This is a genomic window from Agromyces sp. PvR057 (assembly GCF_040547485.1).
GTDB lineage: Bacteria > Actinomycetota > Actinomycetes > Actinomycetales > Microbacteriaceae > Agromyces.
Genome location: NZ_JBEPPT010000002.1, coordinates 1 through 55,085 on the forward strand (window position 1 = coordinate 1; position 55,085 = coordinate 55,085).

51 protein-coding genes (1 of these 51 running past the window's edge) are annotated in these 55,085 nt (G+C 72.2%); 24 read left to right on the forward strand and 27 right to left on the reverse strand.

The features are described from left to right. Positions 1 to 171 precede the first annotated feature (171 nt). Together ABIC29_RS09265 and fdhD are read right to left on the reverse strand one after the other, a co-directional pair. A complete protein-coding gene (locus ABIC29_RS09265; protein WP_116084656.1) occupies positions 172 to 2,475 on the reverse strand; it encodes an FdhF/YdeP family oxidoreductase in 2,304 nt (767 codons plus the stop codon). Between the two features lies 1 nt (position 2,476). Beyond that, positions 2,477 to 3,361 carry a formate dehydrogenase accessory sulfurtransferase FdhD gene (fdhD, locus tag ABIC29_RS09270; RefSeq protein ID WP_354244660.1) on the reverse strand — a complete coding sequence of 295 codons (885 nt, stop codon included), beginning with the start codon at positions 3,359 to 3,361 and terminating at the stop codon, positions 2,477 to 2,479. A 114-nt stretch (positions 3,362 to 3,475) separates the two neighbouring features. Between fdhD and ABIC29_RS09275 the strand changes: the two genes are divergently transcribed. The 3 genes from ABIC29_RS09275 (at position 3,476) to ABIC29_RS09285 (ending at position 6,126) form a co-directional block, all read left to right on the forward strand. Then, positions 3,476 to 4,471, forward strand: coding sequence for an NAD-dependent epimerase/dehydratase family protein (locus ABIC29_RS09275; RefSeq protein WP_354244663.1), 996 nt, complete (start codon positions 3,476 to 3,478; stop codon positions 4,469 to 4,471). Positions 4,472 to 4,573: 102 nt separating this feature from the next. Further along, positions 4,574 to 5,530, forward strand: a complete 957-nt coding sequence (locus tag ABIC29_RS09280) for an arginase family protein (RefSeq protein ID WP_354244666.1) — start codon at positions 4,574 to 4,576, stop codon at positions 5,528 to 5,530. Between the two features lie 113 nt (positions 5,531 to 5,643). After that, positions 5,644 to 6,126 (forward strand): SixA phosphatase family protein, encoded by a 483-nt coding sequence (locus ABIC29_RS09285; RefSeq protein WP_354244669.1) that lies wholly within the window; start codon positions 5,644 to 5,646, stop codon positions 6,124 to 6,126. 56 nt (positions 6,127 to 6,182) lie between these two features. Here the strand turns inward: ABIC29_RS09285 and ABIC29_RS09290 are convergent, their stop codons facing one another. The 4 genes from ABIC29_RS09290 to ABIC29_RS09305 are packed head-to-tail and all read right to left on the reverse strand — an operon-like array spanning position 6,183 to position 9,050. Then, on the reverse strand, positions 6,183 to 6,983 hold the full coding sequence (locus tag ABIC29_RS09290; RefSeq protein WP_116084643.1) for an ABC transporter ATP-binding protein: 801 nt from the start codon (positions 6,981 to 6,983) through the stop codon (positions 6,183 to 6,185). Continuing rightward, positions 6,980 to 7,798, reverse strand: a complete 819-nt coding sequence (locus ABIC29_RS09295) for an ABC transporter permease (RefSeq protein ID WP_199471678.1) — start codon at positions 7,796 to 7,798, stop codon at positions 6,980 to 6,982. Before ABIC29_RS09295 ends, ABIC29_RS09290 begins: the two co-directional genes overlap by 4 nt. Next, positions 7,798 to 8,637, reverse strand: coding sequence for a molybdate ABC transporter substrate-binding protein (modA, locus tag ABIC29_RS09300; protein ID WP_116084640.1), 840 nt, complete (start codon positions 8,635 to 8,637; stop codon positions 7,798 to 7,800). The genes ABIC29_RS09295 and modA overlap by 1 nt, the downstream gene beginning before the upstream one ends. Next, a complete protein-coding gene (locus tag ABIC29_RS09305) occupies positions 8,634 to 9,050 on the reverse strand; it encodes a TOBE domain-containing protein (protein ID WP_116084638.1) in 417 nt (138 codons plus the stop codon). The genes modA and ABIC29_RS09305 overlap by 4 nt, the downstream gene beginning before the upstream one ends. Before the next feature lie 148 nt (positions 9,051 to 9,198). On the opposite strand from ABIC29_RS09305, the gene ABIC29_RS09310 reads away from it, so the two are divergent. Further along, the gene (locus ABIC29_RS09310; protein ID WP_116084635.1) at positions 9,199 to 10,428 is read left to right on the forward strand and encodes a molybdopterin molybdotransferase MoeA; all 1,230 of its coding nucleotides are present in this window, start codon (positions 9,199 to 9,201) and stop codon (positions 10,426 to 10,428) included. Between the two features lie 27 nt (positions 10,429 to 10,455). Here ABIC29_RS09310 and ABIC29_RS09315 read toward each other — a convergent pair whose 3' ends face one another. Beyond that, positions 10,456 to 11,121 (reverse strand): TetR/AcrR family transcriptional regulator, encoded by a 666-nt coding sequence (locus tag ABIC29_RS09315; protein ID WP_354244675.1) that lies wholly within the window; start codon positions 11,119 to 11,121, stop codon positions 10,456 to 10,458. 130 nt (positions 11,122 to 11,251) lie between these two features. Here ABIC29_RS09315 and ABIC29_RS09320 point away from each other — a divergent pair, with 130 nt between their 5' ends. From ABIC29_RS09320 to ABIC29_RS09335, 4 genes are all read left to right on the forward strand, one after another. After that, positions 11,252 to 14,143, forward strand: a complete 2,892-nt coding sequence (locus tag ABIC29_RS09320) for an MMPL family transporter (RefSeq protein WP_354244678.1) — start codon at positions 11,252 to 11,254, stop codon at positions 14,141 to 14,143. Beyond that, positions 14,140 to 16,092: a YhgE/Pip family protein gene (locus ABIC29_RS09325; protein ID WP_354244681.1), complete on the forward strand. Its 1,953-nt coding sequence runs from the start codon at positions 14,140 to 14,142 to the stop codon at positions 16,090 to 16,092. The genes ABIC29_RS09320 and ABIC29_RS09325 overlap by 4 nt, the downstream gene beginning before the upstream one ends. Positions 16,093 to 16,184: 92 nt before the next feature. Next, on the forward strand, positions 16,185 to 17,321 hold the full coding sequence (moaCB, locus tag ABIC29_RS09330; RefSeq protein WP_354244684.1) for a bifunctional molybdenum cofactor biosynthesis protein MoaC/MoaB: 1,137 nt from the start codon (positions 16,185 to 16,187) through the stop codon (positions 17,319 to 17,321). Beyond that, positions 17,314 to 17,763 (forward strand): molybdenum cofactor biosynthesis protein MoaE, encoded by a 450-nt coding sequence (locus tag ABIC29_RS09335; protein ID WP_354244687.1) that lies wholly within the window; start codon positions 17,314 to 17,316, stop codon positions 17,761 to 17,763. Before moaCB ends, ABIC29_RS09335 begins: the two co-directional genes overlap by 8 nt. A 164-nt stretch (positions 17,764 to 17,927) precedes the next feature. Here the strand turns inward: ABIC29_RS09335 and ABIC29_RS09340 are convergent, their stop codons facing one another. The 3 genes from ABIC29_RS09340 to ABIC29_RS09350 are packed head-to-tail and all read right to left on the reverse strand — an operon-like array spanning position 17,928 to position 20,265. Continuing rightward, the gene (locus tag ABIC29_RS09340) at positions 17,928 to 18,194 is read right to left on the reverse strand and encodes a DUF6457 domain-containing protein (RefSeq protein ID WP_116084621.1); all 267 of its coding nucleotides are present in this window, start codon (positions 18,192 to 18,194) and stop codon (positions 17,928 to 17,930) included. Continuing rightward, positions 18,191 to 18,931, reverse strand: coding sequence for a molybdenum cofactor guanylyltransferase (gene mobA, locus ABIC29_RS09345; protein ID WP_354244690.1), 741 nt, complete (start codon positions 18,929 to 18,931; stop codon positions 18,191 to 18,193). Before mobA ends, ABIC29_RS09340 begins: the two co-directional genes overlap by 4 nt. Continuing rightward, positions 18,928 to 20,265, reverse strand: coding sequence for a molybdopterin molybdotransferase MoeA (locus tag ABIC29_RS09350; RefSeq protein ID WP_354244692.1), 1,338 nt, complete (start codon positions 20,263 to 20,265; stop codon positions 18,928 to 18,930). The genes mobA and ABIC29_RS09350 overlap by 4 nt, the downstream gene beginning before the upstream one ends. 121 nt (positions 20,266 to 20,386) lie before the next feature. On the opposite strand from ABIC29_RS09350, the gene ABIC29_RS09355 reads away from it, so the two are divergent. Genes ABIC29_RS09355 through ABIC29_RS09365 form a run of 3 tightly spaced genes read left to right on the forward strand, consistent with a single transcriptional unit; the run spans position 20,387 to position 22,037 of the window. Beyond that, positions 20,387 to 20,977 carry a molybdopterin-dependent oxidoreductase gene (locus tag ABIC29_RS09355; RefSeq protein WP_354244695.1) on the forward strand — a complete coding sequence of 197 codons (591 nt, stop codon included), beginning with the start codon at positions 20,387 to 20,389 and terminating at the stop codon, positions 20,975 to 20,977. Further along, on the forward strand, positions 20,974 to 21,780 hold the full coding sequence (locus ABIC29_RS09360; RefSeq protein ID WP_354244698.1) for an FAD-binding oxidoreductase: 807 nt from the start codon (positions 20,974 to 20,976) through the stop codon (positions 21,778 to 21,780). The genes ABIC29_RS09355 and ABIC29_RS09360 overlap by 4 nt, the downstream gene beginning before the upstream one ends. Further along, entirely contained in the window at positions 21,780 to 22,037 is a 258-nt protein-coding gene (locus tag ABIC29_RS09365; RefSeq protein ID WP_354244701.1) for a DUF6510 family protein, read from the forward strand. The genes ABIC29_RS09360 and ABIC29_RS09365 overlap by 1 nt, the downstream gene beginning before the upstream one ends. 46 nt (positions 22,038 to 22,083) lie before the next feature. Here ABIC29_RS09365 and hutI read toward each other — a convergent pair whose 3' ends face one another. From hutI to hutH, 4 genes are all read right to left on the reverse strand, one after another. Then, complete coding sequence (gene hutI, locus ABIC29_RS09370) at positions 22,084 to 23,331, reverse strand: imidazolonepropionase (RefSeq protein ID WP_354244704.1); 1,248 nt, start codon at positions 23,329 to 23,331, stop codon at positions 22,084 to 22,086. Between the two features lie 4 nt (positions 23,332 to 23,335). Next, positions 23,336 to 25,045: a urocanate hydratase gene (hutU, locus tag ABIC29_RS09375; protein WP_354244707.1), complete on the reverse strand. Its 1,710-nt coding sequence runs from the start codon at positions 25,043 to 25,045 to the stop codon at positions 23,336 to 23,338. A gap of 136 nt (positions 25,046 to 25,181) precedes the next feature. Then, positions 25,182 to 26,558 (reverse strand): M23 family metallopeptidase, encoded by a 1,377-nt coding sequence (locus tag ABIC29_RS09380; RefSeq protein WP_354244710.1) that lies wholly within the window; start codon positions 26,556 to 26,558, stop codon positions 25,182 to 25,184. A gap of 229 nt (positions 26,559 to 26,787) precedes the next feature. After that, a complete protein-coding gene (gene hutH, locus ABIC29_RS09385) occupies positions 26,788 to 28,461 on the reverse strand; it encodes a histidine ammonia-lyase (protein ID WP_354244713.1) in 1,674 nt (557 codons plus the stop codon). Between the two features lie 81 nt (positions 28,462 to 28,542). On the opposite strand from hutH, the gene ABIC29_RS09390 reads away from it, so the two are divergent. From ABIC29_RS09390 to ABIC29_RS09420, 7 genes are all read left to right on the forward strand, one after another. After that, positions 28,543 to 29,325: an IclR family transcriptional regulator gene (locus tag ABIC29_RS09390; RefSeq protein WP_116084599.1), complete on the forward strand. Its 783-nt coding sequence runs from the start codon at positions 28,543 to 28,545 to the stop codon at positions 29,323 to 29,325. Positions 29,326 to 29,586: 261 nt separating this feature from the next. Further along, positions 29,587 to 30,897 carry an ABC transporter substrate-binding protein gene (locus ABIC29_RS09395; protein WP_354244718.1) on the forward strand — a complete coding sequence of 437 codons (1,311 nt, stop codon included), beginning with the start codon at positions 29,587 to 29,589 and terminating at the stop codon, positions 30,895 to 30,897. Between the two features lie 82 nt (positions 30,898 to 30,979). Then, positions 30,980 to 31,909 carry a carbohydrate ABC transporter permease gene (locus ABIC29_RS09400; RefSeq protein WP_354244721.1) on the forward strand — a complete coding sequence of 310 codons (930 nt, stop codon included), beginning with the start codon at positions 30,980 to 30,982 and terminating at the stop codon, positions 31,907 to 31,909. Further along, positions 31,906 to 32,868 carry a carbohydrate ABC transporter permease gene (locus tag ABIC29_RS09405; protein ID WP_354244723.1) on the forward strand — a complete coding sequence of 321 codons (963 nt, stop codon included), beginning with the start codon at positions 31,906 to 31,908 and terminating at the stop codon, positions 32,866 to 32,868. The genes ABIC29_RS09400 and ABIC29_RS09405 overlap by 4 nt, the downstream gene beginning before the upstream one ends. Next, a complete protein-coding gene (locus tag ABIC29_RS09410) occupies positions 32,865 to 33,878 on the forward strand; it encodes a hydroxyacid dehydrogenase (RefSeq protein ID WP_354244726.1) in 1,014 nt (337 codons plus the stop codon). Before ABIC29_RS09405 ends, ABIC29_RS09410 begins: the two co-directional genes overlap by 4 nt. Before the next feature lie 32 nt (positions 33,879 to 33,910). Then, positions 33,911 to 36,316 (forward strand): polysaccharide lyase 8 family protein, encoded by a 2,406-nt coding sequence (locus ABIC29_RS09415; RefSeq protein ID WP_354244729.1) that lies wholly within the window; start codon positions 33,911 to 33,913, stop codon positions 36,314 to 36,316. A gap of 31 nt (positions 36,317 to 36,347) precedes the next feature. Then, positions 36,348 to 38,147: a glycoside hydrolase family 35 protein gene (locus ABIC29_RS09420; RefSeq protein ID WP_354244732.1), complete on the forward strand. Its 1,800-nt coding sequence runs from the start codon at positions 36,348 to 36,350 to the stop codon at positions 38,145 to 38,147. A 37-nt stretch (positions 38,148 to 38,184) separates the two neighbouring features. Here ABIC29_RS09420 and ABIC29_RS09425 read toward each other — a convergent pair whose 3' ends face one another. From ABIC29_RS09425 to ABIC29_RS09455, 7 genes are all read right to left on the reverse strand, one after another. After that, a complete protein-coding gene (locus tag ABIC29_RS09425) occupies positions 38,185 to 39,258 on the reverse strand; it encodes a substrate-binding domain-containing protein (RefSeq protein WP_354244735.1) in 1,074 nt (357 codons plus the stop codon). A gap of 97 nt (positions 39,259 to 39,355) precedes the next feature. Then, positions 39,356 to 40,210: an EamA family transporter gene (locus tag ABIC29_RS09430; protein WP_354244737.1), complete on the reverse strand. Its 855-nt coding sequence runs from the start codon at positions 40,208 to 40,210 to the stop codon at positions 39,356 to 39,358. After that, positions 40,207 to 41,667 (reverse strand): metallophosphoesterase, encoded by a 1,461-nt coding sequence (locus ABIC29_RS09435; protein WP_354244740.1) that lies wholly within the window; start codon positions 41,665 to 41,667, stop codon positions 40,207 to 40,209. The genes ABIC29_RS09430 and ABIC29_RS09435 overlap by 4 nt, the downstream gene beginning before the upstream one ends. Positions 41,668 to 41,720: 53 nt before the next feature. Then, positions 41,721 to 43,481 carry an alpha-glucosidase gene (locus ABIC29_RS09440; RefSeq protein WP_354244743.1) on the reverse strand — a complete coding sequence of 587 codons (1,761 nt, stop codon included), beginning with the start codon at positions 43,479 to 43,481 and terminating at the stop codon, positions 41,721 to 41,723. A 356-nt stretch (positions 43,482 to 43,837) separates the two neighbouring features. After that, positions 43,838 to 44,203 carry a substrate-binding domain-containing protein gene (locus tag ABIC29_RS09445; RefSeq protein WP_354244745.1) on the reverse strand — a complete coding sequence of 122 codons (366 nt, stop codon included), beginning with the start codon at positions 44,201 to 44,203 and terminating at the stop codon, positions 43,838 to 43,840. A gap of 12 nt (positions 44,204 to 44,215) precedes the next feature. Next, positions 44,216 to 44,710: a hypothetical protein gene (locus ABIC29_RS09450; protein WP_354244748.1), complete on the reverse strand. Its 495-nt coding sequence runs from the start codon at positions 44,708 to 44,710 to the stop codon at positions 44,216 to 44,218. 167 nt (positions 44,711 to 44,877) lie between these two features. After that, a complete protein-coding gene (locus tag ABIC29_RS09455; RefSeq protein ID WP_354244751.1) occupies positions 44,878 to 45,270 on the reverse strand; it encodes a hypothetical protein in 393 nt (130 codons plus the stop codon). A gap of 5 nt (positions 45,271 to 45,275) precedes the next feature. Between ABIC29_RS09455 and ABIC29_RS18995 the strand changes: the two genes are divergently transcribed. Together ABIC29_RS18995 and ABIC29_RS09465 are read left to right on the forward strand one after the other, a co-directional pair. After that, the gene (locus ABIC29_RS18995) at positions 45,276 to 45,956 is read left to right on the forward strand and encodes a WapI family immunity protein (protein WP_502915483.1); all 681 of its coding nucleotides are present in this window, start codon (positions 45,276 to 45,278) and stop codon (positions 45,954 to 45,956) included. A gap of 507 nt (positions 45,957 to 46,463) precedes the next feature. Then, complete coding sequence (locus tag ABIC29_RS09465; protein WP_354244757.1) at positions 46,464 to 46,649, forward strand: hypothetical protein; 186 nt, start codon at positions 46,464 to 46,466, stop codon at positions 46,647 to 46,649. A gap of 54 nt (positions 46,650 to 46,703) precedes the next feature. On the opposite strand, the gene ABIC29_RS09470 is transcribed toward ABIC29_RS09465, so the two are convergent. After that, positions 46,704 to 47,357 carry a hypothetical protein gene (locus ABIC29_RS09470; protein WP_354244760.1) on the reverse strand — a complete coding sequence of 218 codons (654 nt, stop codon included), beginning with the start codon at positions 47,355 to 47,357 and terminating at the stop codon, positions 46,704 to 46,706. Positions 47,358 to 47,457: 100 nt separating this feature from the next. Then, positions 47,458 to 48,066 carry a DnaJ family domain-containing protein gene (locus ABIC29_RS09475; protein ID WP_354244763.1) on the reverse strand — a complete coding sequence of 203 codons (609 nt, stop codon included), beginning with the start codon at positions 48,064 to 48,066 and terminating at the stop codon, positions 47,458 to 47,460. A 165-nt stretch (positions 48,067 to 48,231) separates the two neighbouring features. Here ABIC29_RS09475 and ABIC29_RS09480 point away from each other — a divergent pair, with 165 nt between their 5' ends. After that, positions 48,232 to 48,924 carry a DedA family protein gene (locus ABIC29_RS09480; protein WP_354244766.1) on the forward strand — a complete coding sequence of 231 codons (693 nt, stop codon included), beginning with the start codon at positions 48,232 to 48,234 and terminating at the stop codon, positions 48,922 to 48,924. 134 nt (positions 48,925 to 49,058) lie between these two features. Continuing rightward, on the forward strand, positions 49,059 to 50,291 hold the full coding sequence (locus ABIC29_RS09485; protein ID WP_354244769.1) for a hypothetical protein: 1,233 nt from the start codon (positions 49,059 to 49,061) through the stop codon (positions 50,289 to 50,291). 42 nt (positions 50,292 to 50,333) lie between these two features. Here the strand turns inward: ABIC29_RS09485 and ABIC29_RS09490 are convergent, their stop codons facing one another. Next, positions 50,334 to 50,933 carry an antibiotic biosynthesis monooxygenase gene (locus tag ABIC29_RS09490; protein ID WP_116084587.1) on the reverse strand — a complete coding sequence of 200 codons (600 nt, stop codon included), beginning with the start codon at positions 50,931 to 50,933 and terminating at the stop codon, positions 50,334 to 50,336. Between the two features lie 151 nt (positions 50,934 to 51,084). Here ABIC29_RS09490 and ABIC29_RS09495 point away from each other — a divergent pair, with 151 nt between their 5' ends. Beyond that, a complete protein-coding gene (locus ABIC29_RS09495) occupies positions 51,085 to 51,513 on the forward strand; it encodes a cupin domain-containing protein (protein ID WP_116084584.1) in 429 nt (142 codons plus the stop codon). Between the two features lie 31 nt (positions 51,514 to 51,544). On the opposite strand, the gene ABIC29_RS09500 is transcribed toward ABIC29_RS09495, so the two are convergent. Then, complete coding sequence (locus ABIC29_RS09500) at positions 51,545 to 52,417, reverse strand: anti-sigma factor (protein ID WP_354244773.1); 873 nt, start codon at positions 52,415 to 52,417, stop codon at positions 51,545 to 51,547. Beyond that, positions 52,414 to 53,004: an ECF RNA polymerase sigma factor SigK gene (sigK, locus tag ABIC29_RS09505; RefSeq protein WP_116084579.1), complete on the reverse strand. Its 591-nt coding sequence runs from the start codon at positions 53,002 to 53,004 to the stop codon at positions 52,414 to 52,416. The genes ABIC29_RS09500 and sigK overlap by 4 nt, the downstream gene beginning before the upstream one ends. A gap of 313 nt (positions 53,005 to 53,317) precedes the next feature. Here sigK and ABIC29_RS09510 point away from each other — a divergent pair, with 313 nt between their 5' ends. Beyond that, a complete protein-coding gene (locus ABIC29_RS09510; RefSeq protein WP_502915471.1) occupies positions 53,318 to 53,980 on the forward strand; it encodes a fasciclin domain-containing protein in 663 nt (220 codons plus the stop codon). A gap of 172 nt (positions 53,981 to 54,152) precedes the next feature. Here ABIC29_RS09510 and ABIC29_RS09515 read toward each other — a convergent pair whose 3' ends face one another. Further along, positions 54,153 to 55,085, reverse strand: the 3' portion of a protein-coding gene (locus ABIC29_RS09515; RefSeq protein ID WP_354244776.1) for a YihY/virulence factor BrkB family protein. 75 nt of this gene lie beyond the right edge of the window; the window shows 933 of its 1,008 coding nt (coding positions 76–1,008); the start codon falls outside the window, past its right edge; its stop codon occupies positions 54,153 to 54,155.

Genomic DNA, 55,085 nt, shown 5'->3' on the forward strand with positions numbered 1-55,085 from the left:
TGCAGGGGGGACCCTGTGGGAGAGTAGGACACCGCCGGACAACCATTCCCGAAGAGCCGCCCACCACGTGGGCGGCTCTTCGCATTTAACACACCCGGTGAAGAGCCGGAAGAAGGGCCGACCCGTGCAACGGGTCGGCCCTTCGTGCGTTCAGGAGCGCTCGCGCCGAGGTCAGCGCCGCGGCTCGAGGCGTACGATCACAGCCTTCGAGACCGGCGTGTTCGAATCCTCGGCCGCGCTCTCGAGCGGCACCAGCACGTTCGCCTCGGGGTAGTAGGCGGCCGCGCAACCGCGGGCCGTCGGATACGACACGAGTCGCTGGTTCGCCAGCACGCGATCGGGCTGTCCTGGCCATTCGCTCACCACGTCGACCCGGTCGCCGGCCGCGAGGCCGAGCTCGAGCAGGTCGTCGGGATGCACGAACACGACGTCGCGTCCCTTCTTGATGCCGCGGTACCGGTCGTTGAGGCTGTAGATCGTGGTGTTGAACTGGTCATGCGACCGAAGCGTCTGGAGGATCAGGCGCCCGGCCGGCCGTTCGATGTGCTCGAGCTCGTTCACCGTGATCATGGCCTTGCCGGTGACGGTGTCGAAGCGGCGTTCGTCGCGCGGGCCGTTCGGCAGGATGAAGCCGCCCTTGCGGCGGACGTCCACGTTGAAGGTCGCGAAGCCGGGCACCACACGCGCGATGCGGTCGCGGATCCGGTCGTAGTCCGCCTCGAACTCGCGCCAAGGGAGGTCGTGGCGTGCGCCGAGCGTCGCGTCCGCGAGCCGGCAGACGATGGCGATCTCGGAGAGCAGCCCGTCGGCGACGGGCGGGATGGCTCCGTGGCTCGCATGCACGGCGCAGACGCTGTCCTCGACGGACACGAACTGCGGCCCCGTCTGCTGCAGGTCGATCTCGGTGCGTCCGAGCGTCGGCAGGATCAGCGCCTCTTCCCCCGTCACCACGTGCGAGCGGTTGAGCTTCGTCGAGACCTGCACGGTGAGCTTCGCGCCGCGCATCGCCGCCTCGGCGACGGCGGTGTCCGAGATCGCGCCGACGAAGTTGCCGCCGAGCGCCACGAACACGTCGATCTCGCCGTCGCGGAGTCCGTGCACCGTCTGCAGCGCATCCGCTCCGTGCCGGCGCGGCACCGGGAAGGCGAACTCGCGCTCGAGCGCCGAGAGGAAGCTCTCGGGCATGCGTTCCCAGATGCCCATGGTCCGGTCGCCCTGCACGTTGCTGTGCCCGCGGATCGGCGAGGCTCCCGCGCCCGGCTTGCCGATGTTGCCGCGGAGGAGCAGTAGGTTGACGATCTCCTTGATCGTCGCGACGCCCTTCTTCTGCTGGGTCAGGCCCATGGCCCAGGTGATGATGACCCGGTCGGCGGCGAGGTACTCGGCCGCGAGCGCGTCGATCTCCTCGACGGGCAGGCCAGTGGCCGCGGCGACGGCAGCGTCATCGAGTGACGAGAGATGCTCCTGCAGCTCGTCGAGCCCGATCGTATGCTCCGCGAGGAATGCGTGGTCGAGCACGGTGCCGGGAGCGGCGGCCTCGGCGTCGAGCACGCGCTTGGACACGGCTTGGAGCAGCGCCATGTCGCCGCCGGCGCGGATCTGCAGGAAGCGGTCGGCCATGACGGTGCCCTTGCCGATGAGCCCGCGCACCTTCTGCGGATTCTTGTATCGAACGAGTCCAGCCTCTGGGAGGACGTTCACCGAGACCACGCGTCCGCCGTTGCGCTTCGTCTCCTCGAGGGCGGTGAGCATGCGCGGATGGTTCGTGCCGGGGTTCTGTCCCATGACGATCACGAGATCGGCCTTGCCGAAGTCGTCGTAGGCAATGGTCGACTTGCCGATGCCGATCGTCTGGCCGAGCGCGGTGCCCGTCGACTCGTGGCACATGTTCGAGCAGTCGGGCAGGTTGTTCGTTCCGAGGGCGCGGACGAAGAGCTGGTAGAGGAAGGCGGCTTCGTTCGACGCGCGGCCGCTCGTGTAGAAGGCCGCGCGGTCGGGCGAGTCGAGGGCGTTCAGGTGCTGCGCGACGAGGCCGAACGCGGCATCCCATGAGATCGGTTCGTAGTGATCGGAACCCGCCGCCTTGTGGACGGGCTCGGTGAGGCGCCCCTGCTGGCCGAGCCAGTACTCGCCGCGGTCGAGCAGCGAGGTCAGCGAGTGCTCGGCCCAGAACGAACGCGGCACGGTGATCGGCGTCGCCTCCCAGGTGGTGGCCTTCATGCCGTTCTCGCAGAACTCGAGCACGTTGCGGTGGCCGGGATCGGGCCACGCGCAGCTCATGCAGTCGAAGCCGTCCTTCTGGTTGATCGCCAGGGCGAGCCGTGCGGTGCGCGCGAGGCCCATGCCGCTGAGCGCCGGCTCCATCGAGTGCAGGATGCCGGGGGCGCCGACGGCCCAGGTCTTGGCATGCCCGACGGCGAGGTCGGGATACAGGTCGGGGGCGGCGTTCGGGTCGAGCGAGCGTTCGGTCGTCATGTCAGTCCGCCGTCGTGTGCTCGACGAGCTGCTCGGCCGGGTCGGCCGTGGGCGCGGCCGAGTCGGCGACGATGCGCTCGGCGCCGGCGTAGACGACCATCGAGTCCCCGCGCAGGAAACCGACCAGGGTGATGCCGGCATCCGCTGCATGCTCGACGGCGAGCGACGACGGAGCCGAGACCGCGGCGAGCACGGGGATGCCGGCCATCGAGGCCTTCTGCGTGAGTTCGAAGCTCGCCCGACCCGACACCTGCAGCACCAGTCCGCGGAGGGGGAGGAGGCCCTCGCGGGTCGCCCAGCCGATGACCTTGTCGACGGCGTTGTGCCGGCCGACGTCCTCGCGGAGCACGATCATCTCGCCGGTGCGGGCGTCGAAGAGGGCGGCCGCGTGCAGGCCTCCGGTCTTCTCGAAGATCTCCTGCCCGGCGCGCAGTCGGTCGGGGAGCCGGATGAGCAGTTCGGGATCCACGCGCAGGTCGGCGTCTGCGACGGGGTGCGCCGTGCGGGTGTGCACCGCGTCGATGCTGGCCTTGCCGCAGACCCCGCAGGAGCTCGAGATGTAGAGGTCGCGTCGGGCCGAGGCATCCGGCTGCGGCACGCCCGTCGCGAGGGTGAGATCGAGCACGTTGAAGGTGTTCTCACCGTCGGGCCCGGCGCAGTGGATCGCCGCGGCGACCTGGTCGCCGCGGGAGATGACGCCCTCGGAGACGAGGAAGCCCACTGCGAGGTCGACGTCGTGCCCCGGCGTGCGCATGGTGACGGCGAGCGGGGCGCGGCCGACGCGGATCTCGAGCGGCTCCTCGACCGCGAGGAGGTCGTCGCGGCGGGTCGTGCGACCGCCGACCGTGATTCGAGTGACCCGCTTCCGTGCGGTGATCCTGCCCATGCTCCCTGCCTATCACGGTCTTCCGTGCGCAGGCTGCCATGCGAGCCGAATCGTTCGGTTCGCGGAGCGTGAACACGGGTGTTCCCGCCGCCGTCGCTGTGGTGGGATGACGGAATGGACCTGCTCATCCTCGGCGGCACGCAATGGCTCGGACGCACGCTCGCGGGGGAGGCGGTCGCGCGGGGCCATCGGGTCGTGTGCCTCGCAAGGGGCGAGGCCGGTGCGGTCGCCGAGGGCACCGAGCTCGTGCGCGCCGACCGTTCCGAACCCGGTGCGTACGCGGAGGTCGCGGGTCGCGAGTGGGACGCCGCGATCGACGTGACGCGCCAGCCGGGTCACGCACGAGCGGCCGCGGCGGCGCTCGTCGGCGTCGTGGGGCGCATGGCGTTCATCTCCTCGTGCAACGTGTACGCGGCGCAGGACGAGCCGGGCGCCGTCGAAGGCGTGACCCTCCTGCCGCCGCTCGAATCCGACGAGTCCACGCCCGAGACGTACGGCGAGGCGAAGTCCGCGATCGAGCGGGCGTATCGCGAGGCGTTCGGCGAACGGTCGCTGACGATCAGGCCGGGGCTCATCGCCGGGCCCGGCGATGCCTCCGGCCGGAGCGGGTACTGGGTGGCTCGGGCGGCCCGAGCGGCACGCGACGGAGGGCCGGTGCTCGTGCCCGATGTGCTCGAGGCGGCCGCGCAGGCGATCCACGTCGACGACCTCGTGCGCTTCACGCTCGACTCGGTCGAGCGCGGGGCGACGGGCGCCTTCAACGCCGTCGGCGACCGGGGCACCTTCGGCGGGTGGCTCGAGACCGCGAACGCGGTCGCCGGCTACGACGGCGAGGTCGTCGCCGCACGACCTGAGTGGCTCGCCGAGCAGGGCGTCGCGGAGTGGTCGGGACCCGAGTCCATGCCGCTCTGGATCCGCGACCCCGAATGGGGCGGCTTCCTCGACCGGTCGAACGCCGCCGCCAAGCTGGCCGGGCTCACGTTGCGTCCCCTCGGGCAACTGCTCGACGAGACGCTCGCCTGGGAGCGCGGGCAGGGCCTCGACCGCGAGCGCGGAGCCGGGCTGTCCGCCGAGCGCGAGCGGGAGCTCCTCGGGCTGCTGCGGGGCTGAGGGGGTTACGCGGGGCCCAGCTCGGGTGCTCGTCCGGGATCACAGACGAGAACCGGCGCGGATGCCGCGCCCGCGAGCCCGTGCGATCGGTAGCGTGCTGGCATGTCCACGCTTTCGCACGACCCCGGCTGGCCGCGTGCCGGCGCCTGGCCCGCGCTCGACGAGACGCCCGCCGCGGCATCCGTGGACCTGGCGATCCTGGGGGTTCCGGCCTGGCGCACCTCGCTCTCGCCGACGAACGCGCACGCGACGCCGGCCGCGATCCGTGAGGCACTGAGACGGTACAGCCCCGCGCTCGTGCCCGATCGCTCGCACGGCGATGTCGTGGTCGATCTCGACGGTCGCGACGGGGGCCGGCTCGCGATCGCCGATGCCGGCGACGTCGACGAGCCCGACGGACCCGAGGGCGAGGCCCGCACCACCGTGGCGGTCGCCGGGGCGCTGGGCCGCGCGCGAGCGCTCATCGCGCTCGGCGGCGACAACTCGGTGACCGTGGCGACGGCGCTCGGGGCGTGGGGCGCGGACCTCGGCCGCGCCGGACTCGTCACGATCGACGCGCACTACGACCTGCGCGACGGCATCTCGAACGGCTCCCCCGTGCGGAGGCTCGTCGAAGCCGGGCTCGACCCGGGGCGCATCGTGCAGATCGGCATCGCCGACTTCGCGAACTCCGCGGCGTACGCGCGCAGGGCCGCCGACCTGGGCATCACCGTGATCCACCGCGACGAACTGCATCGCCGATCGCCCGCCGAGGTGATGGCCGAGGCGCTCGCGATCGCCGGTTCGGCCGGCGGGCCGGTGCACCTCGACGTCGACGTGGACGTCTGCGACCGCTCGGTGGCACCGGCCTGCCCCGCCTCGGTCCCGGGCGGCCTCGCGGCGTGGGAGCTTCGCGCGCTCGTTCGCGCCGCCGCATCCGACGCCCGGGTGCGCAGCGCCGACCTCGTCGAGATCGACGCGACGACGGATGCCGCAGACCAGCGCACGGTGCGGCTCGCGGCGCTGTGCGTGCTCGAGTTCGCGGCCGGGCTCGCGGCTCGCGGGGCGTCGGCCGGCTGATCGCAGGTCGGACGGAGGGGCGGCGCGCCTCACCGCGGAAGCGCGGCTCGGCCGCCGACGGTCGGCTGAGCGGCTCCCGTGCGGTCGACGGTCACCGGTGGCAGACTCGGCGCATGAAGACGCTGATGCTCGTGCGCCACGCGAAGTCCGACTGGGGCCAGCCGGGCCTCGCCGACCACGATCGGCCGCTGAACGACCGGGGGCTTCGCGACGCTCCCGCGATGGGGGCGCGGCTGCGCGAGCGCGGATCGGTTCCCGACGCGATCCGGTCGAGCACCGCACTTCGGGCGCAGACCACGGCGAAGCTCATCGCGCGCGAGCTCGGGCTCGACGCGGCATCCGTCGAGCTCGACGAACGCCTGTACGGCTCGTCGCCGCAGACGATCCTGCGCGTGGTCGGCGAGCTCGACGACGCGCTCGGGCGGGCCATGATCGTCGCCCACAACCCCGGCATGGCCGACCTCGCGTACGACCTCACCGGGTCGATCGGCGAGATGCCCACGTGCGCGGTGCTCGAGCTCGACTTCGACGTCGACGAGTGGGCCGAGCTCGAGTTCCAGGCGCCGGTCGCGACGAGGTTCGACACGCCGCGGTAGGCAAGCCTCAGGGCTCGATCGCCGCGCCGGCACGCGGGCTCGGGCTGGACGAGCGGTCAGTCGTCGGATGCCGCGAGCAGGCGTCGCACGTACGGCGTCGCCGGGGCGGCGCGAATGGCCTCGAGCGTGCCGCGCTGGGTGACCCGCCCGCCCTCGAGCACGAGCACGGCGTCGGCGAGCCGTGCCGCGTCGGCCGGACTGTGCGTGACGAGCACGGTCGCGCCGCCGAAGTCGCGCACGTGCGTGGCGAGTTCGTCGCGCATCTCGGCGCGCACCTCGACGTCGAGCGCGGACATCGGCTCGTCTAGCAGCAGCACGTCGGGCTCTGCCGCGAGGGCCCGCGCGAGCGCCGCGCGTTGGCGCTGGCCGCCCGAGAGCTCAGACGGCAGGCGATCGGCCAGCGTCACGAGGTCGTAGCGTTCGAGCCAGGGGCGGGCGGCCTCGCGTGCCGCGGCGCGAGAGCCGCGCATGCGTGCCGCGAACGCGACGTTGTCGCGCACGGTCAGGTGGGGGAACAGCACGTAGTCCTGGAACACCATGCCGACGCGCCGGCGCTCCGACGGCAGCGCGTCGACGCGGCGCCGGCCGATCGAGATCTCGCCGGCGTCGAGCGGCACCAGTCCGGCGATGGCGGCGAGCAGGCTCGACTTGCCGGCGCCGTTCGGTCCGATGATCGCGAGCGGATGTCCCGGCCGCACGTCGAAGGCGGCGGCGATGCGCGTCGCACCGTAGCTCAGCGCGATGTCGACGCGGAGGCCGGGGCGGCCGGCGTCGCTGCGGCCGGCGGGATCCGCGGCGCGGCCGTCGTCGCCGGGGCGGCCGCCCGCGGCATCCGGCGCTCGAGGGTCGACGCTCATGCGGTCGCCCCGGGGAGCCATCGGTCGCGGAGGGTCAGCAGCACGAGCACCGAGACCGCGAGGAGCAGGAGGGCGAGGGCGACGGCCTCGTCGGGGTCGGTCTGCATCGCGAGGTAGCTCGCGATCGGGAGGGTGCGGGTGGTGCCGGGGAGGGAGCCCGCGAAGGTGATGGTCGCGCCGAACTCGCCGAGCGCGCGCGTGAAGCAGAGCACCCCGCCCGCCGCGACGCCGGGGGCGACGAGCGGCAGGGTCACGTGGCGGAACACCTGCCAACGCGATGCGCCGAGCGTGGCCGCGGCCAGTTCGGTGCGCCGATCGGAGGACCGCAGCGCGCCCTCGACCGCGAACACGAGGAACGGCAGGGCGACGAAGACCTGCGCGATGACGACGGCGCCCGTCGTGAAGGGGATCGTGATGCCGAACAGCTCATCGAGCCACTGCCCGATGAGTCCGCGACGGCCGAGCAGCACGAGCAGCGCGATGCCGCCGACGACGGGCGGCAGCACGAGGGGGACCGTGACCGCGGCCCGCAGCAGCCGCCGGGGGATCGCGGACCACGACTCGGCGTGCGCGACGAGCAGGGCGAGCGGGACGCCGAGCACGAGGCAGATCGCCGTCGCGAGCACGGCCGTGGTGAACGAGAGCACCAGGGCCTCGAGCACGGAGCTGCTCGCGAGCAGCGTCGGCAGGTCGGCCCATGGCGCCCGCACCACGAGCGCGACGAGTGGCAGCACGAGCACCGCGACCGCCACGACGGCGATCGCCGTGATCGGCCAGGCGAGTCGCCCGGTGCCGCGTGCCGCTGCTCGTGCCACTACGGGGCGCCGAAGCCGTGTTCGTCGAGCGTGGCGCGCCCGGCATCGCCCGCCACGAACGCGACGAAGGCGGCCGCGGCCTGCGCCTCGGCGGCGCCGGTGGCGTCGCCCGAGATCGCCGCGATCGGGTAGCGGTTCACCACGTCGGCCGCGGCGGGAACCTCGATGCCCTCGATGTCGTCGCCGGCCGACAGGACGTCGGTGCGGTAGACGAGCGCCGCGTCGACCTCGCCGAGGGAGACCTTGGTGAGCACGGCCTTGACGTCGGACTCGAGCGTGTCGGGTGCCGCCGTGATGCCCTCGTTCGCGAGGAGCTTCGCGGATGCCGCGCCGCACGGCACCGACTCGTCGCAGAGCGCGATGCGCAGGTCGGCGTTCGACAGGTCGGCGAGGCCGGTGACGCCGGCGGGGTTGCCGGCCGGGACGACGAGCTCGAGCGTGTTCGTGGCGAAGACCTGCGGATCGGTCGCGAGCCCGGCGTCGACGACCTGCTGCATGGGCGGCTCGGCCGCCGAGGCGAACACGTCGGCCGGGGCGCCCTCGATGATCTGGGTCGCGAGCGCGCCGCTGCCGCCGTAGCTCACGGTGATCTCGACACCCGGGTTGGCTGCCTCGAACTGCGTCGCGAGGTCGTCGAAGGCCTCGGTGAGCGACGCAGCCGCGAGCACGGTGACCTCGGCCGCGTCGAGGTTCTGCGTCGTGGGGCCGGTGGCGGCCGGGGCGTTCTGGCCGTCGTCTCCGGTGCCGCTCGAGGCGCACGCCGTGAGCGAGCCCCCGAGGGCGAAGGCGAGGAGCACGGCGGTGCCGAGCGTCGACGTCGTGCGTCGGCTGCGGGTCATGCGGTGGCTCCCCTGGGCAGTTCGATCGAGACGACGGTGGCCTTCGCGCTCGCCGCGGCGAGCACTCCGGGTTCGAGGCCGAGTTCGTCGGCGGCCTCGCGACTCATGAGTGAGACGACCCGGAACGGCCCGGCCTGCAGCTCGACCTGCGCCATGACGCCGTCGCGGTGCACGGCGGTGACGAGGCCGATGAAGTGGTTGCGGGCCGAGGTGCGCGCGAGCGGGAAGGCGTCGGCCAGCGCGCTGCCGCCCGCGTGCTCGGCCATGAGCCCGACGAGTTCGACGCCCTCGACGACCTGCATGCCGTTCGCGCCGCGCGAGAGGGTGAGGCGACCCTGCTCGGCCCAGCGGCGTACGGTGTCGTCGCTCACCCCGAGCAGCGCGGCGGCCTCGCTGATGCGGAACTGCGTCATGATTCCTCCCGTATTCGCGGAACTTCCACGCTACTGCATCCGCGGATCAGGCGGTCGGCATGCGCGGTCCGTCGCTCGCCTGCGAGAATCGGGGGATGACCAGCATGCCTGCCGCCCCCACCGAAGGCCGTTCGACGGGCGTGCGTCGATGAGCGCGCGCTCGAGCGTCGAGGAGCACGCCTCGTTCGTGCGCTCGCTGCTCTCGGGCCTCGGCGCGCGGCCCACCGAACGGGTCGCCGTCGCCGACGCGCTCGGCCGCATCACGGCCGCGCCCGTCGAGTCGCCCATCGCGCTGCCGCCGTTCCGCAATGCGCAGATGGACGGCTTCGCCGTGCGGGCCTCGGATGTCGCGGGCGCGGCGACCGCCCCGGTGACGCTGCCCGTCGCGGGCGAGGTCGCTGCGGCGCCCGGGACGCCGGCGGTGCTCGCGCCCGGAACCGCCGTGCGCATCATGACCGGCGCGCAGGTGCCGGAGGGCGCCGATGCCGTCGTGCCGGTGGAGGACACCGAGCCGGTCGAGGACACGGAGCCCGCAGGCGGCGACGGGGGCGCGGTGCGCATCCTCGTCGCGCGTGCCGCGGGCGACTACGTGCGCGAGGCCGGCTCCGACCTCGCGGCGGGCGACGACGTGCTGCCGCCCGGGCTGAAGCTCGGATCGCGTCACCTCGCCGCGGCCGCGGCATCCGGCCTGGCCGAACTGCTCGTGCGCGAGCGCGTGCGCGTCGCCGTCGTCAGCACCGGGAGCGAGCTCGTCGCACCCGGCGCCGAACTCGGAGCCGGCGAGATCCCCGACGCGAACGGCATCGCGCTCGCCGCGGCCGTCCGGGCCGCCGGGGCCCTCGTCGTGCGCGAGGCGCGCGTGCGCGACGACGTCGAACGCCTGCGCGCCGAGCTCGACGCGGCGCGCGAGGCCGGCGCCGAACTCGTGATCACGAGCGGCGGCATCTCGAAGGGCGCCTACGAGGTCGTGCGCGAGCTGCTCGAGCCGCTCGGCGCATGGGTGGGCGCGGTCGCCATGCAGCCGGGCGGTCCGCAGGCCGCGGCCGCCTACCGCGGCATGCCGGTGATCGGGTTCCCGGGCAACCCGGTGAGCGCGCAGCTCTCGTTCGAGCTCTTCGTCGCGCCGACCCTGCGGGCGATCGCCGGGCTGCCCGCGGCATCCGTCGTCTCGCTCCCCCTGGCGGAGCCGCTGGTATCGGTCGCCGGACGGCGCCAGTTCCTGCGCGGACGGCGAGACGACGAGGGTCGGGCGGTGCTCGTCGGCGGACCCGGGTCGCATCTCGTGGCGGCGCTCGCGGCATCCGACCTGCTGATCGTGGTGCCCGAGGACGTCACCGCGCTCGCTGCCGGCGAGGTCGTGGAGGCCGTCGAGCTCTGACCGATCCGGCCACCGTGGCGGCCGCCGCTACTCCTCTTCGTCTTCGGAGGTCGTCGCCGGGTCGTCGATGACGAGCTGGGCGACGAGCGCGAGCTCCGAGCTCGTCGAGCGGTGGATGCGGTCGGCGCTGTCGCCGGCGATGGCGGCGCGCACGGCGCTGCCCTCCCACACGAGCAGCATCACGCGCGCCGCCTCGAGTGCCGAGACGCGGAACGTGATGCCCTTGGCGCGCCCGATGTCGGTGACGATCTGGGCGACGCTCCGCTGCATCTCGGCCTCCTGCTCGAGGTAGGCCGAGGCCATCGCCGGGTTCCGGAGTGCGTGGATGCGGATCTCGCTCATGAGGAGCACGCCGAGCCGATCGTCGGCCGAGACGTCGAGCACCTGGTCGAGGATCTCGAAGACGTCGATGTGGTTCGAGGCGAACGCGCCGTCGCCCTCGAGCTCGGCGACGCGCGCGGTCACCGCGTCGACCCGGCCGCGCGTGACGCGACCCGCGAGCTCGAGGAACAACTCGTCCTTCGACTCGAAGTTCGAGTAGAACGCACCGCGCGTGAAGCCGGCGCGATCGCAGACGGCCTCGACGGATGCCGCGGCGAGCCCGACCTCGGCGAAGACCTGGGCTGCGGCGTCGAGGAGCTTGCGTCGCGTGTTCTCGCGACTGCGCGTCGCCGTCGTGGCGGATTCGACCATGGCTGCCATTCAACCCCCGTATTCACATGAAGGCCACAGGTTTGCGAGCCGTCACCGTTCTACGATACAACTACGTATCGGATACAGCGCTGTATCGAACTGTCCTGACATCCGGCTCGGAGGCGCTGCCTTGTCCACTCTGCTCTACTCGCTCGGCCGCTGGTCGTTCCGCCACCCGTGGCGCGTGCTCGTCTCGTGGCTGCTCCTGCTGGTCATCGCGGGCGGTGCGTTCGCCCTCTTCGGCAAGGGCACGAGCAACAGCTTCACGATCCCGGGCACCGAGGCCCAGGCTGGCCTCGAACAGTTGAACCGCTCGTTCCCGGCGGCGAGCGGCACGAGCGCGCAGTTCATCGTCGTCGCGCCCGACGGCTCGAGCGTCGAGGACGAGGCGTTCACGACCGGCATCGAGCAGACGATCTCCGACATCGAGGGGCTCGACGGCGTGCTCGCCGTCACCGACCCGTACGACGAGATGGTCTCGGGGCTCATCTCCGACGACGAGACGGCCGCGCTCGTGCGCCTGCAGTTCGACGGACAGGCCACCGACGTGCCCGAGGCGACGAAGGTCGAGCTCCACGAGATGACCGACGAGCTCGGCGCGACGCTGCCGGAGGGCTCGCAGGTCGTGCTCGGCGGCGACCTCTTCGCCGTCTCCGTACCCGGCATCACGCTGACCGAGGGCGTCGGCCTGCTCATCGCGCTCTTCGTGCTCATCGTGACGTTCCGGTCGATCGCGATGGCCGGGCTCCCGCTCGCATCGGCGATCATCGGCGTCGCCCTCTCGCTCTCGCTCATCATGCTCTCGACGGCGTTCGCGACCATCTCGTCGACGACCCCGCTGCTCGCGCTCATGCTCGGACTCGCGGTCGGCATCGACTACGCGCTGTTCATCATGGCCCGACATCAGGACCAGGTGAGAGCCGGCGAGGATCCAGAGGAATCCGCGGCGCGCGCGACCGGCACGGCCGGCTCCGCCGTCGTGTTCGCGGGCATCACGGTGCTCATCGCGCTCATCGGCCTCGGCTTCGCGAACATCCCCTTCCTCACGGTCATGGGCATCGCCGCCGCCGTCTCGGTCGCGATCGCCGTGCTCGTCGCGATCACCCTCACCCCGGCGTTCCTCGGGTTCGTCAAGGGCCGCGTCGTCGGATGGAAGCGCCGCGAGCCGCGCGGCCGTCGCCGGGCGAAGCAGCAGCGCGCCGCGCAGCAGGGTGCGGATGCCGCAGCCGGCCGTCCGTCCGCAGGCGAGCCTCCCGCGGCATCCGGCGCCTCGCCCGAAGCCCCTGCGGTCGCCACCGCCCGCCCCGGATTCGCCTCGCGCTGGGTCGGACTCGTGACGCGGCATCCGATCGTCACGACCGTGGCCGTCGTGCTCGGCCTCGGCCTCATCGCGATCCCGGCCGGCAGCCTCGCGCTCGCGCTGCCGAACGCCGGCATGCTGCCGAAGGACGACCCTGCCCGCGTGTCGTACGACCTCGTCGCCGAGCACTTCGGGCCCGGGTTCAACGGACCGCTCGTGCTCACCGGCACGATCGTGACCTCGACCGACCCGCTCGGCCTCATGGAGGACCTCGGCGACGAGATCTCGACGCTGCCCGGCGTCGAGACGGTCGCCCTCGCGACCCCGAACGAGACCGCCGACACGGGCATCGTGCAGGTGATCCCGACCACCGCGCCCGACGACCCGGCCACGGCCGACCTCGTGCGCGAGCTGCGCGGACTGCACGACCACTTCCTCGACGAGTACGGCGTCGACCTCAAGGTCACCGGCTTCACCGCCGTCGCGATCGACATCTCCGACCGCCTCGGCGCGGCGCTCGTGCCGTTCGGCCTGTTCGTCGTCGGCCTCTCGCTGATCCTGCTCGCGATCGTGTTCCGCTCGATCTGGGTGCCCATCACCGCCGCCGCCGGCTACCTGCTCTCGGTCGTCGCCGCCTTCGGCGTCGTCGCCGCGGTGTTCGAGTGGGGCTGGGGCGCCGACCTGCTGCACGTCACGAAGGTCGGGCCGATCATCAGCTTCATGCCGATCGTCGCCATGGGCGTGCTGTTCGGACTCGCGATGGACTACCAGGTGTTCCTCGTCAGCCGCATGCGCGAGGACTACGTGCACGCGCGCCGGGCCCTCGACGGGCATTCGAGCCGCCAGCCGCGCGACATCGCGCTCGGCGCCGTGCGCTCCGGGTTCACCGCCTCGGCGCGCGTCGTCAGCGCCGCCGCCGTCATCATGTTCGCGGTCTTCGCCGCATTCGTGCCAGAGGGCGACTCGTCGCTCAAGCCCATCGCGCTCGGCCTCGCCGTCGGCATCGCGATCGACGCGTTCATCGTGCGCATGACGCTCGTGCCCGCCGTCATGGCGCTGCTCGGCGACAAGGCGTGGTGGCTGCCGAAGTGGCTCGACCGCCTGCTGCCGCACTTCGACATCGAGGGCGAGGCGGTCGAACGCGAGCGCGCGCTCGCCGACTGGCCCGAGCCCCAGACCACGGCGGCGCTCGTCGCCTCCGACCTCTCGCTCGTCGAGCGCGACGTCACGGTCTTCGACGGCGTGAGCCTGCGCGTGGAACCCGGCGGTGCGCTCATCGTCGCCGGGCCCGACGAGATCGCCACGCGTGCGATGCTGCTGACGCTCGCCGGCCGCATCGACTCCACGGGAGGTCGCCTCCGCGTCGCCGGACACCTGCTCCCCGGCCGCTCGGCATGGGTGCGGGCGCACGTCGGCGTCGCACTGCTCGCCGACGCCGACGACCCCGTCGTCGAGCTGCGCCGGGCCCTGCGCGGACGCACCGCCATCGTCGTCGTCGACGGCCTCGATCACGTGACCGACCAGTCGACCCGCGACCGGCTCTCCGCCGTGCTCTGGGACGCCTCGCTCGAGGCATCCGTCACGGTCGTGATCTCGGCCGCCGACGCCGACAGCGCCAGATCCGTGCTCGCCGCGGCCGGCCACCCAGACGCCGCCGCCATCGAACTCTCCGCGCCCGCAGCACCGGCGCCCGCATTCTCGAACACCGAGGTGAACGCATGACCCTCCCCATCGAACGCGCGCGTTCCAAGCGCCCCGTCACCTGGCTCACGATCATCGGCGTGCTCATGCTGCCCGTCGTGATCGGCGGCATCCTCGTCGCCGCGCTCTACAACCCCACCGAGCGCCTCGGCGAGCTCAACGCGGCCATCGTGAACAACGACGAGCCGGTCACCATCGACGACCAGCTCGTGCCGCTCGGCCGGCAGCTGACGGCCGGCCTCGTCGAAGGCGACGACGAGAGCGACTCGAACCTCACGTGGACCCTCTCGAACACCGAGGACGCGGAGGCCGGCCTCGCCGACGGCACCTACGCCGCCGTCATCACGATCCCCGAGAACTTCTCGGCGGCCGCGACGTCGACCGCTCCCGGCGGAACGCCCGAGCGCGCGACGATCAAGGTCGCCACGCCGCCCGACAGCCTCGTCGTCGACGACGCCATCACCGCACAGGTCGCGCAGACGGCGACGTCCGTGCTCGGCGAACAGCTCTCGACCACCTACCTCGAGAACGTGTTCGTCGGGTTCACCGACCTCGGAACCCAGCTCGGCACCGCGGCCGACGGTGCCGCGAAGCTCGCCGACGGTGCGCAGCAGGCGGCCGACGGCGCCGCAGCGCTGCCCGACGGCGCCACGCAGCTCGGCTCGGGCGCAGCGGAACTCGCCACCGGTGCCGGGGCGCTCGGCAGCGGGCTCGACACGATCGCCGAGGGCACGGCCGCGTCGGCATCGGGCGCAGGTGCGCTCGCCGGCGGGCTGCGGGAGGCGGCGGCCGGCGTGAACAACCAGGAGCTCGTCGGGGCTGCGCAGGCCTCGGCGTCGTTCGCGGCGGACGCGGCGCGCGACACGAAGGTGGTTGCCGGGTCGCTCGGCGCGCTGCAGGCCCAGTGCGCCGCGTCGGGCGCCACGGCGGAGTTCTGCGCGAGCGTCGCCACGGCCGCCGGCCAGGCCGTCACCGCCGCGACGAGCGCCGGCACGGCCAGCGGCTACGCGGCTCCCACCTCTGACGGCATCGCCGGGCTCACCTCCGGAACGAGCACCGCGCTCACCACGATGGCCGCGAAGACCGACGAGCTGTCCGGCGGGCTCAGCCAGCTCTCCGCCGGAACCACGCAGTCGGCCGACGGCGCGCGCGCCCTCGGCGACGGTGCGACGCAGCTCAGCACCGGCGCAGACCAGCTCGCCACCGGCGCCGGCACGCTCGCCACGGGCGTGCAGACGCTCGCCGACGGCACCGACGAGCTCGCGACCGGCCTGCGCACCGCATCCGAGTCCGTGCCCTCGTACACCGACTCCGAGGCGCAGAGCCTGGCCTCGGTCGTGGCCGACCCGGTCGAGGCCGACGGCGTGGGCGACTCGCTCTTCGGGGCATCCGCCGTTCCGCTGCTCGCGACGCTCGCGCTCTGGTTCGGCGGACTCGCGACCTTCGTGGCGCTGCAGGCCGTCTCGCGCCGTGCGCTGACCTCGCGTGCGCCGTCGGCGCTGCTCGCGCTGCGAGGGTTCGCGCCGGCCGCCGCACTCGGAGCGCTGCAGGGCGTGCTCGTCGCGGGCGTCGTGCAGCTCGCCGCCTCGTACGACGTCGGCGAGTGGCTCGTGTTCGCGTCGCTCTGCGTGGGCGCCGGCGTGGCGTTCGCCGCCGTCAACCAGGGCCTGATCGCCGCATTCGGCGGAGCGGGCCGATGGGTCTCGGCGCTCGTGGGCGTGCTCACGGTCGCGACCGGGGTCGTCTCGACCGTGCCCGGCGTGATCGCCGACGTCGCGGGCCTGCTGCCGACGGCTCCCGCCTACAACGGCATGGTCTCGGCCCTCACCTCGACCGACGGCGTCGGAGCGGCCTTCGTCGGCCTCGCGATCTGGGCGGTGCTCTCGTTCGGCGTGACGACCATCGTGGTCGCCAGGCGCCGCACGACCACCGTGCGTGCGCTCCTGCGCTCCGCGGCCGTGGCGGCCTGACCGACGTCTCGACCGACGGGTCGCGAGCACCGAGCGTGCACGCGGCCCGTCGCCGGGTTAACGGCGCGGCCGATCGTCGCTAGCGTGGAGGGATGAACCCCCTCACGCATCTCGACGACGACGGTCGCGCGCGCATGGTCGATGTCGGCGGCAAGCCCGTGACCCGGCGCGTCGCGATCGCCGAGGGACGCCTCGACACGACCGCCGAGGTGGTCGCGCTCGTGCAGGGCGACCAGCTGAAGAAGGCCGACGTGCTGCCCACCGCCCGCATCGCCGGCATCTCGGCGGCCAAGCGCACGAGCGAGCTGATCCCGCTCGCGCATATCGTGCCGCTCGATGCGGTCTCGATCGACTTCGGGTTCGAGCAGTCTGCCGTCACGATCAGGGCGACCGTGTCGACGACCGCCCGCACGGGTATCGAGATGGAGGCGCTCACGGCCGTCGCCGTCGCCGCGCTCACCCTGCACGACATGGTCAAGGCCGTCGACCCGGCCGCGCGGACCGGCGGCATCCGCCTGGTCGAGAAGCGCGGCGGCAAGCGCGGGGTCTGGCGAGCGGATGCCGCGGGCGAGCCGAGTGCGAGTGATCCCGCGCCGAGCGACGAACCTGCAGACGGCGAGGCGGCCGCGGTCGGGCCGGATCCTGTCGAGACGGATGCCGCGGGCGGCCGCCGTGCGATCGTGCTCGTCGCCTCGACCCGCGCCGCGTCGGGCGAGGCGCCCGACACGACGGGCCCGGCGATCGTGGACTGGCTCCGGGAGCGTGGATACGACACGCCCGCGCCCGTCGTGGTCGCCGACGCCGACATCGCCGACGCCGTCCGCGGGGCCGTCGCCGGCTCGCCCTCCGTGCTCATCACGACGGGCGGCACGGGCGTGAACCCCGGCGACCGCACGCCCGAGGCGACGCTCGCGGTGCTCGACCAGGAACTGCCCGGAGTGGCCGAGGCGATCCGCGCGGCGGGCCGCGCGTCGACCCCGACGGCCGCGCTGAGCCGCGCTCGCGCCGGCATCGCCGGACGCACGGTCGTGGTCAACCTTCCGGGCTCGCGCGGCGGCGTCGCCGACGGACTCGCGGTGCTCGACGACCTGCTGCCGCACCTCGTCGACCAGGTCGCGGGCGTCGACCATGCGCCGCGCGGGCGGGCCGGCGCTGCCCGGCCCGCGACACCGCGGCCGATCGTGCCGCCCACGGCCACCGTGCACGCCGAAGGAGCCCACGATGCCTGAGCCCACCACACCGGGTTCCGCGATCTCCGGGCCGCAGGCCTTCGCCCGGATCACCACCGACCCGCTCGATCGGGCCGAGATCGAGGCGTTCGTGGGCTCGCCCGAGAACGGCGCCCTCGTCACGTTCGAGGGCGTGATCCGCGACCACGACCACGGCGAATCCGTGACCGCGCTCGACTACGAGGCGCATCCGACGGCCGAGGAGTTCCTGCGCGAGACGCTCGAGCAGGTCGCGCGCGAGACCGGGCTGCGGGTCGCGGCGGCCCACCGCATCGGGGCGCTCACGATCGGAGACGTCGCGCTCGTGGCATCCGTCGCCGCACCGCATCGGGCGGAGGCGTTCGCCGCGTGCGCGCTGCTCGTCGACCGCATCAAGGAGCACACGCCGATCTGGAAGCGGCAGCACCTCGACGGCGGCACGACCGAGTGGGTCAACCTCTGAGCCGAGGCCCGGCGCCCGCCGACCCGAGCGTTCAGAGCGGGATCGATTCGGCGCGTAGCCGTCGACGGAGCTCGGGATCCGAGAACGCGACGGCAGTCGCCGAGGTGACCTCGACCCGCGTCGCGAGCATCTCCTGTCCGGCCAGGGATGGCGGGCGGTCGCGCTCAGCCGTCGGCGCGGATGCCGATGCGCTCGGCGACCTCGCTCGCCGTGCCGGGCGCCGTGCCGCGTCCGACGGCGAGGCCGATCATGAACGCGGTGACCGGGCCCGCCGGGCGGGCGATGCCGTGGGCGACGCGCCTGGTGAGGTCGAGGATGTCGCCCACCGGCACGTCGGACGGGTCGAGGCCGAGTGCGGCGGCGACCTCGGCGACCCAGGCGTCGACCTCGGCAGGGGTCGACTGGTTCGGTGGCTCGATGTCGGCGGTCATGGGTGCTCCTCGGGGTCGGTCTCGGTCTCGGCGGGTCGTGCGGTGCGCACGTCAGCGCGGAGGCGGGTCGGCACGCGGGCGCGTTCGAGATCTGGCCACGTGTCGACGTCGGCGGCGGTGCCGTGGTCGGCGACCTCGGCGAGGTCGAGCCGGCCCATGACCTGTCGCATGGCGGCGCCATCGGCAGGCCCGTCGAGCAGGGCCAGGGCGCGGTCGAGCGAAGCGCGGCTGCAGATCGCCGTGAGCCACTGGGTGCGTCCGTCGGCATCGACGAGGCAGACGCCGTCCGCGGCAGGGTGCCGCCAGCGGCCCGTGAGCAGGCGTTCGACCGCGGCGGGTGCCCGCGGGAGGTCGCAGGCGAGCACGAGCACGTCGGGTGCCGGGTCGGCGGAGTCTCGAGACGCGTCGCTCCTCGACCGGCGCGGAGGCGCGGCGGCGGGCTCGTCGAGCGCGGCGAGCCCGGCGGCGATCGCGGCGACGGGGCCGCCGAACGGCGGATCCTCGCGCACGACGAGGCATCCGGGCGCGTTCAGCGACGACGGTCCGACCACGACGATGCGCCGGGCGCCGGCGCGCCGGGCTGCGTCGATGGCGAGCTCGAGCAGCGTGCGTCCGCCGACCGCCTGCTCGGGCTTGCTCGCACCGCCGAGGCGCGTGGCCCGCCCGCCCGCGAGGAGCACCGCGTCGAGGGGGCGCGTCGCGGCATCCGTCGCCCGATCCGTGAGCGGTTCCGTCATGGGATCACCAGCACCTCGACGACGTCGCCCGGCTCGACGCGCACGACGTGCTCGGGAACGACGGCGAATCCGGATGCCGCGGCGAGCCCGCCCGAGAGGTGCGAGCCCGCGCCGCCGCGCGTCGCGGGCCGCACGGCGGGCGATGCGAGCGCGTCTGGCCTGTCGCCGTCGCACTCGGCCTCGACGAAGGACACGGGCATGACCTGGAGGCGGCCGGCCGGCGAATCCCAGCCCAGCGCGGCGGTCGCGCGGAGCCTGCGCCGCTGCACGTCGGGCCGGCCCTGCAACGCGAGCAGCGCCGGACGCACGAACACCTCGAACGACACGGCGACCGCGACCGGGTTGCCCGGCAGCCCGAACACGGGGGTGCCGTCGGCGAGCCGGCCGAACGCCTGCGGGGATCCGGGCTGCATGGCCACGCGGACGAAGTCGACCGTGCCGAGCTCGGACAGCACGCGTCGCACGACGTCGTATGCGCCGACGCTCACGCCGCCCGTGAACACGACGGCGTCGCGGGGCCCGAGGCCGTCGAGCCACGCGCGGAGCAGCCGCTCGTCGTCGGGCATGCGCACGACCTCGACGAGCTCGCAGCCCGCGTCGCGCACGAGTCCGGCGAGCAGCAGCGAGTTCGAGTCGGGGATGCGGCCCGGCAGGAGCGCCCCGCCCGGCTCGGTGAGCTCGCTGCCGGTCGCGACGGCCGTGACGCGGGGCCTGCGCACGACCTCGAGGGTTCCGTGGCCGGCCGTCGCCGCGGCCGCGACCTGACGGGGACCGAGCAGCGTGCCGGCGTCGAGCAGGCGGTCGCCGATGCGCAGGTCCTCGCCGGCGCGGCGGATGTGCCGGCCGAGGTCGGGAGCGCTGAAGACCCGCACGAGATGCGCGGCGTCGGCGTCGGCGACCGTGCCGCCGCCGTCGGTGCGCTCGACCGGCACCACGGTGTCCGCGCCCGCGGGCACGGGCGCCCCGGTCATGATGCGGGCGGCCTCGCCCCGGCCGAGCGGCGCCGCGTCGAGCGTGCTCGCCGAGCCGGCCGCGTGATCGGCGACCACGCGCAGCGTCACCGGGGCGTCGGGCGTCGCCGGCGAGACATCCGCCCACCGCACGGCGAAGCCGTCCATGGCCGAGTTGTCGAAGGGGGGCGAGGCCAACACGGCGTCGACGGATGCCGCGAGCACGCGCCCCGCGGCATCCGCGAGTCGCACGGTCTCGACGCGGTCGACGGCCGTGGCCCGCGCCCGCGCGTCGGCTCGAACCGCCGCGAGCACCCGCTCGAGGTGCGCCGCCACCGGGATCAGGGTGGCCGTCTCGTGGAACGCGGCCCGCGTGCTCGGCATGCGTCTACGGTAGCGCCGACCTCCGGTCGCCCGGCGACCGGTGACAGGCGGGCGCTGCGTCGGTATCGTCAGGCGGGGGGACCGAGCAGTTCGAAGCGCAGTCGAGCGGGAGGAAGTGCGGATGTCATTCGTCACACGAGGATTCGGCGGCAGGTCACGGGATCGCGACGACCGTCTGCCACCCGGCCAGACGCTCGTGCACGACTTCCCGGTGCTCTCGGCAGGGCCGACCCCCGAGGTCGACACCGCGGAGTGGGCCTTCAGCATCATCACCGAGGCCGGAACGCACAAGTGGACGTGGGACGAGTTCAACGCCCTGCCGGCCGAGGACATCGCGACCGACATCCACTGCGTCACGCACTGGTCCAAGCTCGGCACGAGCTGGCGGGGCGTCTCGCTCGACACGCTGTTCGAGAACGTCGAGTCGCAGTTCGACTTCGTCATGGCGCACAGCTACGGCGGCTACACGACGAACGTGCCGCTCGACGAGCTGCTCGACGGGCAGGCGTGGATCGCGACCGAGTTCGACGGCGAGCCGCTCGACCCCGAGCACGGCGGCCCCGCGCGCCTGCTCGTGCCGCACCTGTACTTCTGGAAGAGCGCGAAGTGGGTGCGCTCGCTCGTGATGATGCCGCGCGACGACCCGGGGTTCTGGGAGCAGAACGGGTACCACATCCACGGCGACCCCTGGCAGGAGGAGCGGTACTGGTGATCGGGCGCCCCTCCGTTCCGCGTTCGGGCTGGCACGCCGCCACCGTCGTCGCGAACACCCCCGAGACCGCCACGGCCGCCCGCCTCGAGCTCGACGTCGAGGGCTGGCCAGGCAACGCCGCAGGGCAGCACCTCGATGTGCGGCTGACCGCGCCCGACGGGTACACCGCGACCCGGTCGTACTCGATCGCCTCGTCGGGGCCCGCGACGGGTGATGCGACCCGCGTCGTGCTCGCAGTCGACCGCGTGCCGGACGGCGAGGTGTCGCCGTTCCTCGTCGACGTCGCCCGCGCGGGCGACCGCTTCGAGGTGCACGGCCCGCTCGGCGCGTTCTTCGTCTGGCAACCGGCGACGGACGCGGCCGGGTCGGATGCCGGACCGGATGTCGCCGGGTCGGATGCCGCGCGTCCCGTGCAGCTCATCGCGGGCGGCTCGGGCGTGGTGCCGCTCGTCGCCATGGCGCAGGCGCACGGCGACGCCGCGGACGCGACGCCGTTCCGCCTGCTCTACTCGGTGCGCACGCCCCGAGACGTCTTCTTCGCCGCCGAGCTCGAACGGCTCACCGCGGCATCCGCCCCCTTCGAGCTCGACCTCGTGTACACGCGCACCGCGCCCGACGGATGGCCCGTGCCGGCGGGTCGCATCACCCGCGACGTGCTGGCCTCGGCCGTCATCCCCGCGACCGAGGCGCCGCGCGTCTACGTGTGCGGCTCGACCGGGTTCGTGGAGCGGGTCGCGTCCTGGCTCATCGAGCTCGGGCACGACGCTCGCGCCATCCGCACCGAACGATTCGGAGGAACCTGATGGATCACCTCGATGGCAACGCCCTTGCGGGGCCGCTGGCCGACTACTTCTCGTTCGACGTCACCGAGGCGAGGGCGCGGTGCAACGGCTGCGGCACGGTCTCGGAGTTCGCGCGGGCGCTCGTGTTCACGAGCCCGGCCGGCACGGTCGTGCGGTGCGGCTCGTGCGACCACGTGCTCGCGACCCTCGTCGAGGCGGGCGATCGCGCATGGCTCGGGTTCAGCGGCGTGAGCGCGCTCGAGGTGCGTCGGGCCTGAGCGCGTGCCGGCGCGTCGCCGGCGCGTCGCCCGCGCGGCAGAGCGGTCAGCCGGCGACGAGCTCGCCCGCGGCCCAGACGCGCCGCACCAGCGGCACGCCCGGCCGATAGGCGAGGTGCACGTGGCTCGGGGCGTCGAGCTCGACGAGGTCGGCGCGTGCGCCGGGGCGGATCGCCCCGACATCCGCTCGCCGAAGCGCCACCGCGCCGCCCGCGGTCGACGCCCAGAGCGCCTCGGCGGGGGTCATGCCCATGTCGCGCACCGCGACCGCGATGCAGAACGGCAGCGAACTCGTGAAGCTCGAACCGGGGTTGCAGTCGCTCGCGAGCGCGACCGTCACGCCCGCGTCGATGAGGCGCCGAGCATCGGGGTACGGCTGTCTCGTCGAGAACTCGACGCCCGGCAGCAGCGTCGCGACGGTCCCGGATGCCGCGAGCGCCGCGACATCCGCATCGTCGAGGTGGGTGCAGTGGTCGACGGATGCCGCGCCCAGCTCGACCGCGAGACGGACTCCGCCGCCGGGGCCGAGCTGGTTGCCGTGCACGCGGATGCCGAGGCCGGCCGCGGCGCCCGCCTCGAGCACTCGGCGCGACTGCTCGGGCGTGAAGGCGCCGCGCTCGCAGAAGGCGTCGACCCAGCGCGCGTGCGGGGCGCAGGCGTCGAGCATGTCGCCGACGACGAGGTCGACGTAGGCGTCGGCGGCACGGGCGGACGCCTCGGGGCTGCCGGGCTCGCCGAACGCGGGGTCCTCGCGGAACTCGAACGGCACGACGTGCGCGCCGAGGAACGTCACCTCGTCGGTGACCTCCCGCGCGAGTCGCACGAGCCGCTGCTCGTCGGCGACGCTCAGGCCGTAGCCGGACTTGACCTCGAACGTCGTCGTGCCCTGCGCGTGCAGTTCGGCGACGAACCCGGCGAGGCGGTCGCGGAGCTCGTCATCGCTCGCGGCGCGGGTCGCTGCGACGGTCGAGCGGATGCCGCCCGCCTCGTACGCCTGCCCCGCCATGCGCGCCGTGAACTCGTCGGCCCGGTCGCCGCCGAACACGAGGTGCGTGTGGCTGTCGACGAAGCCGGGGATGACGGCGCGGCCGCCCGCGTCGACGATCTCCGGTGGGGCGTCTCGATACGCGTCGCCTGCGGCGCCGCTACTCGATGGGCCCACCCAGGTCACGAGCCCGCCGTCGAGGAGCACGGCGGCATCGCGCACGATGCCGAGCGGCCCGCCCTCGCGGCCCGGCGCCGGGTCGTTCGTGACGAGCTCGCCGATGTTCGTGACGAGGGTGCGACGCGGCATCCGCTCAGCCCTCCTGCATGGGCACGCGCAGCCCGCGCTCGGCGGCGACCTCACGTGCGCGCTCGTAGCCCGCGTCGACGTGCCGCATGACGCCGGTGCCCGGGTCGTTCACGAGCACGCGCGCGATCTTCTCAGCGGCGAGGTCGGTGCCATCGGCGACGATCACCTGGCCGGCGTGGATCGAGCGCCCGATGCCGACGCCGCCGCCGTGGTGCAGCGACACCCAGGTCGCGCCGGAGGCCGTGTTGAGCAACGCGTTGAGCAGCGGCCAGTCGGCGATCGCGTCGGAGCCGTCGGCCATCGCCTCGGTCTCGCGGTAGGGGCTCGCGACGCTGCCGGAGTCGAGGTGGTCGCGGCCGATGACGACGGGCGCGGAGAGCTCGCCCGACGCGACCATCTCGTTGAACTTCAGGCCCGCGAGGTGGCGTTCCTGGTAGCCGAGCCAGCAGATGCGGGCGGGCAGGCCCTCGAAGTGCACCTTCTCGCCGGCCTGCGTGATCCAGCGGCGCAGGTGCTCGTCCTCGGGGAACAGTTCGAGGATCGCGCGATCGGTCGCGGCGATGTCGGCCGGATCGCCCGAGAGGGCCGCCCAGCGGAACGGGCCCTTGCCCTCGGCGAAGAGCGGGCGGATGTAGGCGGGCACGAAGCCCGGGAACGCGAACGCGCGGTCGTAGCCGCCGAGCTCGGCTTCGCGGCGGATCGAGTTGCCGTAGTCGAAGACCTCGGCGCCGGCATCCTGGAACTCGACCATGGCCTGCACCTGCGTGGCCATGCTCGCCCGGGCGCGATCGGTGAAGGCCTCGGGGTCGGATGCCGCGAGCGCATGCCATTCGGCCACGCTCACGCCCTCGGGCAGGTAGCTCAGCGGGTCGTGCGCGCTCGTCTGGTCGGTGACGATGTCGATCGGCACCCCGCGGCGCAGCAGTTCGGGGAACACGGATGCCGCGTTGCCCACGAGGCCGACGCTGAGGGGCGTGCGCGAGGCCTTCGCGGCGAGCACGCGCTCGATCGCGTCGTCGAGGTCGGCGGTCATCTCATCGAGGTAGCCGTGGTCGACCCGGCGCTGGAGGTGCGTGGCGTCGACGTCGACGATGAGCACCGCGCCCTCGTTCATGGTCACGGCGAGGGGCTGCGCGCCGCCCATGCCGCCGCAGCCGCCGGTCAGGGTCAGCGTGCCGGCGAGGGTGCCGCCGAACCGTGCGCGGGCGATCGCGCCGAACGTCTCGTAGGTGCCCTGCAGGATGCCCTGCGTGCCGATGTAGATCCACGAGCCGGCCGTCATCTGGCCGTACATCGTGAGGCCCTGCTGCTCGAGCCTGCGGAACTCGGGCCACGTCGCCCAGTCGCCGACGAGGTTCGAGTTCGCGATGAGCACCCGCGGCGCCCACTCGTGCGTGCGGAACACGCCGACCGGCTTGCCCGACTGCACGAGCAGCGTCTCGTCGGACTCGAGGCCCTCGAGCGTGCGCACGATCGCGTCGAACGACGCCCAGTTGCGCGCGGCCTTTCCCGTGCCGCCGTAGACGACGAGGTCGTCCGGCCGTTCGGCGACCTCGGGGTCGAGGTTGTTCATGAGCATGCGCAGCGGCGCCTCGGTCTGCCAGCTCTTCGCCGAGAGCGTCGTGCCGCGTGCGGCGCGGACGGGGCGCGGGCCGTGTGCGGCGTCGGTGTCGGCGGCGGTGGAGTGCTCGATGGTCGTCGGTGCGTCGGTCATGGTCTGATCCCACACCACGGGTGCGGCGCCGACAACGGATGCCGCGGGCGAGGCGTCCGGGATCCCAGACGAGGTCGTCGACAACTCGAGATGCCGGCGGTCGGGCGTCGGCGGTGCTGACCTCCTGGGGCGGGCGTCAGCCGATGAGGATGCCGCGCGCCGCCATGAACGGCCGGGCGTCGACCGCGACGCCGTCGAGACGAACCTCGAAGTGCAGGTGGCATCCCGTCGAGGCGCCGGTGCTGCCGACCAGGCCGATGAGCTGCCCGGGGGCCACCGTCTCGCCGGGGCTCACGAGGATGCCGCCGTCGACGAGGTGCGCGTAGCCCGTCGAGACGCCGGTGCCGTGGTCGATCAGGATCCAGTTGCCGTAGCTGCCGTTCGCGCGCGCCTCGACCACGACGCCGCCCGTCGCGGCGAAGACCGGGGTCTTGCAGGATGCCGCGACATCCGTGCCTCGATGGAACTCGTTGACGCCGGCGACCGGCTTGACGGGCCGGGGTCCGTAGCCGTCGGTGAGTCGGCCGGCGACCGGCTGCGACCAGCCCTGGTCGCTGAGCTGTCCCGAATCGGCGGGCAGCGTGTCGATCAGCGCGATGCTCTCGGCTGCGGCCTTCGCCTGCAGCCCGCTGAGCGAGTCGCGGGCGTTGGCGAGCACGATCTCGGCGTCGTCCACCTCGGCTTCGCGGTCGTCGACTCCGACGGCATCGGCCGCAGCCCAGGCCTCTTCGGCCTTCGCCTCGGCGGCGTCGGCATCGGCGTCGCGGGTGGCGGCGATCTTCTCGAGCGCCGCGGCGTCGCCGGCGACCTTCGAGACCCTGGCCATGCCGGCGAGGCCGGCGAGGAGGTCCTTGCCGGAGCCGAACACGGCGTCGAGCGATGAGACCGTGCTGCCGTCGCTGTTGGCGGCGGCGAAGTAGGCGCGCCCCGCGGCATCCGCGAGGGAGCGGAGCTCGGCCGCATCGGTGTCGGCCCGGCGGGCGAGGGAGCGGGCGACCTCGCGGGTCGACTTGGCGTCGGCGAGGGAGGACTCGGCCTTGCGGAGCGTCTTGGTCGCGAGGTCGATCGACGTGCGCGCCGCGAGGAGCGACGTGACATCGCGGTTCGCACCCGACGAGACCCGCAGGACCGGACCCTCACCGCTGAAGACGACGTCGGCGGCGATCGCAGCGGCGGTGGGCGTCGGCGCGGTCACGGGGGGAGCCGGCGTGGGGGTCGGCGTGGGCTCGGGCGTCGGCGTCGGCGTGGGGGTCGGCGTGGGCTCGGGGGTCGGCGTCGGCGTGGGCTCGGGCGTCGGCGTCGGCGTCGGTGTCGGCGTCGGTTCGGGCGTCGGCGTCGGCTCGGTGGTCGGCGTCGGAGCCGGCTCGGAGGGCTCCGGCGTCGGCGTCGACTCGGGCGAGTCGGTCGGCTCGGTCGCCGCGGAGGTCGGTGGCGGCGTCTCCTCGGCATACGAGGGGCTCGAGCCGACGATGCCGACGAGCACCGTGAGGGCGATGGCCGAAACCGCCGCCACTGCACGACGGCCGCCTCGCGCGACTGGCGTGCGGGGCGAATCCGGGTGAGAACGATGCGGCGTCATTGGGTCCATTCGAGCTGTCGGCGGGACGCCGACTTCGTTCAGTCTGGCACCGCGGTTGGACCCGCACAACCGTTGAAACGCCGCCTGTGACCTGTTAAGGGGGTGCCCGGATGCCCCTCTGCTCGAACGGGCATCGCCCCCTGCGCGGACGGCTCGTCAGCGCTCAGGCGAGCGGCGCGTCGAGGGCTGCGGCAGCCCGGTCGCGCACGACGCCGGCGGCCACGAGCGCGGTGATCGCCTCGATCTCGGGCGAGAGGAACCGGTCGGGCCCCGGCACGGCGCCCACCTCGGCGACGAGCGAGACGACGGCTCCGGTCGCGGCGCCGGGCTCGAGCGGCGCGCGCAGGGCGAGTCCGCGCGAGGCCGTCATGACCTCGATCGCGAGCACGCGGGTGAGGCCGTCGATCGAGCGGCGCAGCTTGCGGGCCGCGGCCCAGCCCATAGAGACGTGGTCCTCCTGCATGGCCGACGACGGGATCGAGTCGACGGACGCGGGCACCGCGAGGCGCTTCAGCTCCGAGACGATCCCGGCGGCGGTGTACTGCGCGATCATGAGGCCGGAGTCGACGCCGACCTCGTGCGCGAGGAACGGGGGCAGGCCCTGGTTGCGCGCCCGGTCGAGGAACCGGTCGGTGCGCCGCTCGCTCATCGACGCGACATCCGCCACCGCGATCGCGAGGAAGTCGAGCACGTACGCCACCGGGGCGCCGTGGAAGTTGCCGTTCGACTCGACGCGGCCGTCCGGCGTGAGCACCGGGTTGTCGATCGCGCTCGCGAGCTCGGCGTCGGCGACGGATGCCGCGTGGTCGAGCGTGTCGCGGGCGGCGCCGTGCACCTGCGGGGCGCAGCGCAGCGAGTAGGCGTCCTGCACACGCGTGCACTCGGGGCCCTTGTGGCTCGCGACGATGGGGGAGCCGGCGAGCAGCCGTCGCAGGTTCGACGCCGAGACGGCCTGTCCGCGCTGCGGGCGCAGGCGGTGCAGGTCCTCGGCGAACACGGCGTCGGTGCCCATGAGGCCCTCGACGCTCATCGCCGCAGCGACGTCGGCGGTGGCGAGCAGCATCCGCAGGTCGTCGATCGCGAGGGCGAGCATGCCGAGCATGCCGTCGGTGCCGTTGATCAGGGCGAGGCCCTCCTTCTCGCCGAGGCGGAGCGGCGCGATGCCGGCCGCGGCGAGGGCTTCGCTCGCCGACATGAGGACGGTTGCGGGCGGGGCCTGCGTCTCGGAGTCTTCCGCGGGACGCGGCTCGGCGCTGCGCGCTTCACGCGCTACGGCTGCCGCCGTTCGAGGGCGAGGCCCGCTGACGCGTGCCTCGCCCTCGCCCATGGCGACGAGCGCGCAGTGCGAGAGGGGCGCGAGGTCGCCCGAGCAGCCGAGCGAACCGTACTCGCGCACGACCGGGGTGATGCCGGCGTTCAGGATCGCCGCGTACGTCTCGGCGGTGACGCGGCGCACGCCCGTGCGGCCGGTCATGAGCGTCGACAGGCGCAGGAGCATGAGGGCGCGCACGACCTCGCGCTCGACCTCGGCGCCGGAGCCCGCGGCGTGCGAGCGCACGAGGCTCGCCTGCAGCTGCGCGCGGCGGTCGTCGGCGATGAACGTGGTCGCGAGCGCGCCGAAGCCCGTCGAGATGCCGTAGTGCGGCTCGGGATCGGCCGCGAGCCCCTCGATGATCGCGCGGCTGCGCTCCACCTCGTCGAGTGCGGCCGGGTCGAGCACGACGGATGCCCCGCGCCTGGCGACCGCGACGACCTCGTCGATGCTCAGGGGGCCGACGCCGACGGTGACGGATGCCGCGGACGAGGTGGTCGGGTCGGCGGGCGCGATGGTGCTCATGGGTCCATTCCAGCGTGCACCCGCGCGTGCGCGAATGGCCGGGAGTACGCTGGCGTCCGGGATTCCAGACAAGGAGGTCGCATGGAGACGCCGTCGAAGGTGCCCGCCGCCGACCAGACGCTCGCGATCCTCAGCCACCTCGCCGCGCAGCGCGGACCCGTGCCCGCCGCGACCATCGCGCAGGCGCTCGGGGTCCCCCGCTCGACCGTGTACCACCTGCTCGCGGTGATGGCCGAGCGCGGCTTCGTCGTGCACCTGCCGGAGGAGCGCCGCTACGGCCTCGGCGTCGCCGCGTTCGAGCTCTCGAGCGGGTTCAGCCGCCAGCAGCCGCTCGCCCGGCTCGGGCGTCCGCTGGTCGCGGCGCTCGTCGACCGGCTCGGCGAGAGCGGCCATCTGGCCGTGCTGCACGGGCGCGACGTGCTCTACCTCGTCGAGGAGCGCGCGCCCCGGCGTCCGTCGCTCGTGACCGACGTGGGCGTGCGCCTTCCCGCGCACCTCACCGCGACCGGGCGGGCGATGCTCGCCGAACTGCCGCCGGCCCAGCTGCGCGCGCTCTACCCCGACCGCGCGGCGTTCGCGTCGCGGCATCCGTCATCCGAGGCGGATGCGGCGGACTGGTCGTACGGGCGCCTGAAGCGGGTGCTCGCCGAGGTGCGCACGCGCGGCTGGGCGGCCGAGGACGGCGAGGTGACGCCAGGGCTCGCCTCGGCGGGGGCGCCCGTGATCGACCACCTCGGCTGGCCGGCGGCGGCGATCGCGGTCACGTTCCCCGACGACGCCGAGCTGGAGCTGCGCGACCGGGTCGTCGCCGAGGTGCTCGACGCCGCCTCGACCCTGGCGCGGCGCATCGGCGGCGGGCGCTGACGGGCGGCATCCGACCGGTCCTGGACTCGAGGGCGGGTGGAGGCGGGCACCCGAGCCCCGTCGGGCGTGCCCGACTTCCCCGATGCGGGCGGAACCACGTCGGCATGCGATCATCGACGGCGCCCCGGCATCCGGTACTGAGGGGTTACACAATGATCGTTTTGAACGAATGATCATAGAAGTGACGCTTTTGCACGAATCGACTTGACTTTGATCACTCGGGAACGGAAATTGGTGGCACCCCCGAGAAGGAGTCGTTCAATGAAGCACAATCCCCGCACCCGTGCGGTCCTCGCAGCCACCACCATCGCCATCTTCGGCCTCGGCCTCGCCGCCTGCTCCTCGCCCGCGGCATCCGACAGCGCCGACGGTCCGTCCGAGCCCGTCGAGATCACGTTCTCGTCGTGGCTGCGCGGGTCGGAGGAAGTCGTCGCCGCGTTCAACGACGCGCAGGACGACGTCGAGGTCACCTTCAAGCAGGTCGCCTCGGCGAAGGACAACTACACGCAGATCTCGAACGAGGTCGAGGCCGGCACCGCCCCCGACGTCGTCACGATCGAGTACCCCCGCGTCTCCGAGATGGCCACGCAGGGCGTCATCCAGGACATCACCGAGTCCGCCGGAGATCTCGTCGCCGAGGGGTTCTCCCCGTCCGTGCAGTCGCTCGTCAACTTCGGCGGCAAGACCTGGTCGGTCCCGCTCGACGCCGGCGTGCTCGAGTTCTACTACCGGGCCGACCTGTTCGAGCAGTACGGCATCGAGGTGCCGACCACGTGGGAGGAATACCACGCCGCCGCCGCGAAGGTCGCCGCCGCCGACCCGAACGTGCGCCTCGGCGCGAGCATCCTCGGCGACCCGGCCCTGTACGCGGCCGTCGCCTGGCAGAACGGCGCGACGTGGTCGACCGTCGAAGACGACGCGTGGTCGATCGACATCGACGGCAGCGAGACCACGGAGGCCGCGGCATTCCACCAAGGGCTGATCGACGAGGGCCTCGTCTGGACCGACGAAGCCGAGGTGCTCGCACAGAAGCAGGCCGCCGGCCAGCTGCTCTCGGTCGTGAGCGGCGCCTGGTACGGCGCCGGCCTCGCGTCGACGTACCCCGAGCAGGCCGGCATGTGGAAGGTCGCCCAGGTTCCCTCCCCGACCGACGAGCCCTCGAGCGCGATGTACGGCGGGTCGAGCTTCGCGGTCACCCGCGACAGTGAGAAGACCGAGGCCGCGGTCGAGTTCATCCGCTGGATGACGACCGATCCCGCCGGCATCGAGGCCCGCATCTCGCTCGGGGCCTCGACCGTCTTCCCGGTCAACGAGGACGCCCGCGCCGCGGCGGTCGAGGCATTCGACCCGACCTTCTACGGCGGCCAGGACATCTACGAGATCGCCGCGGCCTCGCTCGAGTCGATCCCCGAGGGCTGGGTCTGGGGGCCGGCGACGCCGACCACCTTCACGTCCCTGTCCGACGGCTCCGCGGCGGTTCGCGCCGGCTCCGCGAAGCTGCAGGACATCTTCGCGGACGCGCAGGACGCCACCGTCGAGGATCTCGAGAACCGCGGCATCTCGGTCGACTGATCCGCCTTCGGCCCGGCGCAGCCGGTTCAGGGGCGCCGGCCGTGCTGGCCGGCGCCCCGCCCCAACCTCGGAAGGAGTCGACATGAGCATCTCGACCGCCAGACGTGCGACCGCGGCACGGCGCTCGCGCACGACGCGGCGTTCGCGCCGGGTCGCCGCCCTGTTCCTCGCCCCGTTCTTCGTGCTGTTCGCCCTGTTCACCATCGTGCCGCTGTGCTACTCGCTCGGCCTCAGCCTCTTCAGCGAGCAGTCGAGCGGGCTCGGCTTCGGCGGCACGGAGCAGGTCTTCGTCGGACTCGACAACTTCGTGCGAGCGTTCGGCGACCCGAAGTTCACCTCGGGATTCGTGAACATCTTCCTCTACGTGCTCGTCTACATCCCCACGATGACGCTCGTCGCGCTCGTCGTCGCGCTCCTGCTGGACTCGGCGGCCGCGAAGGCCAGGTCATTCTTCCGGCTCGCCTTCTACCTGCCGAACATCGTCCCCGGACTCATCGCCGCGATCATCTGGCTCTATCTCTACACGCCCGGGATCAGCCCGCTCGTGGACGCGTTCGAGGCCGCGGGAGGCACGTGGGACCTCTCCTCCATGACCGCCGCGATCCTCTCGCTCACGAACCTCTCGGTGTGGCTGCACACCGGGTACAACGTCATCCTCTTCTACGCGGCGCTCCAGGCCGTGCCCCGCGACGTGCTCGAAGCGGCCGCCATCGACGGCGCCGGACCGATCCGCACCGCCCTCGCCATCAAGGCGCGCATGATCGTGGGCGCGATCACGGTCGCCGTGCTGTTCACCGTCGTCGGGGCGATGCAGCTCTTCGCCGAGCCGCTGCTGCTCTCGAGCCGGGCCACGGCCATCACGAGCACCTGGACGCCGAACATGTTCATCTACCAGACCGCCTTCGAGCGCCACGACCTCGGCTACGCGGCCGCCACCGCGGTCATCTTCGCGGTCGTCATCGGCGCCATGTCCTGGGCCGTCACGAAGTTCGGAACGAGGGCCAGCGCATGACCGCGATCGACACCCGCGTGGGCGGCGACCAGCGCCTGCGGACCGAGACCCAGGCGATCACCTCGCCTGCCGACGCCGGTACCGCGGCACGCGGCATCCGTCGCCCTCCGCGGGGGCCGGTGGCACCGCCGCTCATGTCGCGCTGGGTCGTGAACCTCGTGCTCGTGCTCTTCGCGCTCTACACGCTGCTTCCCCTGACGTGGCTCCTCATCGCCTCGACGAAGGACACTCCCGACCTCTTCGGCACTCCGGGATTCTCGTTCGCGGAGTTCAACCTCTTCGAGAACCTCGGGCGCGTCTTCAGCTTCGACGACGGGATCTACGCCCGATGGATGCTGAACACGCTCCTCTACGCCGGACTCGGGTCGGTGGCATCGGTGAGCGTGTCGTTCCTGGCCGGGTACGCCTTCGACAAGTTCGACTTCCCGGGCAAGGAGCGCTGGTTCGCGTTCGTGCTCGTGGGCGTGCTCGTGCCGGCCGCCGTCACGACCGTGCCGCTCTACCTGCTGGCCGCGAACGTCGGGCTCGTCAACACGTTCTGGGGCGTGTTCCTGCCCGGCATCGCGAGCCCGTTCGGCGTCTACCTCGCCCGCGTCTTCTCGGCGAGCTACGTGCCCGTCGAACTCGTCGAGGCGGCGCGCCTCGACGGTGCGGGAGAGTTCCGCACCTTCGCGAGCATCGTCGTGCCGCTCATGAAGCCCGGCATCGTGACGCTGCTGCTCATGTCGTTCAGCGGGATCTGGAACAACTTCTTCCTGCCGCTGGTCATGCTCACCGACAAGGACCTCTTCCCGGTCAGCCTCGGCATCTACACGTGGAACGGCCTCGCGATCGCCGACCCCGAGTTCGCCTCGCTCGTGATCGTCGGCTCGCTCGTGGCGATGCTGCCGGTGATCGCCCTGTTCCTCTCGCTGCAGCGGTACTGGCAGGCGGGCATCGGCTCGGGGGCGCTCAAATGAGCGAGGCCGAGGCCTGGCTCGCGTCGCGCCCCGTCGCCGCCCTCGCCATGCACCCCGACCTAGCGCCGCGACTCTTCGGCGCCGACTGGCGGGAGCGACTGGGCACGCATGTCGACCTCATCGCCGACGTGCTCGACGGAACGGTGCCCGACGGCGCCGACCTGCTCGACGTCGAGGTGCTCATCGCCTGCTGGGGGTGCCCGAGACTCGACGAGCACGCCCTGGCGCGGATGCCGCGACTTCGCGCCGTCGTCTACGCGGCCGGCTCGGTCAAGGGCTTCGCGACGGACGCCTCGTTCGCCCGCGGCATCCGCGTGAGTTCCGAAGCCGCGACCAACGCGCTGCCGGTCGCCGAGTACGCGCTCGCGAGCATCCTCCTGGCGGGCAAGCGCGTCTTCGCGATCTCGGCCGAGTACCGCGAGACCCGCGAGTACCGGCCGGAGGCGAGCCGCCGATCCCGCTGGGGCAACAACGGCGTGCGGGTCGGCATCATCGGCGCCTCGCGCATCGGCCGCCGCGTGATCGAGCTGCTGCGGCCCTTCGACGTGGAGGTGCTGCTCTACGACCCCGTCGCCGACGACGAGATCGCGGGCGTCCGACGGGCGGGCCTGGCCGAGCTGCTCGCCTCGAGCGACGTGGTGAGCCTGCACGCCCCCGAGATGGCCGAGACGCGGCACATGATCGATCGTGCCGGCCTCGCCTCGATGCGCGACGGCGCGACCCTCATCAACACCGCCCGCGGCAGCCTCGTCGAGCAGGACGCGCTCGTGGACGAACTCCGGAGCGGCCGGCTCTACGCCGTCGTCGACGTCACCGAACCCGATGTGCTCGACGAGGATTCGCCGTTGTTCGACGTGCCGAACCTCGTGCTCACGCCGCACATCGCCGGTTCCCAGGGCAACGAGCTGCTGCGCCTCGGCGACGAGACCGTGCGTGAGCTCGCGCGGTTCGCCGCCGGAGAGCCGTTCCGGCACGACATCGCGCCCGAGAACGTGGTTCACCTGGCCTGACCGTTCGCACCACCGACGAAGGGAAATCGAAGATGATGCTCCGCCGTTCGTTCCTCGCCGCCGCCGCCGCATCCGCGGGCCTGGCGCTCATCGGAGCCGAGCCTGCGCACGCGAAGGCGGGCCGGGCGCTGCTCGGCCCGCTCCGCGCGGCGACGGCGGCCGACGTCGCCGCGCTGCGGTCGAGGTGGATCGCCCTGACCGTCGGCGAGGGCCTCGACCTCGCGGACGCGGGCACCGCCACCCGGCTCGCGACGCTCGGTGCCGATGCCGAGACGTGGCTCGCCTCGATGTCGGGCACCTCGGCGTCGCTCTGGCCCGATCTCGTGGTGACGGGCGCCAGTGCCAACGTCACCGCGACGGCCAACCGGCTCCTCACGATCGCCCGCGCGGTCGCGAGCCCGGGCACCGGACTCACGGGGGATGCGGCGGCGACCGCGTCCGTCGCCGCCGGGATCGGCCACACCGCCGCCAACCTCTACACGGCGAGCACACCCGAGTACGGCAACTGGTGGGACTGGCGCATCGGCACCGCGCAGTCGCTGCAGTCGGCGGCGATCCTCGTGCACGGCGCGCTCCCGGCCGCCACGCGAGCCGCGGTCGTGGCCGCGGCCGACCACTTCCTCCCCGACACCGTGTTCGCCGGCAGCCTCGCGACGGGGGCGAACCTCGCCGACATCTGCCTCGGCCGAGCCCTCAGCGGTGCGATCGCCGACGACGGCGGCAGGCTCGCGTCGGCGCGCGACCGGCTCTCGCCCGTCTTCCCGCTCGTGACCTCGGGTGACGGACTCCACGCCGACGGCTCGTTCATCCAGCACACCGTGATCCCCTACACCGGCACCTACGGCGCGGTGCTGCTCGGGTCGACGAGCCGGCTGATCGCCCTGCTCACCGGCACGGAGTGGGCCGTGGTCGATCCGCAACGCCAGGTGCTCTTCGACGCCGTCGAGCGGGCGTTCGCCCCGTTCATGCACGACGGCATCGTGATGGACACGGTCTCGGGGCGCGGCGTCAGTCGCGGGCTCGGCGCCGACGGCGTCTCGTTCGAGAGCGATCACACGCGTGGCCATTCGATCGCGGCATCCGTCGTCGCGCTCGCCGGAGCGGCCTCCACGGCCGAGCGCGCCCGCTGGCGTGCGCTCGCCAAGGGGTGGATCCAACGCGACTCGACGCTGCCGCTCGCCGCCGACACGTCGCTCGGGGTCGCCGCCTACGCCCGCCTGCGAGCCCTGCTCGCCGACCCCGCGGTCGCCCAGGCCGACGAGGGCACCGGCATCCGGGTGTTCGGCGCGATGGACCGCGTCGTCGTGCGGACGACGACCTTCGCCGCATCCATCGCCATGTGCTCGAAGCGCACCTCGTACTACGAGCACGGCAACGGCGAGAACCTGCGCGGCTGGCACGGGAGCAACGGCATGGTCTCGTGGTGGGGCGTCGGCGGAGCGCACGGAGCCCAGTACTCCGACCACTACTGGCCGACCGTCGACCCGTACCGGCTGCCGGGGACGACCGTGTCGCTGAAGCCCCTCGCCGACGGCGCCGGACCGGCGTGGGGCGGTTCGATGCCCACGACGTCGTGGGCGGGCGGAGCCTCGGACGGCCGGGTGGCCGCGGTCGGCATGACGCTCACGGGACTGCAGTCCACCCTCGGCGGCAAGAAGTCGTGGTTCGTCGTCGACGACGCGATCCTCTGCCTCGGCGCGAACATCTCCTCGACCGACGGCGCCGGCGTCACCTCCGTCATCGACAATCGGGCCGTTGGCCAGGGCGGTGCGAACGCGCTCGTCGTCGACGGAGTCGCCCGGGTCGCGACCGCCGGCTCCTCGTACACCGCCGCAGGCCCCGCCTGGGCGCACCTCGAGGGTCACGGCGGGTACGTCTTCCTCGCCCCGGGCCAGCAGGTGGGCGTGCAGCGCACCGATCGAGCCGGTGCATGGAAGACCATCAACACGGGCGGGTCGACCGTCTCCGCCACGCGGCGCTACGTGAGCCTCTACCTCGCACATGGCCAGGACCCGAGCGGCGCCGCGTACGCCTACGCGATGCTGCCGGCCGCCTCGAGCGCGACCACGCAGGCGCGTGCGACGGGGGCGTGGGCGAGCGTGCTGCAGAACGACCGGTTCGCGCAGGCCGTGTCGGTCCCATCCGCCGGGGCGACGCTCGTGAACTTCTGGGAGGTCCCGACGGCGCCGATCGCCGGGCTCTCGGTCACGAAGCCGGCGAGCGTGACCGTGCGCGTCGACGGCACCACGGCGACCATCGCGCTCGCCGATCCGAAGCAGGCCGAGACCACGATCGACCTCGTGTGGTCGCGCGCCGGCTCGGTGGCCGCGCTCGGCGTGGGCGTCGTGAAGCTCGGCGACGGCGCCGACATCCGACTCCGCTTCACCGTCGGCGGCCGCGCCGGTGCCTCGCTCACCGCGACCGTGAACCTGGCCTGACCGCCGAGACCCCACCGAGAGGCAGTTCCGCGTGACCACCTTCGCCATCGACGGCGCCCGATTCCTCCGCGACGGACGCGAGCACCGCGTGCTCTCGGGGGCGCTGCACTACTTCCGCCTGCACCGTGCGCAATGGCCGCGGCAACTCCGGATGCTGCGGGCGATGGGCCTGAACGCGGTCGAGACGTACGTGCCGTGGAACCTGCACGAGCGCGACGAGGGCCGGTTCGAACGACTCGACGACCTCGCCGAGTTCCTCGACCTCGCCGCAGCCGAGGGACTCGACGCGATCGTGCGACCCGGCCCGTACATCTGCGCCGAATGGGAGAACGGCGGGCTGCCGGCGTGGATCACGCACCGGCAGGCCGGCCGGATCCGCTGCCTCGACGACGGCTGGCTCGCCGCCGTCGAGTCGTGGTTCGACGTGCTCATCCCCGTCGTCGCCGAACGCCAGGTGACCCGCGGCGGCAACGTGATCATGGTCCAGGTCGAGAACGAGTACGGTTCGTTCGGCTCGGATGTCGCGTACCTCGAGCGCCTTCGCGACGGGCTCGCCTCGCGCGGGATCGACGTGCCGCTGTTCACGAGCGACGGACCCGAACCGTGGATGCTCTCGGGCGGGCTGGTCGACGGCGTGCTCGCGACGCTCAACTTCGGCAGCGGCGCCCGTGCGGCGTTCGAGGCCCTCGACGAGCTGCGACCGGGCGAACCCCGGATGGTCATGGAGTTCTGGGACGGATGGTTCGACCACTGGGGCGACGGGCATGTCACCCGCGACCCGGCCGACGCGGCTGCGGCGCTCGAGGAACTCCTCGAGGCCGGGGCATCCGTCAACCTCTACATGGCGCAGGGCGGGACCAACTTCGGCACCTGGTCGGGCGGCAACCGGGCGGGTGCGCAGCACGACGGGGTGCCGCAGCCGACCATCACCTCCTACGACTACGACGCGCCGATCGACGAACGCGGGGAGCCGACCGCCAAGTTCGAGCTCTTCCGCGAGGTGCTGCAGCGACTCGGCGGAACGGCGGCCGGTGCCGCGGCGGGTGCGACGTCGCAGCGGTCGGGGCCCGTGCCCGTGCCGTCGCCGATGCCGACGCTGTCGGAGGCCGCCGTCGAGCTCGCCCCCGGGCCGCTGCTCTTCGCCACCTCGCTCGTGCCGGTCGACGCCGTGCGCACTCCGCTCGCGCCGACCCTCGACGAGCTCGGCATCGACCAGGGCGTCGCGTGGCACACGACGGTGCTCCGCGGCCGCCGCCCGCCGATGCCGCTGAGCTGCCTCGGCGTCGGCGACCGCGTCTCGGTGTACGCCGCCGGGCGACTCCTCGCCCGGGCCTCGGGGCCCGACGTGGTGGTCGACCTCCCGGCCGTGCCGGCCGATGGGCTGCGCATCGACCTCGTCGTCGAATCGCTCGGCCGCGTGAACTACGGCCCGCTGGTCGGGGAGCGCAAGGGCATCACCGGACAAGTGCGTCACGGGATCCAGCTCGTGCACGGGTTCTCGACCCGCGCGTGCCGGATCGATGCGCTGCCGCCCGAGTGGCACGACTCCGACGTGTCGACGCTTCCAGGGCCGCGGTTCCGCGTCGGCGCCTTCGAGGCGGATGCCGCGGCCGACGCCTGGCTCGCGATCGACGGCGTCGCGCGGGCGGTGGCGTGGGTCAACGGGTTCTGCCTCGGGCGCCTGATCGGCACCGGACCGCAACGCGCGCTGTACGTGCCGTGGCCCGTCGTCGTGGCCGGCCGCAACGAGGTCGTCGTCCTCGACCTCGAGCCGGGCGACGGCGACGGGGCGGCGGCCCGGGTGGTGGCCGCCCCCGTGTGGGAGGGCTGACGCCGGCCGAGCTCGCCGGCCCGCCCGGCTGCCGGCCCTACGGCTCGGCGCGCCAGACCCTGGTCGAGTTGCGCACGCGGAGCGTGGGCACGAGGGCGACGTGCTCGGCGCCGATCGACGCCGCACCGGTCGCGCGGGCCGCGATGCGCTCGGCGATGAGCCGGAACGCACGCCGGCCGATCTCGGCCTTCTGCGGCGCCACGGCGGTCAGCGCAGGCTGGGCGAGCTCGGCGCTGATGTCGTCGTAGCAGACGAGCGACAGGTCGTCGGGGACCCGCACGCCGGCGCCGTCGAAATGCGCGAGCAGGCGCATGGCGAGCTGGTCGTTGTGCACGACGACCGCCGTGGCGCCCTGTTCGACGAGGGCGAGCAACGCCCGCACGGACTCGGCGGTATCGCCCGGTCGTTCGGTGATCTCGCCCAGCGATCGCACCCCGGTGGCGCGGATGCCGTCGAGGTACCCGGTGCGGATCGGGACGGTGTTCGGCCCGTCGATCGCGATGAACGCGAGCCTCGTGTGCCCGAGGTCGGCGAGGTGGCGCACGGCGGAGGCGCAGCCCACGTCGTGCGCGGACACCACGCGGTCGAGCTCCGCACCACGGCCGCCGGCGCTCATCTGGCGTTCGACGAGCACGACCGGCACGCGGATCGAGGCGAGCCACTCCTGCACCTCGTCGCTCACGACGCCCGTCGCGTAGTCGGGTGTCGGCGCGAGCAGGAGGCCGTCGACGCCGCGGTCGACGAGCCGGCTCGCGAGTCGCATCTCGAGCTCGCTGTCGTAGGCCGAGACGCCGAGCGTGAGTCGGGCGCCGTGGTCGACGGCCGCGGCGCGGGCGCCGTGCACGACGGTGCCGAAGTAGTACTCCGCGTGCGGTGCGACCATGCCGATGGTCAGCTGCGACCGCGCTTCGGATGCCTCGTGGCCGGTGACGCCCGTCACGGAGCCGTGCGTGCGTCGCACGCGCCCTTCTGCGGCGAGGTGCTCGACGTCGCGTCGCACGGTCACCGCTGAGACGTCGAGCTCTTCGGAGAGCTCGGCGAGTCGCCAGGACGCGCCCTCCGACACGAGGCGGACGATCTCGGCCCGTCGATCGGTGACGCTTCGGCTCATGTGCGTGCTCTTCTCTCGCCGACCGCGGCGCCTGGTTCGAGGTGTGATCGAATGATCGACTTGATGATCAATATACGCATCGGTGATCGTATTCCGTTCAGCCGAACCGGATGACCGCGATCCCGAGTGCGGCCGCGACGGTCATCGTCGCGCGCACCAGGGTCATCCGCTCCCGGAACAGGGTCGCGCCGATGATCGCGGCGAACAGCACGCTCGACTCGCGGAGCGCGGACACGACCGCGAGCGGGGCGAGGCTCTGCGCCCAGACGACCGTGCCGTACGCGATCAGCGAGAGGAGGCCCCCGACGAGGCCGGGCACGAGGTTGCGCCGCAGGTCGAGGCTCAGCATCCCCCGCGGCGACTGCCGCCGGAGCAGCAGGAGGCAGGTCGCGACGAGGAGCGCACCGTGCAGCAGGAACAGCCACGCCATGTAGGGGAAGGCGTCGCCGGCGGCGCGCACGCCGATGCCGTCGATGAGCGAGTAGGCCGCGATGGCGCACCCGGTGAGCGCCGCGAAGCCGACGGCGCCGAGGTCGATCCGGGTTCCGCGCGCCGGCGCCGCGAGTGCGAACAGGGCGATGGCGACCACGGCCACGCCCAGCGACTGCACGGGCGTGAGCGTCTCTCCCAACAGGCCCACCGACACCGCGATGACGATCACGACCGACGTTCCGCGCGCGAGCGGATAGGCCTGGCTGAACTCGCCGCGCGCGTAGGCCGCGGAGAGCAGCAGCATGTAGGCCGTCTGCACGAGCACCGAGGCCGCGATGAACGGCACCGCCGCCGGGGTCGGCAGCGGCAGCGCGATGGCGCCGATCGCACCCGTGACGCAGTAGACGGTGCCGATGAGCGCCGAGACCGTCGTGCGATCGGGCGCCGCCTTCGCGATCGCGTTCCAGGCGCTGTGCAGCGCCGCGGCCAGCAGCACCGGCGCGATGACGAGTGCGGTCATGCGCGATCCGCCACGGCGGAGGCGCTCGCGTCGCGGGCGGCGAGGGCGATCGGCAGGTCGGTCGACCGCAGCATCCGCCGGCGCTTCACGTCCCATCCTTCGACGCGGATCCGGTCGTCGAACACGACGAGCCGCACCGCCTGGTGCTCGTCCTGCTGGCCCGTGACGACCTCGACGCCGTCGTCGTCGAGCCCGTACATCAGCTCGAGCGCGCCCGTCGAGACGATCGCGAACCCGCGGGGGTCGCCGCCTGGCACGCGCCGTCGTATCACGGCGTCCTCGCTGCCGAGGTCCCAGTGGGTGTGGCCCGAGAGCATGACGACGTTCGGGTGCGCTCCGAGCAGCGCCTCGAGCTCGGCCTGCTCGAGGTAGTCGTCGGCCGAGAACGGCAGGTGGCTGCCGGCGACGCTGCAGGGGAGCGGGTGATGGCTGAGGAGCAGCACGGTGCTGCCGACCGCGGCCCAGTGCTCGAGCCTCGACCTGAGCCACGCGAACTGCCGCGCCGACATCGCCACGAACGGGCCGGCACCGTTCAGCGCGCGGTAGTCGTATGCCTCGGAGCCGATCGCCAGCACGGGCAGGCCGGCGATCTCGGTCTCGCCCCACACCGTGTCGCGGCCCGCGAATTCGAGGAACCGCGCCGACATCGCGGCGTGGCCGTCGGGCCCGTAGAGCTCGTGGTTGCCGAGCGCCGCGAATCGGCGCCCGGAGGGGTGAGGGTGGCGGTCGCAGGCTGCGCGCAGGTCGGCCCAGTTCTGCGCGGTGCCGTGGGCGACGAGGTCGCCGACCATGAGGAGCGCGTCGGATGCCGGCTCGCACCGCTCGAAGAAGCGCACGCTGTCGGCGAGGTCGTCGAGATCGCCCTGGATGTCGCTCACGACGTCGATGGCACCGCGCGGCGTTCCCGGCTCGCACCATGCCTCGGCGTGCACCTCGACCTCGGCGACGGCCCAGAAGCACGTCCCGGCCGGGTCGGGTGCCGGCAGGAACGACCAGCGGACGGTCATGGCGAAGACCCCGGCCGGCACGTCGATCGTGATGGCCGCGTGGCTCGACCCGCGGGCCGCGCCGGCGCGATCGTGGCGCACCACGACCGGGTCGCGGTCGTCGAACGCGACCTCGACGAGGGCTTCCGCGTTGCCGGCGAGGCGGAGGTGCTCGTCGAACTCGAGGACCGCGGTGCGGCGGCCGTCGAGCCGAACGTCGGGCGCCGTCAGGACGGCGGGCCGGCCGGAGCCGGGGCGCTCCGCGTCGGCGACGGCGATGGTCGCACCGGCGCCCCTCGTGAACGCCTTCCTGGCGAGCAGGCCGTTCGAGCCATCGCCGGGATGCCGCATCCATTCGTCAGGAGGGAGGAGGTCCCACCCCGAACGGGTCCACTCCGCGTCGAACGCGATCGAGGCGAGCGGGTCTCGGCTCAGCGACAGGAGCGCTTCGCGGTGCAGCGGCGAATTCATACGACCATTCAGCCGTAAGAACGCTCAATGCGGAAGATAATCTGATCAAACAATCAAAACGATCGCCGAACCACGAGCGTCTGCCATGGCGCCATGGTGGGCGGCAGCATCCGTTCGCCCGGCATGTTGGCGAGCACCGTCTCGGCGCCCGACCACGACTCGCGCACGTCGGCGGGCACGGCCGCCGGGTCGTCCGAGCAGTTCGCGATGACCAGGAGCGCCGTCCGCTCGCCGGTGCGGGTGTAGGCGAACAGCTGGGGATCATCGGGCGCCACCAGGTCGAACACCCCGTCGATCACCACCGCCTCGGTGTGCCGCAGCTCGATCAGCCTGCGGTACCAGGCGAAGACGGATGCCGCGTCCGCACGTTGCGCCTCCGCGTTGATGCTCGCGTGGTCGGGGTTCACGCGGATCCATGGCTCGCCCTCGGTGAAGCCCGCGTTGCGTCCGCCGGTCCACTGCATGGGGGTCCTCGCATTGTCCCGCCCGGACCGCACGATGTCGGCGAGCACCTGCGGGTCGAGCGTCCCGTCGCCCGCGAGTGCCGAGACGCGGGCGTGGTTCAGGCTCTCGATGTCGCGGAGCTCCTCGAGCGCGGTGAACGGCATGTTCCTCATGCCGAGCTCCTCGCCCTGGTAGACGTAGGGCGTACCGCGCTGCAGGTGCAGGACGGTCGCGAGCGCCGTCGCCGACGTGTACCAGTGCTCGGCGTCGTTGCCGAACCGGGACACGACGCGCGGCTGGTCGTGATTGTTCCAGTACAGGCTGTTCCAGCCGACGTCGGCGAGCTCGCGCTGCCAGCCGGCGAACGACCGCTTGAGCTCGACGAGCTCGTACCCGCGCGGGCTGAACCGCCCGCCCTGCCCGTGATCGAGGCCGACGTGCTCGAAATGGAAGACCATGTCGAGCTCGCGCCGATCGGGGTCGGTGTACAGCCGGGCCTTCGCCGGCGTCGCGTCGACCATCTCGCCGACCGTCACGAGGTCGGCATCACGGCCCGCGAAGACTTCGCGGTGCATCTCCTGGAGGAACTCGTGGATGCGCGGGCCGGAGCCGAAGAGCTCGATGCCGTCGCCGAACGCGCCCTCGGAGGGGACCGGACCGTCGGGGAGGTCGGGGTGCTTGGAGATGAAGCTGATCACGTCCATGCGGAAGCCGTCGACGCCTCGATCGAGCCACCAGTTCATCATCCGGTGGATCGCCGCGCGCACATCCGGGTTCTCCCAGTTCAGGTCGGGCTGCTTCTTCGAGAAGAGGTGCAGGTAGTACTGGCCGGTCGCCTCGTCGAGGGTCCAGGCGGGTCCGGAGAAGAACGAGCCCCAGTTGTTGGGCTCTGCGCCGTCGCGCGGGTCGCGCCAGATGTACCAGTCCCGCTTGGGATCGTCTCGGCTCGAGGCCGACTGCCGGAACCAGTCGTGCTCGTCCGAGGTGTGGTTGACGACGAGGTCCATGACGAGCTTCATACCGCGGGCGTGCAGCCCTGCGATGAGGTCGTGGAGATCCTCGAGTGTCCCGAAGCTCGGGTCGACCGCGTAGTAGTCGCTGATGTCGTACCCGTTGTCGTCCTGGGGTGAGGCGTACACGGGCGAGAGCCAGACCACGTCGACGCCCAGATCTTCGAGGTGACCGAGGTGGTCGATGATGCCGGGGATGTCGCCGATGCCGTCGCCGTTGGAGTCCGCGAAGCTCCGCGGATAGACCTGGTACACGACGGCGGCCTTCCACCACGGGTCGTCGGCGCCGAGGCCCGGGTGGCGGGTCGCCCGCGCCGGCGGAGCGTCGTCGAGGTGCACGGGGTCGTTCACTGCGGCCATGCAGACCATTCAGCAGCACGCGCGCCGCCGACGGAAGTCGGGCCCGTCGAACGGTCGATTCGATCATCGGCCGGGTGCCCGGTCGCGCGCCGGACCCGACTTCGCACCCCGCGAGACATGCGCCCTCATGCCGATGGCAGTTTCAGCGCCCTTTGACATCTCGGCAGAATGGCCATCTCTCGCGGATCTCTCCGTCGATGCGGAGGTGCAGTAGACGTACCCGTCCGGGCGTTGTCATCGGGCGGGGTAAACGGGAATCCCGTTCCGCGGCGCCCGCGAGATCGCCTCGGCGGTCGGCTCACGCCCGCTGCCCGACCGGCTTCCGGACGGCAGATAAGGGATCCCCAATGCGTCCCTCAAGTCGTTTCGCGGAGGATCAACACCGCATCGGTATCGGGTCCCGCAGCAGGCGGGGGCGACCCGGTCGCGGCGCTGAGCGCAAGCCGCGCGAGATAACGGCCCAGGCCTGCACTGTCTACGCGCACGCTCGACAACGACGGCACGAAGAGACTTGCCAGAGGGCTGTCGTCGTGTCCGACCACCTTCAGCTGCTGCGGGACGGCCACACCGGCGCGGAGGGCAGCGCCGATGATTGTCGCCGCAATGTCGTCGTTGTAGGCAACGATCCCGTCCACGCCCCTCGCGAGCCACTGGTCCACCACCTCAGCGACGTTGGCGTGGTCAAGGTCTGCGTCGCCGGCGAAGGATCGGTTTGCGGTCACAACGGCCGGATGTCATTCAATCCGTACCGATGTCGTCGGCTCAACACAGGGGCGAACCGCGCCATCCATCTGACCGCGATTCCACACCCACTCGTCAAGCACGAGCTGGTCGCGATTGACCTGATCGACGAGATCGAAGTCCGTTCCGACAAGGGTGACTTCGATTCGATTCCAATCATCAGCACCCAAATCGAGACCGATGGAAGTATCTCCGGGATCGACGGACAGGAAGTGCCCCTCGGGCATGGGAGCCGGCGCGAAGGTCATTTCCAAGTCCGCCGCGTCGTCATGCTCGTACGCCCATGGGACCACGAAGTGCTGCAGGTCGAACTTGACGCCAGTGACCTCGCCCATGTCAGTGCAAGACCCGACGTCCAGTCCGCCGTCTGACCCGAGGCGAAATGCCATTGGAGGGGCGGTGATGCAGGCCGAGAGGGTGGTCACCACAACGGCCATCAACCCAATCTGGATCGTCAGGCGACCGCGGGCGTGTCGGCGGGAACGCATATCGGGAGGCTAGTTGAGCAGGCCACGCCGCGGGTCGAAACCATCATCACGATCACGCCTCAATACAGGGGTAGCTGGGAGTGACGGATCGACCGCAAGCGGATCCGCTTGCGGGACTTGGGCGCCGCGTAGACCGACCGGCTGCGGGCGCACAGCAGACCCGTCGATCAGGGAAATCCCCGCTCAGCCTGAACCATCAGCAATGCGGCGGCCGCAACGATCAACCCCAGCACGGCGAGTCCGATCAGGACGTAGGCGGCCGCACCGCGACGATAGCCGCGAAGGACCGCTAAGCCCAGCAGCGCGACTATCGCTCCGACTGCGGCCGAAACGACCAGCACGACCTCGAAGACCGACATCCACGCCAGACTCACGGCTCGACCGTACTCATCCAAGGCGGACGTCTCGGCGATACGGGCCACTACAGGGACCGCCAGGATCATCACGCAGGCACCGATGATGGCTCCCAACGAATACAGGGCGTAGGCCCAGAATCGCCGCTGACCGCTGGCACTTGGCTCGGGCCCGTCGGTGGCGCGCGGCCCCGCATCCAGCGTCATCGATGATGCTCCCTTCCGGCACGAAGCCGCGTGATGCACAGCTCGCATCGGGTAGCGAGGCCTCGGATCGCAGCGTAACGCTTCGTGCACCGAGGGTGACGGGTCGCCAACCGAAAACCAGGCCCACGAGTCGCCTGTGTGCGACACCACAAGTGGATCCGCTATCGGGCGCGCGCCGCTATGTTGAGGGCGTGCAGCTTGGATCAGATCAGGGCCCCAGAGCCGAGTTCGAGATACTCGGCTACCAGTTCCCAGCTGCGAAGCCCAGGGACTCTTGGGATGCGAATTGGCTCAACGTCGCAGCACGGATTCGCTTGGAGAATGGACGCGGCTGGGAGTTCACAAGCCCCTGCCTGACCACGTTCGAGGCTGCCCAGCTCGGCTCATGGCTCCAAGATCTGAGCGGGGTCGAGAATCAGGGAGAGCCTCGCTCCGGCACCGTCACCAAGCCCGGGGAAAGGCTCATCTTCACCGAGCCGGTGCTCGCATTCGAAGCCGAGACAACATCCGGTGGCGGGCTCGCAATCCGGATCCTTCTAGATCTCGAGGCGCGGCCGCCATGGGAGCCGTGGGAACAATGGACGGGCGAGAATCAGTTCGTTCTGCTCATCCCCATCAATCGGCAGCAACTCCATGTCGCGGCTCGACAATGGGCTGAAGAGCTCGCTCTATTCCCAGAGCGTTGAACGATGGTCGAGCGGGGCGCCGACCGATCCGTCAGCGTGACTTTGGCTAGCCTTCGGATATGAGCTCGACGGCGACCAATGAGGGCGTGCAACCATCCGCGCGCGATGGAGGTACGTCCGGCGTGATCCTTGGTGTGGTCGGCGCACTGCTGACCCTGGGTGCTCTTGGAATCGCGATGGTCGACTCATGGCGTGCGTGGGAACGTTGCAGCTACGCGGCACCGCCCCCGGGTTACACGGGATCCTCGGTCGATTCCAGCGCATCGCTGTTTCCGCTCGGCTATCGATGTTCCTGGGGGCACGACGACTTGGTCGCAACTGTCACCTTCGGGAACTGGCCGCTCACGGCCGCAGCGCTAGCCGGAATCATCCTCGTCGCAGTCAGCGGGTGGCTCGTCGCACGATCACGTCGGCAATAGCGGATCCCTCAGTGAGTCAGGGGCATCCGGGTACAGTGCGCAGATGGCCCCATGCCCCAGATGTCACCAAGGAACAGTCGGGACGTACATGCTCGACGTCGCAAGCAGACGGATGCAGATCTGCGACGAGTGCGAAGCGGTCTGGCCCGATGGCGCGGTGCTTGAGGTTCCGGGGTTCGCGCAGCTCTACGAAGTCTTCACTGCACAGGGTCTATCGGAGTCTTGGGATCATCTCACCGAAGTTGACGAAGTCGGCGATACCTCTTCGGTCTGACTCGTCCGCGGGAAGGGATCGTTAGGAGGACACTCACGCATTGGGCCGCACGCGTCAGTTCTGGTCGCTGTCGTTCCAGAATCTACGTGCCCTGTTGGCCGCGTCGGCGATCGCGTCACCGTCCAAGACAACGTCCGCGGCGTGGATATCGGCTTGCGCCCACTCGGCAACGAAAGTCAGTTCGCCCCGCATCGTCTCTGGTGCCCACACCCACAGCCCTCCCGAGCCCGTGAACCTGTAATCGTTTCCGTGTCCTCCGGCGCGTCGAGGCATAACGGTCGGCGGCCGCACTGATTCGGGGCCGCCCTCGTTGGCGATGACATCGCCTGCCAGAGGAAGCTTGGTGCCATGGGTTGGAGTGATCCCAAATCGAAGGCTCGTGTCGCCACCTTCTGGCTGCCGGATCCAACCGACAGACCGCGTCGCTGAGTCGACGAGTTGATGCCACTTTGCTTCCTCGTCAGTTCGTCGCAGCGCCCAATCGACAACCACTTCAAAGCCGGTGCTGTACACCCGCACTTCCCGTAGGACTAGTGCGGCCGCGTTCGTGCGGGCGATGAATTCATCGAGGATGATCCGGGCGGGCAGTTCGTCCTCGGGTGCGTTCATCCAATCGGGCGCACGTGCGGCTGCAGGCACAGAATTTCGACGTGCCGCGGCGTCTTCATCATCGAAGAATCCGATTGGGCCCGGCGTCGGCGGCTGCATTCCACGAACCTAACCGATCCCTCCGCCCACCGGTCCCCGCCCGAGTAGCGCCCCGCAAGGCGATCCGCTTACGGCCCGAGGCTGTCGCGTTGAAGGACCCTCAGCCCCGACGCCGCCACCACGGCGTTCGTGAGGCCCGCTGCGCGTGTTCGCGCTCGTGCTCGTGCCGTCGGCGCTCCTCGCTCGCCTGGCGCTGTCGGGCGTCACGGCGCTCGCGCCACGCGCGGATCTCGTCGTCGGCATCCCGGGTCGGGGTCACGACGGGCGGACCGCCGAGCAGTTGGCGGCGCGCCTCGATCACGCGCCGATTGAAGTCCTCGACCGCCTCGCGCACCTCGGACTCGCGGTGCATCCCATCCAGGCGTGCCTCGAGCTGCGTGTTCTCGACCCGAAGGGTGAGCGCTGGGGGACCCAATCCGCTGAGCTGCTCGCGCTCGATCTTGCGGCGGATCCACCAGTCGGGGTCGTGCTGCCCGGTCAATCCCTCGAGGGGTTTTCCCGCGCCGGGGAGATCGTCGAACTCGCCGCGGCGGATCGCCTGCTGGATCGCGGTCTCCACGAACGCCGCCCGCTCCGCCTCCGTGGACGGTCGAGCCCGTTCCGTCGCCTGGTCGGTGTCGTCGGGATCTTCGCCACGGGCGATCGCCTCGTCACGGGCGAGGCGATCGAGCCGGTACTGCGACGCGGCGCGCTGCGGATCCTCGCTCACCCTCGACCTCCCTCGCGGCGTCGGACATCCCTCTTCCACGATACGACGAAGGCGAGCGGCATCCGCTCGTCCGATCGCTCGAAGACCCAGCGTTCGTTCACCCGCGATCGGTAGCGTGGCGACGCCGACGGGCACCCCTCACCGACCGCCGACCATCGGAGCCGCATGACTCCCCTGACGACCATCGCGACCGCGACGCTCGAGACCGCCGACCACGGCTTCACGGGCCTCACCGGCTTCGCCGCCGACATCCTGAGCGCCCTCGGCGACATCGGGGTCGGCGTGCTCGTGTTCCTCGAGGTGCTCATCCCGCCCATCCCGAGCGAGGTGATCCTGCCGTTCGCGGGCTACCTCAGCCAGTCGGGCGACCTGCACCTCGGATGGCTCATCGTGTGGTCGACGCTCGCGTCGGTGCTCGGCGCCCTGCTGCTCTACGCGCTCGGCGCGGCGATCGGCATCCGTCGCGCCATCGACTGGATCGCGTGGACGCGGCTCGTCAGCCGCACCGACCTCGAGGGCGGCGCCGCGTGGTTCCACCGGCACGGGCGCTGGTCGGTGCTGTTCGGCCGCATGATCCCGGGCGTTCGCAGCCTCATCTCGCTGCCCGCCGGCGCCGATCGGATGCCGCTGCTGACCTTCGTGGTCTTCACCGCGCTCGGCTCGGCGGCGTGGAACTCGCTGCTCATCGGCGTGGGGGCGGCGCTCGGCACGCAGCACGAGGCGCTCGACCACTGGCTGCAGTACCTCGACTACCTCGTCTACGGCGCGATCGGCGTCGGGCTCGTGGTGCTCGTCGTGCGTCGCATCCGCGAGCACCGCGCCGTGCAGCGCGAAGCCGGCGAGGCCGCAGGGTCCTGAGCGGATGCCGCGGCGGCCGCCCGCGGCATCCGCTCGCGCCGTTACCCAAGCGTGACGCCACCGCGTGGCATCGCGGCACGGTGGCAGGTAGGTTCGTCGGATCCGCCCACGCGGCCGACCCGGAGATCTCACCCATGCCAGACACCCCTGCGGCGCCAGACGCGCCCGCCGCGGAATCCGCCGAGCCCTCGGCGGCGGCCGCCGAACCCGCGGCGGGACTCGCCGGCACCGCGCGCCGCACCTCGTGGTGGGTGCCGGTGCTCGCCGTCGGCGTCGCGGTGCTCGGCGCGACCGGCACGTACCTCGGGGCAGGGTACGTCGCGCACGCCGTTCGCACCGACCACATCGCGGCGGTCGACGAGCTCGAGCAGCGCGCCGACGACGCCCGCGGCGACCTGAAGGCGGCCATCACCCGCGCCGGGTCCGCGGGTGACCAGGGCGCGGCCGTCACGGCGGTCGTCGTCGACGGACTCGGCGCCGACGAACTCGCCGTCGAGCTCGAGGCGGCCGCGACCACCGCGGCCGAACTCGCGGCGACCGCGGTCGAGCCGCTGCCAGACCCGATCGCGTACGACCGGGGTGGGACGCGGCCGGCGTGGGTCAGCGTCATCGAGGTGCTCGAGACCCGAGAGCGGGGCCGCGCACTGCTCGACGAGCTCGAGGCCATGACGATCGCCGCCGGCGACATCGACGCCGCCGCCACCGCCGCCGAGGAGGCCCGCGTCGCCTTCTACGCCTCGGCAGCAGACAGCGCCGCCGCCGTGCTCGACGCGAACCAGGTCGCCACCTACGAGTCGCGCATCGCCGTGCAGCACGGCATCGACCAGGCCGGCGACGACTGGTTCGAGTCGCCGAACAGCGTCGGCGCCTACGTGAAGCTCTCGAAGGCTGTCGACGCCGTGCGGGCCTCGGCCGGTGCCGAGGCGGCGCGCCGGGCCGAGGTCGACTACGCCGCTCGCGGGCCCATCGAGGACTTCGCGAGGTCGATCGCGCACGGCGTGAACCTCGACTTCCGCTGGGCGAACGTCGTGGCCGACAAGTCCAGCGACGACGGCTGGTACGCGGGCACGGCGCTCTACCGCTACGGCGACGGCGGCTGGGCGACGATCGAGCTCAGCCACAGCATCGGCTGGCATTTCGGCGACGACGTCAACGCGAAGGCCGTCGTCGTGCACGAGGTCGGCCACGCCCAGGTCGTCCGGCCCGAGTGCGAGCCGCTCTTCACGGGGCCGGTCTTCGGCGGCGACGACGAGATGTGGGCGACCGCGTGGGCGATCGCCGCGGGCTACGACGTCGAGGGGTCTGGCATCCAGGCCTACGGCCGTCCGAGCGACGCGCAGATCGCCGAAGCCGGGAAGTGCCGCTGAACACGTCACCCCGGCCGGCTCCGGCCGGGCCGCGGCATCCGGTCAGCTCGTGCGCGGGGCGAGCCAGCGGTGCAGCGAGCGGGTCACGAACGGCAGCACCCAGTACGTCATGATCGGCGTCAGCACGAGCGTGGTCGCCAGCACGCGGAGCCAGAGCGGCAGGTCGCCCCAGCCGGGCACGGGCGCGACGAGGTAGCCGAACACGAGGTTCACCGGGAAGAACCCGAGCCAGATGGTCACCGCCTGCTTCCAGCGCGGCGGTGCGGGCGGCAGGTCTTCGAGGTCGGAGGTCGCCGACGGGTCGATGACCGGGATCGACCCGGTCGGCGGCTCGTCGAACCAGCCCTCGATGCCGGTGCGGCGACGGGACCGCTCCGACCGCACGAGGCCCTCGCCGGTGGCGAGCCACTCGGCGCGCTCGGCGGAGTGCTCCCAAGCATCGAGGGTCGCCTCGCTCGAGAACCGGTAGAGCATGTGCCAGACGTTCGCGTCTTCGCCGGCGCGCACCCAGCCGGAACCGAGGAAGCCGGGGTAGCGGTTCGCCCGGTTGATGCCGGCCTGCACCCAGGCGGTCACCTCGGGGATGCGTTCGGGGTCCACCTCTCGACGGATCGAGACGGTGACGGGGTCGTTCGCGGTCATGGGTCGGGGCCTCTCGTTGCCCGCGGGGGTGGTGCGGGGATCGGAGCGAAGAAACGCCGCGAGGGCCCTCGGTGTTCCGTGGGCCCCCTCGGCCTGCACCAGTGTAGGCATCCCGCGTTACCCGAGTGTTTCAGGTCGATAGGCTGCGCGGGTGAGCGACTTTCAGGTTCTGGACATCGGCGGCCTCGACGCATGGCGATCGCATTTCGGCGGATTCCGCCCCGACAGCTCCCGTGACGGGCGGCGCGTCGTCGACCACGAGCTGACGATGCAGTACCTCGGCATGACGGCGAACGCGCTGCAACCGGGGGAGGAAGCCGGCTACTGGCACCGCCACGCGAAGGTCGAGGAGCTCTACGTGTTCCTCGAGGGCCGCGGGCAGATGGGCCTCGACGACGAGGTCCTCGACGTCGGGCCCGGAACGGTCGTGCGCGTCGGGCAGGGCGTGTGGCGCACGTGGCGCGCCACGCCGGGCGGCACCGGCGAGCTGCGGTGGCTGTGCATCCGCGCCGGCGGCACCGAGCTGCCGCACTTCCCCGATGACTCCGAGCGCGGCGGCGACCGGCCGATGCCCTGGTGACGACGCGGGCACGTGGCGCGGTGGCCGACGCCTAGGTCTGGATGACCGCGACCGGTTCGGTCGTCGGCTGCGGGGAACCGCCCGCGGGCTCGACCGTGATGCCGACGGCGACGCCGGGAGCGAAGTCACCCTCGAGGATGCGCCACGCCTCGTCGCTGCCGGCGACGTCGAACGTGCCGGCCGAGCTCGCGCCGGCCTCGTCGATGTACCAGAGTTCGTAGGTCTGCTCATCGCCGAGCTCGGAGAGACCGTCGGCGAGGATCGCGCTGCGACCCTGCTCGACCGAGGACACGAGCGTCACCTCGCCGCCGCCGGCGACCGGTGTCGTGGTCTGCTGCGCATCGGATGCCGCGGCCAGTGCCGCCATCTCGCGCTGCGCGGCCCAGCCGTTCGGGCCGAACCAGTTGGCGCCGATGAAGGCCCCCGCGATGAGCAGCACGGCGGCGGCGGCCGACGACCAGGCGATCGCGAGGCGTCGGCGCCTGCGGCGCGCGGCGAGGTCGGCCACCGGTGCGGCCTGAACCTCGGATGCCTGGGCGGCTTCGGGCGCCTCGGATGTCGCGGGCGCGACGGGTGCGTCCGACACGGGCGCGACGGGCGCGGGTTCCGCAGGAGCCGAGTCGATCGCCTCGACGGGCGCCGCGGCATCCGCTCGCCGTTCCTGGGGTGCCGAGTCGAGCCGGTCGAACAGGCTCGCCTTGAGCGAGGCCGGCGGCGAGACGGGTTCGACCGCGTCGCCGAGGCCCGACGCGACCTCGCGGAACGCGGCGACCTCGGCCTGCAGCTCGGGGGAGGCGGCGAGGGCGCGCTCGAACCTGGCGCGGTCGAACTCGTCGAGGGCGTCGAGCGCGTACGCCGGCGCGAGGTCGCGCACGTCGTCGCCCGCGTCATCCGCTCGGTTCATGTCGTCACCCCCAGGGCCTCTCGCAATCGGATCATGCCATCTCGAAGCCGGGTCTTCACCGTGCCCAGCGGTACGTCGAGTCTCGTCGCGATCTCGGACTGCGTGCAGCCCCCGTAGTAGGCGAGCGAGATGCACTCGCGTTGCGCGGGGCTGAGCGTGGTCAGCGCCCCGGCGACCTTCTCGTGCTCGATCGCGATCTCGGCCGCCTCGGCGACCTCGTCGACCGGAACCTCGAGATCGCGGATGCCGGCCTTCAGGTCGCGTTCGCGCGAGGACTGCGACGCCCGCACGCGGTCGACCGCCCGTCGGTGCGCGAGCGTGAGCAGCCACGGGATCGCCGAGCCGCGCTCGGGATCGAACCTGGCGGCCGTCTGCCATGCCTCGAGGAACACGTCCTGCGTCACCTCCTCGGCCTGCGCCGCGTCGACGAGCAGGCGGCGCACGAGGCCGAAGACCCGGGCCGAGGTCGCGTCGTAGAGCTCACCGAACGCCTCGCGGTCGCCGGCCGCGGTGGCCACGAGGAGGTCTTCGAGCGCGCGAGGGGGTTCCTCGGGCTGCTCAGCGACGTCGACCACGGGATCCAGCATGTCAGAGCGTGGGCGTGCCGACCGCCCCTTGCGCGTCGGCGCGGGTCGTGAGAGAAGGGCATGATGGGTCATCCGTCGGGCTCGGAGATCTGGAGGTGCCGGTCGGTACCCGAACCGGCACGTCTGCGGGGAGCGGTGGTCACCGGGGCACCTCGTTTCGCGTTTCATCGGGTATTCGGAGCCGACGCCCGATCCGATTGGGTGGCGTGCCCGAAACGAGCCGATTCCAGATCCGTCCAATCCGATCGCCGACCTCCTCCGAACCCCTCCTGTCGACCCGCTCAGGGCCGGCCCCTACGAAGGAGGAGATCCGATGCGATCGATCCGCAGCACCCGTACCGCACTCGCCGTGTTCTCGATCACGGCCGTCGCCATGCTCGGCCTGGCCGGCTGCAGCACCGGCGGCAGCAGCTCGTCGGAGTCCGAGGAGCCCACGACATCCGAGGAGTCCATGGCGCCCACCGAAGAGGCCATGGATCCCGCCGCCGACCTCGTCGGCCCCGGTTGCGCCGCCTACGCGGAGGCCGTGCCGGATGGCGCAGGCTCCGTCGCCGGCATGTCCGAGGACCCGGTCGCCGTCGCGGCATCCAACAACCCGATGCTGACCACGCTTACCGCGGCCGTCTCGGGTGAGCTGAACCCCGACGTGAACCTGGTCGACACGCTGAACGGCGACGAGTTCACCGTCTTCGCGCCCGTCGACGACGCGTTCGCGAAGATCGACCCCGCCACGATCGAGTCGCTCAAGACCGACTCCGAGACCCTGACGTCGATCCTGACGTACCACGTGGTGCCCGGCCAGCTCTCGCCTGACGAGGTCGTCGGAACGCAGACGACCGTGCAGGGCGGCACCGTCGAGGTGACCGGTTCGGGCGACGACCTCATGGTCAACGACGCGAAGGTCATCTGCGGCGGCGTGCACACCGCGAACGCGACCGTGTACCTCATCGACACGGTGCTGATGCCGACGATGTAGTCCGACCGATGGCGGGGCGCCGCGCCGAACCGGCCGGCGCCCCAACTGACCCCGTCTCCGCTGCGCGCCGGCGACGCGCGTGGCGGAGGCGGACCTCAGACAGCCCCGGGATCCCGAACCCGGGGCCGTCGCCCTGTGGGAGAGTGATCTCGACGAAGCGCGGGAAGGCGCCCTACACGAAGTCCTGCACGTTGCCCGGCGGCTTGAGCTCCACGGCGGCGCGCACGTCGGCGGCGCGCTGCTCGTGGTTCTTGCGGATCATCCGGTCGTCGCGGAGGGGGAGCTGCAGCTTCTCCTCGGCGGGAATGCCGGATCGGAGCTGGCGCACGCGCTCGACCTCGGTGTCGAGCACGGCGCCGAGCACGATCGCGAAGTTCGACAGCCAGACCCAGAGCAGGAACGCCACCGCGCTGCCGAGCACGCCGTAGTTGCGCTCGTACGTACCGAGGCCCACCGCATACCAGCCGAACAGCAGGGTCGCGATCGCCCAGGCGAGCACGGCGGACGCCGCACCGACGCTCAGCCAGCGGAAGTTGCGTCGGCGAACGTTCGGCGTGGCCCAGTAGAGCAGCGCGATCGTGGCGGCCATCAATGCGATGGCGAGCGGGACCTTCGCGAGGTCCCACCAGAACACGATGCCCTCGTCGAGGCCGAGCGTGCGTGCCGCGGCATCCGCGACGGCTCCGCTGAGGAGCAGGATCAGGGCCAGCGCGGCGACGAGCACGAGCACGAGCACCGCGGTGAGCAGCATGAGCGGGCGCGACTCCCAGAAGGGCCGGCCCTCCTCGACGTGCAGGATGCGGTTCATGCCGCGCCCGAAGACGCCGAGGTAGCCCGACACGGACCAGAGCGCGCCGGCCGAGCCGACGATGATCGCGAACCACTGGTGCGACGCGTTCAGGAGCTGCTCGACCGGCTCGGTCAGCGCGGTGGCGATCGCGTCGCCGCCGAGGTCGGCGATCACGTCGAGCACCGCGCGGGTGACCTCCTCCGCCGTGCCGAACACGCCGAGGATCGCGAGCGCCGCGAGCGCCGCGGGGAACACCGTCAGCACGGCGTAGTACGTCAGCGCCGCCGCGACGTCGTACGACTGGGTGATGCGGAA

What these genes read in the sequence shown, in the direction of transcription:
- ABIC29_RS09480 (WP_354244766.1), top strand. Translation starts at nt 48,232, where the DNA reads ATGACTCCCCTGACGACCATCGCGACCGCGACGCTCGAGACCGCCGAC.
- ABIC29_RS09405 (WP_354244723.1), top strand. Translation starts at nt 31,906, where the DNA reads ATGACCGCGATCGACACCCGCGTGGGCGGCGACCAGCGCCTGCGGACC.
- mobA (WP_354244690.1), bottom strand. Translation starts at nt 18,931, where the DNA reads ATGACGGAACCGCTCACGGATCGGGCGACGGATGCCGCGACGCGCCCC.
- ABIC29_RS09285 (WP_354244669.1), top strand. Translation starts at nt 5,644, where the DNA reads ATGAAGACGCTGATGCTCGTGCGCCACGCGAAGTCCGACTGGGGCCAG.
- ABIC29_RS18995 (WP_502915483.1), top strand. Translation starts at nt 45,276, where the DNA reads ATGCTCCCTTCCGGCACGAAGCCGCGTGATGCACAGCTCGCATCGGGT.
- ABIC29_RS09400 (WP_354244721.1), top strand. Translation starts at nt 30,980, where the DNA reads ATGAGCATCTCGACCGCCAGACGTGCGACCGCGGCACGGCGCTCGCGC.
- hutU (WP_354244707.1), bottom strand. Translation starts at nt 25,045, where the DNA reads ATGACCGACGCACCGACGACCATCGAGCACTCCACCGCCGCCGACACC.
- ABIC29_RS09465 (WP_354244757.1), top strand. Translation starts at nt 46,464, where the DNA reads ATGCTCGACGTCGCAAGCAGACGGATGCAGATCTGCGACGAGTGCGAA.
- sigK (WP_116084579.1), bottom strand. Translation starts at nt 53,004, where the DNA reads ATGCTGGATCCCGTGGTCGACGTCGCTGAGCAGCCCGAGGAACCCCCT.
- ABIC29_RS09280 (WP_354244666.1), top strand. Translation starts at nt 4,574, where the DNA reads ATGTCCACGCTTTCGCACGACCCCGGCTGGCCGCGTGCCGGCGCCTGG.
- ABIC29_RS09275 (WP_354244663.1), top strand. Translation starts at nt 3,476, where the DNA reads ATGGACCTGCTCATCCTCGGCGGCACGCAATGGCTCGGACGCACGCTC.
- ABIC29_RS09435 (WP_354244740.1), bottom strand. Translation starts at nt 41,667, where the DNA reads ATGAATTCGCCGCTGCACCGCGAAGCGCTCCTGTCGCTGAGCCGAGAC.
- ABIC29_RS09455 (WP_354244751.1), bottom strand. Translation starts at nt 45,270, where the DNA reads ATGACGCTGGATGCGGGGCCGCGCGCCACCGACGGGCCCGAGCCAAGT.
- ABIC29_RS09310 (WP_116084635.1), top strand. Translation starts at nt 9,199, where the DNA reads ATGAGCGCGCGCTCGAGCGTCGAGGAGCACGCCTCGTTCGTGCGCTCG.
- ABIC29_RS09430 (WP_354244737.1), bottom strand. Translation starts at nt 40,210, where the DNA reads ATGACCGCACTCGTCATCGCGCCGGTGCTGCTGGCCGCGGCGCTGCAC.
- ABIC29_RS09305 (WP_116084638.1), bottom strand. Translation starts at nt 9,050, where the DNA reads ATGACGCAGTTCCGCATCAGCGAGGCCGCCGCGCTGCTCGGGGTGAGC.
- ABIC29_RS09510 (WP_502915471.1), top strand. Translation starts at nt 53,318, where the DNA reads ATGCGATCGATCCGCAGCACCCGTACCGCACTCGCCGTGTTCTCGATC.
- ABIC29_RS09415 (WP_354244729.1), top strand. Translation starts at nt 33,911, where the DNA reads ATGATGCTCCGCCGTTCGTTCCTCGCCGCCGCCGCCGCATCCGCGGGC.
- ABIC29_RS09265 (WP_116084656.1), bottom strand. Translation starts at nt 2,475, where the DNA reads ATGACGACCGAACGCTCGCTCGACCCGAACGCCGCCCCCGACCTGTAT.
- hutH (WP_354244713.1), bottom strand. Translation starts at nt 28,461, where the DNA reads ATGAGCACCATCGCGCCCGCCGACCCGACCACCTCGTCCGCGGCATCC.
- ABIC29_RS09350 (WP_354244692.1), bottom strand. Translation starts at nt 20,265, where the DNA reads ATGCCGAGCACGCGGGCCGCGTTCCACGAGACGGCCACCCTGATCCCG.
- ABIC29_RS09490 (WP_116084587.1), bottom strand. Translation starts at nt 50,933, where the DNA reads ATGACCGCGAACGACCCCGTCACCGTCTCGATCCGTCGAGAGGTGGAC.
- ABIC29_RS09425 (WP_354244735.1), bottom strand. Translation starts at nt 39,258, where the DNA reads ATGAGCCGAAGCGTCACCGATCGACGGGCCGAGATCGTCCGCCTCGTG.
- ABIC29_RS09355 (WP_354244695.1), top strand. Translation starts at nt 20,387, where the DNA reads ATGTCATTCGTCACACGAGGATTCGGCGGCAGGTCACGGGATCGCGAC.
- ABIC29_RS09335 (WP_354244687.1), top strand. Translation starts at nt 17,314, where the DNA reads ATGCCTGAGCCCACCACACCGGGTTCCGCGATCTCCGGGCCGCAGGCC.
- ABIC29_RS09485 (WP_354244769.1), top strand. Translation starts at nt 49,059, where the DNA reads ATGCCAGACACCCCTGCGGCGCCAGACGCGCCCGCCGCGGAATCCGCC.
- ABIC29_RS09410 (WP_354244726.1), top strand. Translation starts at nt 32,865, where the DNA reads ATGAGCGAGGCCGAGGCCTGGCTCGCGTCGCGCCCCGTCGCCGCCCTC.
- ABIC29_RS09365 (WP_354244701.1), top strand. Translation starts at nt 21,780, where the DNA reads ATGGATCACCTCGATGGCAACGCCCTTGCGGGGCCGCTGGCCGACTAC.
- fdhD (WP_354244660.1), bottom strand. Translation starts at nt 3,361, where the DNA reads ATGGGCAGGATCACCGCACGGAAGCGGGTCACTCGAATCACGGTCGGC.
- ABIC29_RS09395 (WP_354244718.1), top strand. Translation starts at nt 29,587, where the DNA reads ATGAAGCACAATCCCCGCACCCGTGCGGTCCTCGCAGCCACCACCATC.
- ABIC29_RS09315 (WP_354244675.1), bottom strand. Translation starts at nt 11,121, where the DNA reads ATGGTCGAATCCGCCACGACGGCGACGCGCAGTCGCGAGAACACGCGA.
- moaCB (WP_354244684.1), top strand. Translation starts at nt 16,185, where the DNA reads ATGAACCCCCTCACGCATCTCGACGACGACGGTCGCGCGCGCATGGTC.
- ABIC29_RS09450 (WP_354244748.1), bottom strand. Translation starts at nt 44,710, where the DNA reads ATGCGTTCCCGCCGACACGCCCGCGGTCGCCTGACGATCCAGATTGGG.
- ABIC29_RS09290 (WP_116084643.1), bottom strand. Translation starts at nt 6,983, where the DNA reads ATGAGCGTCGACCCTCGAGCGCCGGATGCCGCGGGCGGCCGCCCCGGC.
- modA (WP_116084640.1), bottom strand. Translation starts at nt 8,637, where the DNA reads ATGACCCGCAGCCGACGCACGACGTCGACGCTCGGCACCGCCGTGCTC.
- ABIC29_RS09470 (WP_354244760.1), bottom strand. Translation starts at nt 47,357, where the DNA reads ATGCAGCCGCCGACGCCGGGCCCAATCGGATTCTTCGATGATGAAGAC.
- ABIC29_RS09440 (WP_354244743.1), bottom strand. Translation starts at nt 43,481, where the DNA reads ATGGCCGCAGTGAACGACCCCGTGCACCTCGACGACGCTCCGCCGGCG.
- ABIC29_RS09390 (WP_116084599.1), top strand. Translation starts at nt 28,543, where the DNA reads ATGGAGACGCCGTCGAAGGTGCCCGCCGCCGACCAGACGCTCGCGATC.
- hutI (WP_354244704.1), bottom strand. Translation starts at nt 23,331, where the DNA reads ATGCCGCGTCGCACCCTCGTCACGAACATCGGCGAGCTCGTCACGAAC.
- ABIC29_RS09340 (WP_116084621.1), bottom strand. Translation starts at nt 18,194, where the DNA reads ATGACCGCCGACATCGAGCCACCGAACCAGTCGACCCCTGCCGAGGTC.
- ABIC29_RS09500 (WP_354244773.1), bottom strand. Translation starts at nt 52,417, where the DNA reads ATGAACCGAGCGGATGACGCGGGCGACGACGTGCGCGACCTCGCGCCG.
- ABIC29_RS09325 (WP_354244681.1), top strand. Translation starts at nt 14,140, where the DNA reads ATGACCCTCCCCATCGAACGCGCGCGTTCCAAGCGCCCCGTCACCTGG.